The sequence below is a fragment of the uncultured Oxalicibacterium sp. genome (genome assembly GCF_913776015.1).
In the GTDB taxonomy this organism is placed as follows: Bacteria; Pseudomonadota; Gammaproteobacteria; order Burkholderiales; family Burkholderiaceae_D; genus Oxalicibacterium.
The window spans coordinates 1-47,101 of sequence record NZ_CAJYMD010000036.1 but is presented as its reverse complement, the minus strand read 5'-3'; the positions used below and the strand labels follow the sequence as shown (position 1 = coordinate 47,101).

Genomic DNA, 47,101 nt, shown 5'->3' with positions numbered 1-47,101 from the left:
CCCGAGATTGCGCAGGATGGCATCCATCTGTCGCTGTGGATCATCATGCCGATTGCTGCGCTGGTGGCTGGCATCTTCGGTGCACTACTCGGTGCGCCGACACTCAAGTTGCGCGGCGATTATCTGGCGATCGTGACGCTGGGTTTTGGCGAGATCATCCGCATTTTCATGAATAACCTGAACGGCCCGGTCAACATCACCAATGGTCCGCAGGGTATCAACATGATCGATCCGATCCGCGTGTTCGGCGTGTCGCTGGCGGGCGAGTCGGGCGGCAGCGTGATGATAGGCAGTTATGCGATGCCGTCCGTGAATGCGCATTACTTTCTGTTTCTGGCGCTGTGCGTGGGCTTCATCTTCATTTCTGCACGCCTGCAGAATTCGCGTCTGGGGCGCGCCTTCGTGGCGATTCGTGAAGATGAGATCGCCGCCAAGGCGATGGGCATCAACACGCGCAACGTCAAGCTGCTGGCATTTGCGATGGGCGCGTCGTTTGGCGGCGTGGCCGGGTCGATGTTCGCGTCGTTCCAGGGTTTCGTGTCGCCCGAATCGTTCTCGCTGACCGAATCGATCGCCGTGCTGGCGATGGTCGTACTGGGCGGCATGGGGCATATTCCGGGCGTGGTGCTGGGCGGCTTGCTGCTGGCAGCCTTGCCCGAAGTCTTGCGGCACGGCGTTGAACCCTTGCAGCGCACGTTGTTCGGGCAAGTGATTGTGGATGCGGAAGTGCTGCGGCAATTGCTGTACGGCTTGGCGATGGTACTCATCATGCTGACACGGCCTGCAGGCTTGTGGCCGGCGCCGCGTAGCGAAGACCGCCCGACGGCGGATGGCGACGCCGGCAAGAAATCGACCGATGTGGTGGCGGTGTAAGACATGGCGACGACAGATCACGACATCCACAATAATATCCTTCTCGACATCGCCGGCGTCAGCAAGCGTTTTGGCGGCTTGCAGGCGCTGTCCGATGTCAATGTGCGTATCGAACGCGGCCAAATCTATGGGTTGATCGGCCCGAATGGCGCGGGCAAGACCACGTTCTTCAATGTGATTACCGGCTTGTATCAGCCTGACAGTGGCAGTTTTCATCTGGATGGCAAACCGTATTCGCCTTCGGCTCCGCATGACGTGGCGAAGGCCGGGATTGCGCGCACCTTCCAGAACATTCGCCTGTTTGGCGAAATGACCGTGCTGGAAAATGTCATGGTCGGACGCCACGTGCGTACCCGACAAGGCTGGTTTGGTGCGGTATTCCATCACAAGGCCGCACGCGAAGAGGAAGCGGCAATTCGCCAGCGCTCGATGGAACTGCTCGAGTTTGTCGGCATCGCGCCATTTGCAGCGCGCACGGCACGCAATCTTTCATATGGTGATCAGCGTCGGCTAGAAATTGCTCGCGCGCTGGCGACCGATCCGCTGTTGCTGGCGCTGGACGAACCGGCCGCCGGCATGAACGCAACGGAAAAACTGGCGCTGCGCGAACTGCTGGTGCGCATCAAGGCCGACGGCAAGACGATTCTTTTGATCGAACATGATGTCAAGCTCGTCATGGGGTTGTGCGACCGCATTACCGTGCTCGATTATGGCAAGCCGATTGCGGAAGGCGTCCCAGCGGAAGTGCAGAGTAATCCGGCGGTGGTCGAGGCGTATCTGGGGAGTGGGCACTGATGGCGAACAACATCCTCAAGGTAGCCGGTTTGCGTGTGGCCTATGGTGGTATTCAAGCCGTGAAAGGCATCGATTTCGAAGTCAATCAGGGCGAGCTGATTACGCTGATTGGGGCGAATGGCGCGGGCAAAACGACCACGCTCAAGGCGATCACGGGTACCTTGCCCGATTGTCGCGTGGAAGGACATGTCGATTACGCGGGGCAGGCGCTCAAGGGCTTGCGTTCATTCGAACTGGTCGAACGTGGTCTGGCAATGGTGCCGGAAGGGCGCGGCGTGTTCACGCGCATGTCGATTCACGAAAACCTGTTGATGGGTGCTTTCACGCGCAACGAGAAGGCAGAGATCGCTGCCGATATCGAACGCTGGTTCAGCGTGTTTCCGCGCTTGAAGGAACGCGCTGCGCAAATGGCCGGCACCTTGTCCGGCGGCGAACAGCAGATGCTCGCCATGGCCCGCGCCTTGATGAGTCATCCGAAACTGCTTTTGCTCGATGAGCCATCGATGGGCCTGGCGCCGATAATGGTCGAAAAAATTTTCGAAGTGATTCGTGATGTGTCGGCACAAGGTGTGACGATCTTGCTGGTCGAGCAAAATGCGCGGCTGGCGCTGCAAGCGGCCGATCGCGCTTACGTGATGGAATCGGGCCTGATTACGATGGCGGGCGAAGCCGAAACCATGCTGCACGATCCCCGCGTGCGGCAGGCATATCTAGGAGAAAGTTAAGCCGGCATTCGCCGGCTTTTTGTTGTTTATCAATTCAAGCTTTTTTCCATTTCTTCTGGTTCGCATGCATTGCGGTGGCACTGCATCAAATAGCTTACGCATGGAAAAAGGCATTTCTTCGCGCGTTATCAACGTTCTTTTCTGCGCGGGCATAGGAAAAGCCGATTGTTTTGTTTTGGTGCGGATTTGCGCCATTACGGTGCGGATCGTAAACGTATGTTTCACCGGCACAGAAAAAAGCGATAAAACAGGACAGCTAACGCAGGCACAGCGTTTGCATACTTGTTGTTTGATGCTGACATGTCAGATGAGTTTTTCATTAAATATTCCTCAAAAGACAAGAATTAGGCAGTAATTTCGTCGGTATTTGCGCTGACGCTTGACAATCCTGGAAAGGGAATCTAAGTTTCTCAAAACTGACATGTCAGTAATAGGCATGCGGTTTGAGGTGACATGATGACCACATATCCCGGAGACAAAGAATGAACACAATGAACAAAACAATGGTCGGCAGTGCCGGCAAAACCAGATGGTGGCAACTCTTTTTCGGCGTGATGGCAATGATGGCCATCTCCAGTCCGCAATACGTATGGGCTCTTTTCACGACCGAACTGACCGCATCGCTGCAAGCAACGCTGCCTGAGGTGCAGGTCACGTTTGCCATCCTGATCGTCGCACAAACCTTTCTCTCGCCATGCCAGGGATTTCTCGTCGATCGCTTCGGCCCGCGCCTGCTGTTGTCAGTCGGTGCAATCCTCACGGCGATGAGCTGGATATTGGCAGCCTACGCAACCAGTGTCTGGGGTCTGTATCTGACATACGGACTGCTCGGCGGCGTGGGTACCGGCATCATCTATGTCGGCGTGGTCGGCCTGATGGTGCAGTGGTTTCCGGACAAGCGTGGTTTCGCTGTCGGCATGGTGGCGGCGGGCTATGGGTTTGGCGCCATCATCACGACCTTCGCCATTTCTTCCAGCATTCATTCGTCGGGCGTGTCGAGCACCTTGCTGTCGTTCGGCATGATGATCGGCGTGGTTGGATTTCTGGCAGCGCAGGGCATGCGTCGTCCGAAGCCGGATGAAGTCATGGTGCTGGTCGAAAAGTACAAATCGTCGGGTGCCAATACCGAATCGGCATACAGCTATCGTCCGCAAGAGATGCTGAAGAAACCGGTCTTCTGGCTGATGTTCCTGATGATGACGATGATGTCCACTTCCGGCCTCATGGTGATTTCGCAGATGGGCGCATTCGCCAAGGATTTCGGCGTGCACGATGCGATGATCTTCGGCATGGCTGCCTTGCCGCTCGCATTGACGATCGATCGTTTTGCCAATGGCCTGACACGGCCTTTCTTCGGTTGGGTATCCGATCGTATCGGTCGTGAAAACACCATGTTCATCGCCTTCGGTCTCGAAGGTGTGGCGATGACACTCTGGCTCATGACGACCGACAATCCGGTGATGTTCGTGCTGCTGTCGGGTGTCGTGTTCTTCGGCTGGGGCGAAATTTTCTCGCTGTTCCCATCGATCCTTACGGATACCTTCGGCACCGGCCATGCCACGACCAACTACGGTTTCCTCTACATGGCGCAAGGTGTCGGCTCCGTGCTTGGCGGTCCGTTAGCCGCACTGATGCACGATGCAACCGGCTCATGGACACCTGTGTTTGCAACCGTCATCTGCATGGATTTCTTCACTGCCATTCTGGCCCTGACCATTCTCAAGCCGATGCGCAGGCGCTTCCTCGCCGACACCAAAGTGCTGGCGCAGGATGAGATGAAACCAGCCATTGCATGATGTTCTGACGAAACAGGAAGGGCATCGGCCCTTCCGATATTGCCGCGATATCGCAGCCAAGTACAAGTCCAACCCAATTTGTAACGAATCAGAGAGTTCTCATGCTCAATACAGTTTATTCCACGCGCGGCATGGCCGTCGCACCGCATTCACTGGCGTCGCAGGCGGCGCTGTCCATCTTGCGTGAAGGGGGCAATGCCATTGAAGCGATGGTGGCTGCAGCTTCAACGATTGCTGTCGTCTACCCGCACATGAACGGCATCGGCGGCGATGGTTTCTGGGTCGTGGCCGAACCCGGCAAGTCGGTGCAGGCGATCGAGGCGTGCGGGGTGGCCGCAGCGTCGGTGTCTATCGATTTCTACAAGCAGCGCGGGTTGGGTGTCATTCCGACGCGTGGTCCGCTGGCCACCAACACGCTGGCCGGTACCATCGGTGGCTGGCAACAGGCGCTGGAGATCGGTGCAGGCTGGGGCGGCAAATTACCGCTGTCACGCCTGCTTGGCGATGCCATTCATTATGCAGAAGCCGGGATTCCCGTCACACCGTCGCAATTTGCCAGTACCTCGGCCAAGCTGTTCGAACTGGTTGACCAACCGGGTTTTGCCGACACGTTTCTCGTCGATGGCAAGGCGCCGGCGGCGGGTAGCCGTTTCGTGCAGAAGCGCATGGGGGCAACCTTGCGCAAGCTGGTGACGCAGGGACTCGACAGCTTTTACCGCGGTGAATTGGCGCAGGAAATCGCGCACGATCTGGCGCAAGTCGGCAGCCCTGTCACGTTAGACGACCTCAACAACTATCGTGCGCGCATCGTCACGCCCATGCATCTGCAACACAGTCTCGGCGATGTCTACAACATGGCGCCGCCGACACAGGGCCTCATTTCGCTGATCATCCTTTGCATTCTCGATCGTCTCGATATCGGTCGCTATCGGGAAGACAGCGTCGAATACGTGCATCTCGTCGTCGAGGCAACCAAGCAGGCATTCGCCGTGCGTGATCGTTACGTGACCGATCCCGATCACATGACCATCGATCCGCAGTCTTGCCTGACGGATGATTTCTTACAGCCGTATGTCGATGCGATTCGTATTGATCAGGCGCTGCCGTGGGGGCAGGGCAAGGGACCGGCCGATACAATCTGGATGGGTGTGATCGATGGCGAGGGTAGGGCAGTCTCGTTCATCCAGAGCATTTATCACGAGTTCGGTAGTGGGGTGGTGTTGCCGACGACGGGCATCAACTGGCAGAACCGTGGTTGTTCGTTCTCGCTCGATGCGTCCCACATCAACGCGCTGTTGCCGGGCAAGAAGCCGTTTCATACCTTGAACCCAGCACTGGCGCGTTTCAAGGACGGTCGCACGATGGTCTACGGCACCATGGGCGGCGATGGTCAGCCACAAACGCAGGCGGCCGTCTTCACGCGCTATGCCGTGCATGGCATGCCGGTACAGCAGGCGGTAACGGCACCACGCTGGCTGCTCGGACGAACGTGGGGGCAAAGCTCGGATTCGCTGAAGCTGGAAAGCCGATTTGCACCGGAAGTCATCGCCGGCTTGCAAGCGCTTGGGCATGACGTCGATGTGATTCCTGATTTTGACGAGATGGTCGGTCATGCTGGCGCCATCGTGCGCAAGGCGGATGGCGTGTTCGAAGGTGGCGCAGATCCGCGCAGTAACGGTGTCGTTGCGGGGTTCTGACCGCAGTATCAAAAAAGGCGCAGAGATGCGCCTTTTTTGATTACGTTACCTTTTTTCTGCGTCGTTAAAGTCCGCCCATGAATTGCAGCGTCTTGCGCGTGTACTCTTCGACATAGTCGATCAGGCGATCCGATGCATCGCGCGCACCTTGTTCATCGTTGGCAGCGATCGCGCGGGCGATCGCTGCATGCAGTTGCGATACACGCGCCAGATCACCGAAGCGCTTGAAGTGCAGATACCAGAAGCGCCGTGTCTGTGCCTCGATCGGTCCGATGGCGTAGGAGACATATTTGTTTTGCGCAGTCTCGATACATAGGCTGTTAAAGTCGCGATCGGTCTCGATGAAGATGTTGCCGTCGTTCTCGCTGGCGGCACGGTCAAAGCCCTCGGCCAGTTTCAGAAAGACCTTGCGTTGATCTTCCATCGCCAGGCGGGCGGCGCGGCCGGCAATGATTTTTTCAAGTTCGCGCCTTACCTCGATCATGTTGATCTGATCGGCCAGATCGATTTCGGAAACGATCACGCCCGAACGCGGCAGAATCTTGACGTTACCTTCGATGGCCAGGCGTTGCAGTGCTTCGCGCAAGGGCGTGCGGCCAAAACCGAGCGAACGGTTCAGCGCCTTTTCGGAAATTTTGCTGCCAGGTGGCAGCTTCAGTGTCACGATCATTTCTTCGAGAATCCGGTACGCCATCTGCGCCTGATTCTCGCCATTGCCTTCCATCTCGGATTGCAGTGCCTTGATCTGTTCTTCGGTGATCATTGTCCCAACCTTGTCTGCTTTCTGTGTTCTGCGCAAAAGCGCGATGAGAAGCATTTTGCATGCCGGTTTGCTGCGATTATAGGTTTGCCGACTCTTCGCGCATAGAAAAATGTAAAGCGGGGAATGTAATGAGCTGGTCAATGTCCGATGGCATAATGACCGATCATTTCGATGCTCAGGAGCATGCATGTCTTTTGTGATTCCCGCCGTTCCTCAACCAGCCTTGCCCGTCGTCGGGACGGATGCGCAATTTCCCGTCAACCGTATTTATTGCGTCGGGCGCAACTATGTCGATCATGCGATCGAAATGGGCGCTACCGGACGCGAACCGCCTTTCTTTTTCATGAAGCCGGGCGATGCGATTTTTCCTGTTGCGTATGACGCCGAGGCGCAATTGCCTTATCCGGACAAGACCGAGGATTTCCAGTATGAACTGGAACTGGTCGTGGCAATCGGCAAGGGCGGTGCCAACATTCCGGTTGCCAGTGCGCTGGACCATGTGTGGGGTTATGCAATCGGGCTCGATATGACGCGCCGCGATCTGCAATCCGAAGCCAAGAATCTGCGTCGTCCGTGGGATACCGGCAAGGCATTCGATCATTCGGCACCCGTTGGACCTGTGCATCCTGCGGCCGATGTCGGCCCCGCCGGCAATCGCAGCATCACCTTGCGCGTGAACAATGAAACGCGTCAGCACAGCACGGTCGACAAGCTGATCTGGAATATCGAGGAAATGATCGCTTATCTGTCCGGCTACTTCACGTTATATCCGGGCGATCTGATCATGACCGGTACGCCAGCCGGGGTCGCGCCTGTGGTACGCGGCGATCGCATGGAATGCAGTATCGAAGGATTGGGAACGCTGAACATTCAGGTTGTCTGATCCGCTGCTTGCGCTACGCCACAGCGGTACGCCGTGGCAAACAAAAAGCCCGCCATCAAGGCGGGCTTTTTCATGGAACCGATTTCTATGATCAGTAACGGAAGACGCGATTGTTTTCGACGCGCACGCGGTCGCCCACACGCAGATCGACAACGCTGTCTTGCACGACGCTGAAGTAGCCGCCATTGTCACCACGGATGTTGACCTGGTAGGCCTCGCGTACGCCAGCACGGTTGCGCTGGATATTGTTGCCCACCATCGCACCGCCGATGGCACCTGCGGTCGTCGCAACGGCACGACCGCTGCCTTTGCCAACCTGATTGCCGAGTACGCCGCCGACCACGCCGCCAATGATGGCACCGCCGACACCGTTGCTATCGACTTCCTGTTGCACGATCTGGATCGAATCGATCACGCCATAGGCTGCGTTATACGCGGGCTGTTGCGAGGCCGGATAACGTGCGGCACCGGGATCGTTGTAGCTTGGTGGTGCCGCGCAACCGGCGAGCACAGCGGCCGAAGCAACAACGGCGGCGATCAGGGTATTGGTCGTCTTCATGATGACTCCTCTTGTAAGTTGGATTGGCATCAAAGATAGGATTAAAGAATCCGCTCCTCGGTGCGCTAACGTACTTAAGTTGCAACTATTGTGAGGGGCATCGAAAATTTAACAATGCGGCTAGAAGCCTTACCCCGAAACGTTCTGCGTTCGCATGGTATTCACATGTGTGCCATGTGAAAAGCATGTGAAGAAGGCGAGCGAATGCAGCAGTCAAACATGCTCGATCAGGCATACTGGCACCATGATGAACAGTTGTTGAGGGAAGACGATGGGCGCATTGGCAAGACTGCGTGGCTGGGCCGTGATCCTCAAGCGCGATGGTTTGACGCTCTGGTTTGCTCTGCGTCATCCGAATGTTCCCTGGTATGCCAAGGCGATGAGCATCGTCATGGTGGCGTATGCCTTCAGTCCCATTGATTTGATTCCCGATTTCATTCCTATTGTTGGATGGATCGATGATCTGATCATCCTGCCGTTGCTGCTCTGGTTCACCTTGCGTTTGATTCCAGCCAAGGTTCTCGCGCATTGTCGAGATGCTGCCGAACAATGGCTGAGGGAAAAGAAGGGCAAGGTAATCAGTTTCGTTGGCGGTGCCATCATTCTGCTGATCTGGCTGATGATTGCCATTGCGATCTGGCGTGCCTGGATTGGTCCTTGGCTTGCTGCCTGAAATGATGAAGCGTGATGGCAGTGTGGCGTGCGATCAGCCTGTCTTGATCAGCGCTGCACATTGCTCAATCAACACGCGCAATGAGGCACGCATGGCGGGATCGGCATGCGTTATGGACAAGCCGATGCGATACCCCGTTAAGCCTTGCAGGATGCAGTAGCTCGTTACACACGAGAACTTCAGGCGGGTAATCTGATTGCCGATCAAGGCGGTAAAGCCGATGGTGCACTGTCCGCCGTTGCTCACGGGCGCTTGCGAGATAATCCCGAAACCACTGCGCGATACGTCCAGTGTGCGAATCGGATAAATCACACCATCCACTTCCAGTTGCGCTCTCTGGCAAAATACATAGCGTTCATCGCGACGATTTTCGATGGTAGATTGCGACACAACAGCGCTGGTTTCCATGATCACTCCTCGATGTGGTGTCGGTATACAGCGTCGTTATTTCGCTGTCTTGTGACTTGTGATCAGTATTTTCAGTATGCCTCTGCCGCACAATTGCGGCGATCCACATAAGTTTCCTTAAAACAACAAAATCGCTTGCAAAGTAAGGTCGCCTAAGCCAGCTGTGGTCAGTACAGCACGTCTTCACGTGGATCCGAAAGCCAAGCCGTGCGTAGGTAGTCGTTGGGTTCGTGCTTATGCCAAATGCACATGAGCTTGTACGAAAAGATTCGTTGTGATTTCACGGGGCATGATCAAAGATAGGGACGTCCTCTTGAAGTCGTCATGTATTGAGACCTTTCGGCCCGCATTCCCATGCGGGCATTTTTTTGCGTAACGCTTGCCGCGCCTCAGGCGTGTTCATGTCAGGTTGCGTACCACGCGCAATTTTTATATTCCCTTTACGTCTTCCGCGTCCTTTTTTATCCGCTTTTTACGCCTTCTTTTCTAAGCTGTCATCGCCTGCCACCTACCTTTGGAGATGATGATGGATCTTGTGTTTATGGGCTTGTTCGCGGTCTTCGTGCTGGCGATAGCTGGGTTGATTCATGTCTGCGACGGCTTGCGAGGCGATCAATGAATGCGCTTTATGTGTTGGCTGCGCTGGTGGCGATCTGCCTGTTTGCCTACCTGATCTATGCATTGCTGCATGCAGAGGAGCTCTGAATGACCACCTCGTCCATCGTGTTGTTGATGGCCTTTCTGGCGATTCTGCTGTGTATGGCTTGGCCATTGGGGATCCTGCTGGCAAAGGTCGGCAAGGGAGAGTCGATACCGGGCTGCGGCTGGGTGGCGCGTATCGAACAGGCTCTTTATCGATGTGCCGGTGTATCGCCGCAAACGGGCATGCACTGGAAAACCTATGCACTGGCATTAGTGCTCTTCAATGCACTGGGAACGCTCTTTGTCTTTGGTGTACAGCGGGTGCAGGCGTGGTTGCCGCTGAATCCGCAAGGATTCGCCAATGTTGGCACCGATTCCGCCTTCAACACGGCAGTCAGCTTTGTCAGCAATACCAACTGGCAAGGATATGCGGGTGAGTCCACCATGAGTTACCTCACGCAGATGGTGGCACTGACCGGACAAAACTTCCTTTCGGCGGCAACCGGTATGGCCGTCGCATTCGCGTTGATTCGTGGCTTCGCCGCGCGCTCGTCGGCCGATATCGGCAATTTCTGGGCCGATATCGTGCGCTCGACACTGTACGTGCTGTTGCCGCTGTCCTTGCTGCTGGCAGTATTTCTGGTCGGCCAGGGCGTGATCCAGAATTTCTCGGCTTATCAGGACGTCGCCTTGCTCGACCCGGTGACTTACCAGCAGCCCCGTATTGGTCAAGATGGACAGGCAATGCTCGACGCCGGCGGCAACCCGGTCATGGAGCGCATTACCACGCAGACGCAAACGCTGGCGATGGGCCCGGTGGCCTCGCAGGAAGCGATCAAGATGCTGGGGACGAATGGCGGCGGCTTCTTCAATGCCAATTCGGCGCATCCGTTTGAAAATCCGACGCCACTTTCCAATTTTGTACAGATGCTGGCGATTTTTCTGATTCCCGCGGCATTGTGCTTTGCCTTCGGTCGCATGGTCGATGATCCGCGGCAGGGATGGGCCGTACTGGGTGCCATGACACTGATTTTCATCGTCATGACAGTTATCGTCATGCTGGCTGAGCAGCAGGCGCATCCCTCGTTCGCATCATTGCCGGTCGATCAGACCGTGAGTGCCTGGCAATCGGGCGGCAACATGGAAGGCAAGGAAACGCGCTTCGGTATCAATGCATCCACGTTGTTTGCAGCCGTCACTACAGCCGCTTCTTGTGGTGCCGTTAATGCCATGCACGATTCGCTGATGCCACTGGGCGGCATGGTGCCGCTATTGCTGATCCAGTTGGGGGAAGTGGTGTTCGGCGGTGTCGGCTCCGGTCTTTACGGCATGTTGATTTTTGCCATCCTGGCGGTATTCATTGCCGGTCTGATGATCGGCCGCACGCCCGAGTATCTGGGCAAGAAAATTCAAACCTACGAGATGAAGATGACCTCGCTTGCGATTCTCGTCACGCCCATGCTGGTATTGCTGGGGACGGCGATTGCCGTGTTGCTTGAGCCAGGCAAGGCCGGGATCGCCAATCCCGGTGCACACGGCTTTTCAGAAATTCTTTATGCACTGTCTTCGGCCGCCAACAACAACGGCAGCGCCTTCGCAGGTCTGTCGGCCAATACGCCGTTCTACAACACCTTGCTGGCAGGCGCGATGTGGTTTGGACGTTTCGCCGTCATCGTGCCGATTCTTGCGATTGCCGGTTCGCTGGCAGCCAAGAAGCGGCTGGACGTGACTGCCGGCACCATGCCGACGCATGGACCGTTGTTCATTGCCTTGCTGATCGGCTCGGTGCTGCTGATTGGTGTCTTGAATTACGTGCCGGCGCTGGCGCTCGGTCCGGTGGTCGAACATCTGCAACTGTTCACGGCGCAATAGGGAAAAGGAGAATTCGATGTCGAATCACATGCATATGCCGGCCGAACCTATGGTGTCGAGTGACCAGCGTTTGCGTCAACCACTGAGGCTATTCGAGCCTTCGCTGGTGCAGCCGGCGGTCAAGGCGGCATTCAGCAAATTGCATCCGCGCGCGCAGTGGCGCAATCCGGTGATGTTCGTCGTGTACGTTGGCAGCATCGTCGTGACCTTGTTGTTTCTGCAGGCACTGTTCGGGCGTGGCGAGGCCAGCACGTTATTTATTGGCCTGAACGCCGTGTGGCTCTGGTTCACGGTGCTGTTTGCCAATTTCGCCGAAGCGATGGCAGAAAGCCGCAGCAAGGCGCAGGCCGCTTCGTTGCGCGGTTTGCGTCAGCACGTCATTGCCAAGAAGCTGCTGTCGCCGACGGATAGAAGCAAGCGTCTGCCGCTCAGTGCCGATATGTTGAGCAAGGGCGATATCGTGCTGGTGGAAGCGGGCGACCTGATTCCCATGGATGGCGAAGTGATCGATGGTGTGGCATCGGTCGATGAAAGTGCGATCACGGGCGAATCCGCTCCGGTGATCCGTGAATCGGGCGGCGATTTTTCTGCCGTCACCGGCGGTACGCGGGTGTTGTCCGACTGGTTGGTGGTACGCATTACCACGCGCCATGGCGAGAGCTTTCTGGACCGCATGATCGCGATGGTCGAAGGTGCCAAGCGCAAAAAGACACCCAACGAGATTGCCTTGAGCATTCTGCTGGTCGCGCTGACCATCATCTTCCTGATGGTGACGGCAACCTTGCTGCCGTTCTCGTTGTTTTCCGTACAGGCTGCGCAAGCCGGGGTGCCGGTGACCATCACGGTGCTGGTGGCTTTGCTGGTTTGCCTGATTCCAACCACGATTGGCGGTTTGCTCTCGGCCATCGGTGTCGCCGGCATGAGTCGCATGATGCAGGCCAATGTGATCGCGACATCCGGACGTGCGGTTGAGGCTGCCGGCGATGTCGATGTGCTGTTGCTGGACAAAACCGGCACCATCACGCTCGGTAATCGCCAGGCATCGGCTTTTTTTCCGGCGCCCGGCATCGCGCCGCAGCGGTTTGCCGATATCGCCCAACTGGCTTCACTGGCCGATGAAACACCCGAAGGGCGCAGCATCGTCGCCTTGGCAAGGCAGCAGTTTGGCATGCGCGAACGCGACATGGCAACCTTGCAGGCCACGTTCGTGCCTTTCACCGCACAGACGCGCATGAGTGGGATCGATCTGCCTGATCGCGTGATTCGCAAGGGCGCCGTGGATGCCGTACGCAAGTATGTCGAAGCCGCTGGTGCAACGCTGCCTTCCGACGTTGCCCGCATTGCCGATGAAATCGCGCGTCGAGGCAGTACGCCGCTGGTGGTGACCGAGAATGACAGCGTGCTTGGCACTATCGAACTCAAGGATATCGTCAAGGGTGGCATTCGCGAGCGTTTCGCCGAACTGCGGCGCATGGGTATCCAGACCGTCATGATCACGGGGGATAACAAGCTAACGGCAGCAGCGATTGCCGCAGAAGCGGGTGTCGATGATTTTCTCGCTGAAGCGACGCCGGAAGAAAAGCTCCGACTGATCCGCAGTTATCAGGCACAGGGCCGCATGGTGGCAATGACGGGCGACGGCACCAACGATGCGCCTGCACTGGCGCAGGCGGATGTCGCCGTGGCGATGAACAGTGGCACGCAAGCGGCGAAGGAGGCCGGCAATATGGTCGACCTCGATTCCAATCCGACCAAGTTGCTGGAGATCGTCGCCATCGGCAAGCAGATGCTGATGACGCGCGGTGCGTTGACGACATTCTCGATCGCCAACGATCTCGCCAAGTATTTCGCCATCATTCCTGCCGCGTTCGTGGGTGTCTATCCGCAATTGAAGGCGTTGGATGTTATGCAGCTTGCCAGCCCGTCTTCGGCCATCCTGTCGGCAGTGATCTTCAATGCCTTGATCATCATCGTCCTGATTCCGCTGGCATTGAAAGGCGTGGCTTATCGCGCTGCGAGTGCCGCTTCGCTGTTGCGCCGCAATCTGCTGATCTATGGACTGGGCGGGATCGTGCTGCCGTTTGCCGGCATCAAGCTGATCGACATGCTGCTGTCTTCGCTCAACCTGGTTTAGGAATCCATCATGAAAAGTCTCTTTCGTCCGGCACTGGTGTTGTTTGCCGCCTTAACGCTTGTATGTTGTCTGTTTTATCCATACGCCGTGACCGGTATCGCACGGCTGGCGTTTCCGCAAGAAGCTGCCGGCAGCCTGATCGCGCATCAAGGCAAGCTGGTTGGTTCTTCCCTGATCGGTCAGGCATTTTCCTCGCCGCGCTATTTCTGGGGGCGGCCATCGGCCACCAGTCCGATGCCGAACAATGGCGCGTCATCTTCAGGTTCCAATTTGGGGCCAAGCAATCAAGCCTTGATCGAAGTGGTGAGCGCCCGCGTGAACGCTTTGCAACACGCCGATCCAGACAACAAGGCAGCGATACCTGTCGATCTGGTGACGGCATCAGCCAGCGGTCTGGACCCCGAAATCAGTCTTGCTGCTGCCTACTATCAGGTGGCACGCATTGCACGTGCACGTGATCTAAGCGAGTCGCAGGTCAAGGCGGTGATCGACCGTTTGCAGCAGTTGCCGCTTTTCGGCTTGTTCGGCGAACCACGCGTCAACGTGCTGGCTCTGAATCTGGTCCTCGACGCACAGCATTGACGCTTTTTTACACTTCCTTTATGCGGTAAGGAGTATCTTTTCCGCATGTACGACGACTACCAGCCACGACGACCGGATCCTGACAGCCTGCTGACACACATGCAGGAACACGCACGCCGTGCGGCGCGTGGCAAGTTACGCATCTACTTTGGTGCGGCGGCAGGTGTCGGCAAGACCTTTGCCATGTTGAGTGCCGCGCACGCCTTGCAGCGCGAGGGGCGTGCCGTGCTGGTCGGTATCGTGGAGACGCATGGCCGTCGCGAGACGGCCGATCTGCTTGCAGGCATGGAAATACTGCCGCGCAAGACGGTTCAATATCGTGACAAGGCGCTGGAAGAATTCGATATCGATGCCGCTCTTCAGCGCCATCCCGATCTGGTACTGGTGGATGAATTGGCGCATTCCAATGCGCCGGGCTCGCGTCATCCCAAGCGCTGGCAGGATGTGGAAGAGCTGCTGGAAGCGGGCATTGATGTCTTCACCACCGTCAACGTCCAGCATCTAGAGAGTCTCAACGATGTGGTGGGCGGCATCACCGGCATTCTCGTCACCGAAACGTTCCCGGACACGCTGTTCGATGCGGCGCACGAAGTCGTTCTGGTCGATATTCCGGCTGATGAGTTGCTGGCACGTCTGAAGAGCGGCAAGGTATACCGCGAACAGCAAGCTGAACGCGCTGCCCGCAATTTTTTCCGCAAGGGCAATCTGATCGCATTGCGCGAGCTGGCATTGCGGCGCACGGCAGAACGCGTGCAGGACGATGCGCAGGCGTACCGCATTGAAAAATCCATCGATACCTTGTGGAAAACCGACGCCGCATTGCTGGCCTGCATCGGGCCCGGCGCTGAAGGCGTACAGATCGTCCGTCATGCGGCACGGCTGGCAGGGCAGCTTGGCATTGCCTGGCATGCCGTCTATGTGGAAACGCCGCGTTTGCAACGCCTGCCGGCCGTACGTCGCGACGCCATCCTGAAGAATCTCAAACTGGCAGAAGAACTGGATGCCACGACTGCCGTGCTGGCGGGGAGCGATGTAGCGCAGGCTCTTGTGGACTATGCGCGTGGTCACAATCTTTCGCGTCTGGTGGTCGGTCGTGGTCATCGGCAATGGTGGCGCGGCAACGGCAGTCCGGAACGGATTGCACAACGCGCCACCGATATCGATCTGATTCTGGTGGCGACCTCGTCTGCGCAGGAAAAGAAGGTGCCGCTCGGTGGGGCGCACAATGCCATGTGGCGACCGCGCTGGTGGCGCTATGGTGCGGCTCTGGCCGCCAGTTTGCTCACGACCTTGCTGGCGACACCGTTGTTGCCGTACTTCGATCTCACCAACATCGTCATGCTGTTCTTGCTGAGCGTGGTGCTGGTAGCGGTCTGGCTCGGGCGTGGCGCTGCGGTGATTGCCACGCTGGCGAGCGTGGCGGCATTCGATTTCTTTTTCGTGCCGCCGCGGTTTTCCTTTGCGGTCACGGATGTGCAATATCTGGTCACCTTCGGCGTAATGCTGGCTGTCGGCTTGTTGACTGCGCATCTGACGGCAGGATTACGTTATCAGGCACGTGTGGCAACGCGCCGCGAAATGCGTGCTCGTACGCTGTACGAATTCGCGCGTGAATTGTCGGGAGTTCTGCAGGCCGAGCAAGTGCTCGAAAGCACGCGGCGTGTCGTGCAGAGCAGTTTCGACGTCCAGGCAATGCTGTTGCTGCCGGACAGGAATGAACAGTTGCAGATGCCGCCGACGAACGAGGAGGCAATCGACATCGCCATTGCGCAATGGGCATTCGATCGGGCCACGCCTGCCGGGCGAGGCACCGATACCTTACCCGGTGCGCCGCTGTTTTATCTGCCGCTGGTTGCGCCCATGCGCACACGCGGTGTGCTGGCGATTCTGCCTCGTCAGCAGGAAAGTCGCCGGTGGATGCTGGTGCCGGAAGAAAGACAGCAACTCGAAACCTTCGCCACCCTCACTGCCATTGCTCTGGAGCGCGTGCACTACATTGATGTGGCACAGGAAGTGTTGGTGAAGATGGAATCCGAACGATTGCGCAATTCCTTGCTGGCCGCGCTGTCGCACGATGTACGTACACCATTGACGGCACTGGTTGGCCTGGCGGAATCGCTGACCTTGTCGCATCCACCCTTGCCCGCGGTGCAACAGGATATCGTGCAAGCCTTGCATGAAGAAGCCTTGCGCATGAGTCGTCTGGTTACCAATCTGCTTGAGATGGCACGTATCCAGAGCGGTGAGGTCAAGTTGAACCTGCAATGGCAGCCTGTGGAGGAAGTGGTTGGTACGGCATTGCATGCCAGCCGTGCCATGCTGTACGCCCATGTGGTCGAAACCAGACTGCCGCGTGATCTGCCGCTGGTTCGTTTCGATGCCGTACTGATTGAAAGAGTATTGTGCAACTTGCTGGAAAATGCCGCGAAGTACACGCCTCCCGGTAGCCGGATCGTGATTGCTGCCGAAGCGACGCACGGCATGTTGCACGTCAGCGTGCAAGACAATGGGCCGGGCCTGCCGGCTGGCCGAGAAGAAGCTGTTTTCGAAAAGTTTGTGCGGGGCGACAGCGAATCGGCAATGTCAGGTGTCGGCCTCGGCCTGGCGATTTGTCGCGCCATCGTGAGCGCACATGGGGGGACGATTCAGGCGCAGACGGCATCCGGCGGCGGTGCGGTCTTCGTGTTCGAACTGCCGTTGGGAACGCCGCCAGCGCTTCCCGATCTCCATCTCGAAGAAATCATGCCGGAAGAGAAAAGATGAATCAGCCGCAGCCCGTTGCCTTATTGATTGAAGATGAGCCGCAGATTCGTCGCTTCGTGCGTGTCGCATTGGAGCATGAGGGTTGGCGCGTATTTGAGGCGGAAACGCTCAAGCGTGGGCTGATCGAAGCCGGCACACGCACGCCGGATCTGATCGTTCTCGATCTGGGCCTGCCTGACGGCGATGGCGTGGATCTCATTGTCGCCCTGCGCCAGCAGGTCAATACGCCAATCATCGTGCTGTCAGCGAGAACGACCGAAGAAGAAAAAATCCGTGCACTGGATGCCGGTGCCGATGATTACCTGACCAAGCCATTCGGCGTGGGGGAATTATTGGCGCGTGTACGTTCCGCATTGCGACGAAACTGGCAGGGCGCCGCCGCCTTGTCGGGCATTGTGCGCTTTGGGGATATTCAGGTTGATCTGGCCGCGCGTCTGGTTACCAAGGTTGGCAAACCGGTGCATCTGACGCCGACCGAATATCGCTTGCTGGCTGTGCTGGTCAATCATGCCGGGCGGGTTGTCACCAATCTTCAACTCTTGCGTCAGGTCTGGGGACCGTCGCATGTGGAAAACGGGCATTACCTGCGTATCTACATGGGTCATTTGCGACAAAAGCTGGAAAACGATCCGGCGCAGCCGCAATATCTGCTGACTGAAACGGCAGTCGGTTACCGTCTGTTCATTCCTGTTTAAAACTCTTCTTCGTGTTTTTCTTCCTGTTCTTCCCGCTATCGTGACTTGCAGGCGCATGCAGAGGCAGTGCTTGCATGCGTACCCACGTTCCCGATCCCGTCACATGATTTTTCGTTTGCCATGTTTCATGATTGGGCAATCGCTTCTCCATATGGGAAATTGTTGGTCGTTTGCAGATTGCGCAACAGGCATCCATAGACAGATGCGATTTAACGATGTTTAACAAAGACGTGTCGCGTGTCACGTCCTTGTCATGCCTCAGTGCAACAATCCTCCCCACATTTCGATGCCATGCAAGTGCGACCCCATGCCTTGCACTGGCCGATCAAGAGGATTCATGTCATGACGATTCGACTTCGCATCACCCTGCTGGTGATCTTTACCTTCATCGCCATTTCGCTGATTGGTGGTTATGCGGTTTTCCAATCGCATCATGGCCAACAGGAAGTCAGAAAGGTGACCGAGGGCGTGGTGCCGAGTACCCTCGCATCGTCCGATCTGGTGGCGCAATTGAAAGAGGTGCAGCTTTCGGCCACCGGCATCGTGGCCGAACCGAATCTGCAAATCGCGGAACAGAACAATGACAAGCTGAGCGCCAAGAAGACGATTCTGGAAAAGGCGCTGGACGTACAACTGGCGCAGGCCGACAGCGCGGCACAACGCGGCTTGGTGGAGCAGGCCAAGGAAAGCCTGGAACTCTATTTCGGTGCCATCGACGATACGGTGAAACTCAAGCTCGCTGGCAAGGAAGAGATTGCGAAGGCATCGCTGTTCGGTACGGTAGTGCAATACCAGCTTGAACTGGAACAGATCGTCGATACCCTGCGCATTGAAAAGAATCGCAGCAAGGATGAGGCAATTGCCGCACTCAACCAGAATCTTTCCACCACGACGACCGCCATCTTCGTCGTGACGACACTGGCCATCCTGCTGTTGACGGTGATCGGCATATTGCTTTATCGCCAGATCACGGGACCGATCAGCCGCATGCAACAGATGATGAGTGAGATCGCCGCAAGCCAGGATTTCACGCGTCGCGTGCCGGTTGGCCGCATGGATGAAGTCGGCCATTCGATCGTGGCATTCAACGGCATGCTGGAGAAAATCCAGGTAGCCTCTGCACAGGTTCGCCAGAAGACGGCGGATATCCAGACCATGCTGCAAACCATTCCGCAAGGCATCCTGACCATCGTCGCCGGCAACAAGGTACATCCCGAATATTCGGCTTATCTGGAAACCCTGCTGGAAAGAAGTGATATCGCCGGTGCGGACGTCATGGATCTGGTTTTTTCCGAGACGAATCTGGGCGCAGATGCGTTGTCGCAGATCGAAACGGTTGGTGGCACCTGCATTGGCGAAGACGTCATGAACTTTGCCTTCAACGAACACCTGATGGTGGGCGAGATCGAGAAGCACATGGCAGATGGACGCATCAAGATTTTCGATCTGAACTGGTCGCCCATAGTGGATGAGAGCGATACCATCGTTCGCCTCATGCTGTGCATCCGCGATGTGACCGAACTGCGCCAGCTCGCTGCCGAGGCCAATGAGCAAAAGCGCGAACTGGAAATCATCGGTGAAATTCTTGCCGTGGCACCGCAGAAATTCGATGCCTTCGTTGCGAGCTCACGGCAGTTCATCGATGAAAATGCGCATGTGATTCATCAGAATACTGAAGCCACGGCATTCGCCATCGCCAAGCTGTTCCGCAATATGCACACCATCAAGGGCAACAGTCGTACCTATGGTTTGCTGCACCTTGCCAACGTCGTGCATGAAGCCGAGCAGTATTACGAAGCGTTGCGCCAACCGACTGCGGAAGTGGCGTGGGACAAGGCACGTCTGCAGCGTGAACTGGATGAGGTGCGCACGACGCTCGAGCGCTATGCGCACATCAACGATGTCACACTGGGCCGCAAGCGCGTCGGTGAGGTATCGACAGGTGCCGGTCACATGCTGATCGACAGAAAGCACATTCTGGACAGCCTGCAACGTCTGGAAACCGTCAATACCGCCAATCTGCACGAACTGCTTGCTGCGCGTAACGATGTGCGCAAGACGCTGCGCTTGCTGGGTACCGAACGTCTTGATGAAGTGTTGGCCGATGTCGTGGCGTCGGTGCCGACATTGGCAATCAGTCTGGAAAAGAGCGTACCGTCGGTAACCATCGACGATGGCGGTCATGCGATTCACAAGCATGTCAGCGGTCTGATCAAGAATGCCTTCATGCATCTGATTCGCAATGCTGTCGATCATGGCATCGAGTTGCCGGCAGCACGCCGTGAAAACGGCAAACCGGAAAGCGGCGCGATCAGCGTGCAGTTGCAGGTATCGGAAGATGCCATGCAACTGGTGCTCAAGGATGACGGCCGTGGCCTTGCGCTTGATGTAATCCGCAAGATCGCCATCGAGAAAGGTTTGTCGCCCGCCGACGTCATGCTGGACGATCATGCTGCTGCCCACATGATTCTGCGCCCCGGCTTCTCGACCGCACAACAGGTCACCGATATTTCCGGACGTGGCGTCGGGATGGATGCGGTCGTGGCCTTTCTTGCTCAGGAAGGCGGCACCATCGGCATCGAATTCGAGGATGCAGCCGTCGGCGCAGCCTTCCGTCAGTTCCGTACGGTCATCACCTTGCCCGCCGAATTTGCGGTCGAGATCGATGCAAAGGACGATCCACTGGCTCATCTTTCTTCCGCAGCTGTTCGGTCGAATTCGACGCATAGCGATAGCGCTACGGATTTCGACAATGGCAGCAGCCTGGTCGCATGATCGTCGAGCAACTTCAATTCATGGGTAGTGTCGATGTCTTCTTTTAATGAAATCCTGTTTTTTGTCGCCGGTGTGCTGTGCTGCGCCGTGGTACTGCAGTTTCCCCTTCGTCGATTGCGCAAACGCATGGCAGGCATGGTGAGCATTAGTCAGGCAGAGATGTTGCAACACGATCTGCAAACGGTAATGCAGGAGATGGCAGCGCAAGCCGATGCGCATGAAGCCTTGTTGAAAGAGGCCATGCAGACCAGTGGCGAGCAGATCGAGCAGCTGCGTAACGAACACGAGTTTCTCATCAAGAGCATGACCTCGCGTACGAACGAAGTCACGACGGTCGCTGCTGAAAACTGCGATCGCTCAGCCGAAGGTATCGAAAACCTGCTGGGACTGATCAAGACGTTCGAGCGCTGGCATGACGATATGGCCGTGCTCATCAAGCACAACCGCGACATGCATCTGAAGAATGACGAATTTTCCCTGATCGTGCGGCAAGTCGTCATCGTGGCATTGAATGCATCGATCGAAGCGGCGCGTGCCGGCGAGCACGGTCGTGGCTTTGCCGTGGTGGCGCAGGAGGTGCGTGAACTGGCGCAGCGCGCCGAGTCGCTGTCCAAAGCCTACCGCAGCAAGCTGTACGAGAACGACCTGATTACCACGTCCACTTTTCAGGATTTGCAGGCGGGCGGCAAGATGATCGTGGGTGCCGTGGTGGGACTGAATTTGACGAATGACAAAGCCAGGGACGCGCTGGCAATGGCGGGAGAGAGTAATGATCAGCAATCAGGCAAAAGCGGGCTTCGACTCCTTGCTGGCTAAAAGTCTGCGCGATGGACTGTCGTCGGACGAGGTGACGGAAATTGAGGTTGTCGAGCACATCCCTGCCATCGACAAGCAGCAGGCCGTGGTGCTGACGGTGTCTTCCTATGTTTTTCGTCTGCTGGTGATGATTCATTTCGATGCTGCCGGCATGGTCCGAAGCTACATGGAGCGCAAGCAGGGCGTTACTGAAATGGATGACCGGCTATTCCTCGATGCGATTGCCGAATTCGGCAATCTTTCCTGCGGCATCCTGAACCGCGACCTTGGCAACTATTTTCCGCATCTGGGTATGTCCACGCCGAATTATGTCGAGGGCAGGTGCGTGAATTACCTGGAAATGCTGGGTTACAACCATGCGCAGCATTTTGCCGTGAAGATCAATGGCGAAGCTCTTTTTCATGCCAGCCTGTGCGTCAAGGCATATGAAGAGATTCATTTTGTGGTGAATGAGCAGGAAGAGCGCGCCGAAACCGGTGAACTCGAGTTGTTCTGATTTTTAAAGAGAGCGTGATGGCACAAATACTTGTCGTGGATGATTCCAGTACGGTACGTAACGAGGTGGGCGATTTTCTGCAAAAAAACGGCTTGAGCGTGACGCTGGCCGTGGATGGGCGTGATGGTCTTGCCAGGCTGAAATCGGATGCTGGCATCAAGCTGGTGGTGTCAGATGTGAACATGCCGAACATGGATGGCTTGACCATGGCTGAAAAAATCCGTGGCGAGCTGGGTAACGCCAGCGTCAACATCATCATGCTGACCACGGAAAATTCGCCGATGATGAAAGAGCGCGGCAAGGCAGCGGGTATCAAGGGTTGGATCGTCAAGCCGTTCAAGGGTGATGCCGTGCTGGCCACGTTCAAGAAATTGGTGGCTTGATCAAGTCAGGCGAAGGGCGTTGCGGTTATGCAGTTTGATGCGCGTCCTTTGATGTGCCAGTGATGTTCAACCCAGTTTGTACAAGGATGCGCAGCGATCTGTCAGCCCTTTGAGAAGGGTTTGGGTCGCTGTGGTTTTCTCGATGATCTGAAGGCCGATGCGATAGCCGGACATGCCGTTGAGAATGCAACTTCGCGCAACGCAGGTGAAGTGCATTGCCTCGATACGGGTGCCGATGATGGTGGAAAAACGCAGTATTCCCTGACTGCCGGGACGAATTGGATCGTCTGCCACAATGCCAAAACCACCGAGTGAAACGTCTTGCGTACGGATACGCAAGAGGCGCTCCCCCATTACTAGCTCCCCACGCTGACAAAAGACATAGCGCTCGGTAAGAAAATGTTCTGCGACGTCGGCTTGCATGGCATGCTGTGGCTTCTGCGTAAGGGAGATGCCGAAAGTGTGCCGATCTTGCATGTCACCTTCATGACAGCCGCATCATGAATGGCAGCAATTGGGCGCATGGCTTTGGGATATTGGCGCTTGCTCTTGCTCGGATTTCGAGGCAAGCCAACACTTGATTTTGTTAGAGGAAAAGAGATTTTTGGTCCCGCCGACAGGAATCGAACCTGTATCTAGCGCTTAGGAGGCACTCGTTCTATCCATTGAACTACGGCGAGACACGGCGACCGCAGGGAGCCTGCGATCGTCCGCGATTATAGCCGACGCCGAAGGTCGATTGGCAGGAAGCGGGATGAAGTCGGTACAATATCGCCTTTCACGCGGCATTGTTGTCGCGCCTTTGATTCAGTCTTTTATTCTTTACGGCCCGCGTGTTGCAACGTGTGCGCCTGGCGGGTTTCCTCTCTATGGCAGTCATTTCTCTTTCCGATGCACAGCTTGCATTCGGCCACGTTCCCTTGCTGGATCACGCAGAGTTTTCTTTGGAAGTCGGCGAACGCGTCGGACTGATCGGTCGTAACGGCACAGGCAAATCCTCGTTGTTGAAAATCATCGGTGGTCGTTCGCGGCTGGACGATGGACTGTTGGTGATGCAACAGGGCATCAAGATCGCGTATGTCGAGCAGGAGCCGCAGTTTGCGGCCGATATGTCGGTATTCGATGCTGTTGCTTCCGGCATGGGAGATATGCAAGCCTTGCTGAGCGAATACGATACCTTGACCGGCCAATTTGGCGGCGACAACGATGACGCGCTGATGGAGCGCATGCACGAAATCCAGCTCAAGCTCGATGCGGCTGACGCGTGGAGTCTGAAGAACAAGGTCGAGACGGCACTCGATCGCCTCAATCTTGCAGGCGATGCCTTGATCGGACAATTGTCGGGCGGTATGCAAAAGCGTGTGGCACTGGCGTGCGGTCTGGTCAGTGCGCCCGATGTGCTGCTGCTTGATGAGCCGACCAACCACCTGGATTTTTCCTCGATTCAATGGCTGGAAAGCTTGCTGCGCGAATTCAAAGGCAGTGTGCTGTTCATTACCCATGATCGACGCTTTCTCGACAATGTGGCAACACGCATCATCGAGCTTGATCGCGGGCGCTTGCTTTCCTTCCCCGGCAACTTCAGTACGTATCAGGCACGCAAGGCTGAGTTGCTGGAGAACGAGGAGGTGGAGAACGCCAAGTTCGACAAGTTTCTGGCGCAGGAAGAAGTCTGGATACGCAAAGGTGTGCAGGCACGTCGTACGCGTGACGAAGGACGTGTGCGGCGACTGGAATCGCTGCGGCTCGAGCGTAGTGCGCGCCGCGAGCAACAAGGCCAGGTGCGACTGGAAGTCGGCACCGGCGAGCGTTCGGGCAAGATCGTGGCCGATCTAGAAGCGATCAGCAAGACCTATGGCGACAGGCCGATCGTGCGGCAATTTACCGCAACGATTTTGCGCGGTGACAAGATCGGCTTGATCGGTGCCAATGGTGCTGGCAAGACGACCTTGCTGAAGATGATTCTCGGTGAGGAGCACCCGGATAGCGGGACGGTGAAGCAGGGAACCAAACTGCAGGTTGCGTATTTCGATCAGATGCGTGCGCAGTTGAACGACGAAGCAAGTCTGGCCGACACGATTGCGCCGGGCAGCGACTGGGTCGAGATCAATGGGCAGCGCAAGCATGTCATGTCTTATCTCGGTGATTTCCTGTTCGCGCCGGAGCGCGCCCGTTCGCCGGTGAAATCGCTTTCCGGTGGCGAGCGCAATCGCTTGCTACTTGCGCGTTTGTTTGCGAAGCCGGCCAATGTGCTAGTGCTCGATGAACCGACCAACGATCTGGATATCGATACGCTGGAACTGCTGGAAGAACTGCTGGAAGATTACAAGGGCACGGTTTTCCTGGTCAGCCATGACCGTACTTTCCTCGACAACGTCGTTACGCAGGTGATTGCCGCCGAAGGCGATGGCTTGTGGCGTGAATATGTCGGCGGTTACAGCGATTGGGAGCGTACGCGTCCTGCCAGTGTGATGGCCGCCTCGCAAAAGACGAACAAGTCCGAAGCTAAGCCGGCAACTGCGCCAGTGCAGGCTGCGGTTGTCCCGACTGTTGCGGCGGCACCGAAGAAAAAGCTCAGCTACAAGGAGCAGCGCGATCTGGAAACCTTGCCCGAATTGATTGCGCAGTTGGAAGAAGAGCAAAAAACCATCACCACCAAACTGGCAGACGCCAATCTATACACGCAGCAACCGGATGAAGTAAAGCGGTTGAATCAACGTTTCGAAGAGATCGATGCTTTGCTGCTGGATGCACTGGAGCGCTGGGAAGCAATCGAGACACGCGCCAACGGTTGATGGCGTTTTCGCGTGCGCAGTAGTTCATGCAGAATGTCATGCCGAGCCGGCGGCATGACGTAACGTGATCAGTTCAGCCGCCCACCGGCTTCACGCAATTCCGGTAGCCGTGCGCGCAATGCGGCGGTATCCATTGCATAAGGTCGCTGCTCGATATATGCCTCGATATCTTGCAAAGCCGCTTGCGGGCATTCCAGATTGGCGAAAGCGATGCCGCGATCGCGGCGTTCGGTAATGTCGCCGGGTAGCAGGATCATCAGGCGTTCCTGTACCTGCAACAACCTTTGCCAATTTTCCTTTTGCATGAACAAGGCTTTCAGATTGCGCAGCATGCGTACGAGAATGTCACGCGGGCTCGCTGCCGACAGATAGGCATTCAGTTGAAAGTCGTCTGGAAAATCCTGTTGCAGGATGTAAGGCTGTACGCGCTCTTCCAGGTCTTCGCGAGACAGGCTGGTGCCGTTGAATGGATCGAGTACTACCTGGCCGACGGGCAGGGCGAGTTTCATCAGGAAATGGCCTGGAAACGAAATCCCCTGCACCTGCAGTTCGATTTGCTGCGCAATCTCCATGTAGAGCACGGCGAGCGAAATCGGAATGCCGCGACGCGAATGCAGTACGCGATGCAGATAGCTATTGTCCGGATTGTAGTAGTCGTTGACGTTGCCGCTGAAACCCAGGTCATTGTAAAAATAATGATTGAGCATGCGCAGCTTCTGTAGATGCGAGGCATCTGCGGGCAGGCGTTGTTTCAGTCGTTCCGTCAGCATGTCGATTTCAAGCTGTACCGCGGTCAAATCCAGTTCTGGTTCGACATCTTGTGCAATGGCTGAAGCTGCTTCGAACAAGGGAATGATGTCGTCATCCTGTACGAGCGTCGAGAAATAATCGAGGGAAGGTGTCACCATGCCTCCATCATAACGAGGATGGCAGCCTTGTGCAGATCAAGGGTAATAAAAGTCTGTTCGATCTTGATCAGCGTGCGATGCGCTTGAAATCTCGCAAGCGAAAGCCCATCGCCACCAATGCGCCGAAATAAGCGACGCCGCATGCTGCCATGACAGCCAGCAGGGCCAGTACGCGACGTAGCGGGAAGGCATGCAAGGCAACCCAGTCGAATTGGGATGCCGACCATAATGCGACTCCTGCCATCAGGAAGAGAGCGCCCGTCAATCGCACAAAAAACATGTTCCAGCCTGGCAAAGCCATATAGATGCCACGATGTCGCAGACCCCAGTAAAGCAGGCTGGCATTGAGGCATGCGCCCAGACCGATCGAGAGCGCAAGTCCTGCATGAGCAAACACGGGTACGAACAACATGTTCATCAATTGCGTGGCGATCAGAACGCCGACGGCAATCTTGACCGGTGTCTTGATGTCCTGCTGTGCATAGAAGCCGGGCGCTAGAATTTTTACGAGAATCAAACCGATCAGGCCAACGCCGTAGGCAACCAGCGCCCGTGAAGTCATTTCCACTGAAGTCGCATCGAATTTACCGTAATGGAAGAGGGTGGCCGTTAGCGGCTCCGAGATTGTTGCCAGTCCGACGGCGCATGGCAGTGCCAGCAGGAAGGTCAGTCGCAAACCCCAGTCTAGCAAGGCAGAGTATTCAGCCTTGTCACCATCGAAATTGGCCTTGGAAAGACTTGGCAAGAGAATGGTTCCGAGTGCCACACCAAGCAACGCAGTAGGAAACTCCATCAGGCGGTCTGCGTAGGACAGCCAGGAAACGCTGCCACTTTCAAGACGCGAAGCGATATTCGTGTTGATCATCAGGCTGATCTGCGCCGCCGATACCGCGAAAACTGCCGGCCCCATCTTGCTCAGAATCTTGCGCACGCCAGCATCACCTAGTGCATGAAATGGATTCATGCGCAGTCGTGGCAGCATGCCGATCTTCATCAGGGCAGGAATCTGAATCGCAACTTGCAGGACGCCCCCGATCACGACGGCAATTGCCATTGCATAAATCGGTTGTTGCAGTTGAGGTGCTAACAGAAGCGCTGCCAGAATGAAGGCGACGTTCAGCAAGACGGGCGTGAATGCCGGTATTTTGAATTCGCGCCAAGTATTCAAGATGCCCCCGCTCAGCGCCACGAATGCCATGAAGCCGATATAGGGAAACATCAGGCGGGTCATTAAAACAGAGGCATCGAAGGCTTCCTGATCTGCTTTCAGACCGGTTGCGATGCCATAAATGACCAGCGGAGCGCCAATAATGCCAATGATGCAAGTCAGCAACATCGTCCACATCAATACCGTCGCGGCATGATCAACAAGGCTTTTGGTCGCTTCGTCGCCTTTCTGGCTTTTGTATTCGGCAAGAATTGGCACAAAGGCTTGCGAAAACGCACCCTCGGCAAAAAGACGGCGTAACAGATTGGGGATACGGAAGGCGATGTTGAAAGCGTCGGTATAGGCAGAGGCGCCAAATGCGCGCGCAAACAGAATCTCGCGGACCAATCCGGTGACGCGCGAAACCATCGTCATGCCGGAGACTGCCGCCAGCGTTTTATGCAGGTTCATGGGACGGCATTATAGCGGTTGGTTTGGCGGCTTACTTGCCGGAAGCGCATACGTTGAAAATTGTTGTTTTGATATTTGTTTATGTTTTCCTGGTTTACCCTGTGTGCAACAGCTTGAGCTACTAAAACGGAAAGAATTTTGCTGATTTGCCGAAATATGGCTATAATCGAAAGCTTCACAGAATTCTGTCTCACCACTGCGCGTTTGCGAATGCGCGTTGACCAAGTTTTAGGAACATACTTTCATGGCAAATACCGCACAAGCTCGCAAACGCGCTCGTCAAGCAATCAAGCAAAACGCTCACAACTCGGCACAACGCTCGGCATACCGTACCGCAGTTAAAGCTGTTCGCAAGGCAATCGCTGCTGGCGACAAAGAAGCCGCTGCAAAAGCACTGTTGGCTTCCGTTTCGACGATGGACAGCATCGCTGACAAGAAAATCGTTCACAAGAACAAGGCTGCTCGCCAAAAGAGCCGTCTGTCTGCTGCAGTGAAAGCGCTGGCTTAATCAGCGTTTTTCGCAGCCTTCACAGGCTGCTCGATAAAAAACCCGCATGTTTTCATGCGGGTTTTTTGTTTGTGCGGAGATATTGTCCGTAGGGGGTGTGACTCAACGCGCTGGCGGCAAACCGCCGATCACGCTGCCCGGCTTGATATTGCGTTGCTTGAACCAGCCTTCCTGCATTTCCAGGGCGTAATAGACTGGTTGTTTGGCGCAGTGCGAATCCAGGCTCTGCGGTTTCATGTTTTCGATATTGATGATGCGCCCGTCGCGATCCATGAACGCGACTGATAGTGGCAGCGGCGTATTTTTCATCCACATGCAAACACCTGCCGGGGCATGAAACAGAAAGACCATGCCTTCGTTAGTCCCAAGGCTCTCGCGGAACATCAGGCCCTGTTCGCGTTGTGCTTCCGTGGAAGCGACTTCTGCCTTGATCACGTGCATGCCAGCCGTCAGTGAGATGACGGGGAAATGTGGCGTATTGTTGTCTGCCCAAGTGGCGGGCGAGAGCAGCAGGGCAAGCGATGCGGCTGTGGTGAAGAAAAACTTGTTCATGAGACTAGACCGAAAATCATAATCCAGCCAGTGTAAAGGAAAAGTGCTCTCCAGATTGCTAGCATTATCGGGCAGCATCATCATTGCCCAATCCAAGTTCCGCGACTTTGAGCTCACACCATTCGCCGGGATACAGTGGATGTGTTTCGAGTGAAATAGGGCCGATGGCAACGCGGACGAGTCGCAAGGTGGGGTGGTTGATTGCCCCCGTCATTCTGCGCACTTGTCGATTCTTGCCTTCCGTCAGGGTAACCGCGAGCCAACTGGTTGGCGTATTGGTACGTTGACGAATCGGTGGGTTACGCGGCCAAAGCCAATCCGGCTCTTGCACGCGTTTTACGTTGCATTCCTGCGTGATGAAATCCCCGAGGTCGAGTGGTTGGCGCAATTTTTCCAGTGCCGCCTTGTCAGGAATGCCTTCGATCTGCACGAGATAGGTTTTGGCTTGCTTATGATCAGGATGGCTGATTGCATGTTGCAGCTTGCCGTCATTCGTTAAGAGCAGCAGGCCTTCGCTGTCTGCATCCAGCCGTCCTGCCGGATAAATGTTCGGTATCGAAAGGTGATCGGCCAGCGTGGGGCGCGTAGGATGTGCCGAAAACTGGCACATCGTCTGGAATGGCTTGTTGAAGAGAATCAGTGGCATGCGAATACATGTGCCTTTTGCGAAAGAAGCATGATAGTCGATCATGTCGCATCTCATTTCTTTTCACTCGCCAGAGCAATAAAAAACCCCGCCGAAGCGGGGTTTTTCGAAAGGCGACTCGCGCGATTATGCGTTCTGGATATTCGATGCTTGCTTGCCTTTTGGACCCTGCGTGACTTCGAACGAAACTTTTTGACCTTCTTTGAGTGTCTTGAAGCCGTTCATCTGGATTGCGGAGAAGTGTGCGAACAAATCTTCGCCGCCGTCATCCGGAGTAATGAAGCCGAAACCTTTAGAGTCGTTGAACCATTTGACGGTACCTGTTGCCATATTAAAAGCGTCTTTCTAATTTAGACTTAATCACACGAGCCGCAAAAGAAAGAAGCCTCGCCTAACGCTGCCCCTCCTAAAAACTGCTCACTTCTTATTGACAAATATAATTAATTACAAATGTCAACAGATTCATTCTTTACGTAAAAAATATAAAAGTCAAGCGTATTTGATGCTGATTTTGCAAGATTGTTGTATGCCGAATTTCCCTCTGAGGGACCTTGATTTTGGCGCATCCATCGTCATCTGCATCTCCTCGGGAAAACAAGTAATATGGAACACAATTGTTGCAGTTTTTCCGGGATTGTCTGCCCGGTCGGACGTATTAGAATAGGTATATGGCAATTAAGCATGACGATGGTACGGTCCTTATGCGGCAAGAGCAGAAGCTCAAGCCGCCGTCGATGTACAAGGTGTTATTGCTGAACGATGACTACACGCCAATGGAATTTGTCGTGATGATTCTTCAGGAGTACTTTAATAAAGATCGTGAGAATGCGACGCAAATCATGCTCATGGTTCACCGCGACGGGAAAGGTGTGTGCGGCGTTTATCCCAAGGATATCGCGTCCACGAAGGTTGAACTGGTAACGAACCACGCCAGAAAAGCAGGACATCCCCTGCAGTGCGTGATGGAGGAAGTATGATTGCGCAGGAATTGGAAGTCAGTTTGCATATGGCTTTTGTCGAAGCTCGACAGGCCCGCCATGAATTCATCACGGTAGAGCACTTGCTGCTTGCCTTGCTTGATAATCCGTCGGCAGCAGAAGTCTTGCGTGCATGCGCCGTCAATATCGACGATCTGCGCAAGACGCTCAATAATTTTATTACCGACAACACGCCGACCGTTCCCGGAACATCGGAAGTCGATACGCAACCCACCTTGGGATTTCAGCGCGTAATTCAACGCGCCATCATGCATGTGCAGTCGGCTTCCAATGGCAAGAAGGAAGTGACGGGCGCCAATGTGCTGGTTGCGATATTCGGTGAAAAAGATTCGCATGCCGTTTACTACCTGCATCAGCAAGGTGTGACGCGCCTGGACGTCGTGAATTTCATTTCGCATGGCGTGCGCAAGGATCAGCAACCCGAAGCGCAAAAGTCGTCCGAAGGTGCGGAAGACGCGCCGGCAGCCGAAGGTCAGGCGAAGGAGAGTGCGCTCGATCAGTACACGCAAAATCTCAATCGCATGGCGACCGAGGGCAAGATCGATCCGCTCATCGGGCGTGAAGGCGAAGTCGAGCGCGTCATTCAGACATTGTGCCGTCGTCGCAAAAACAATCCACTGCTGGTCGGCGAGGCTGGCGTAGGCAAGACCGCGATTGCAGAAGGTCTTGCATGGCGTATCACGCAAGGCGACGTACCTGAGGTGTTGCAGAACTCGGTGGTGTATTCGCTGGATATGGGTGCCTTGTTGGCCGGTACGAAGTACCGCGGTGATTTCGAGCAGCGTTTGAAAGCAGTGCTCAAGCAGCTCAAGGACAACCCGAGCGGCATCCTGTTCATTGATGAAATTCACACCATCATTGGTGCCGGTTCGGCGTCGGGCGGCACGTTGGATGCGTCCAACCTGTTGAAGCCTGCGCTGTCGAATGGTCAACTCAAATGTATTGGCGCGACGACGTTTACGGAATTCCGTGGCGTGTTCGAGAAGGATCATGCCTTGTCGCGTCGTTTCCAGAAGATCGATGTCAACGAGCCGAGCGTCGAGCAGACCGTGCAAATCCTGCGTGGTCTGAAATCGCGCTTCGAAGAGCATCACGGCGTGAAGTATTCGGCTTCCGCATTGACCTCGGCTGCCGAGTTGTCGGCGCGCTTCATCAACGATCGTCATTTGCCAGACAAGGCCATTGATGTGATTGATGAGGCGGGTGCTGCACAGCGCATCCTGCCGAAGTCGCGGCAGAAGAAAACCATTGGCAAGACCGAGATCGAAGACATCATTTCGAAGATCGCGCGTATTCCGCCACAGACCGTCAATCAGGACGATCGTACCAAGCTTCAAACCATCGATCGTGATTTGAAGAATGTCGTGTTCGGTCAGGATCCTGCTCTGGAAGCATTGGGTTCGGCGATCAAGGTGGCGCGCGCCGGTTTGGGCAAGACCGACAAACCGATTGGTTCGTTCCTGTTCTCCGGGCCTACGGGCGTTGGTAAAACGGAAGCCGCCAAGCAGCTCGCGTTCCTGTTGGGTATCGACTTGATTCGTTTCGATATGTCCGAATACATGGAGCGTCATGCCGTGAGTCGTTTGATCGGTGCGCCTCCAGGTTATGTCGGTTTCGATCAAGGTGGTTTGCTGACGGAAGCGATCACCAAGAAACCGCATGCGGTACTGCTACTTGACGAGATCGAAAAAGCGCATCCGGATATCTTCAACATTCTGTTGCAGGTAATGGATCATGGCACGCTGACCGATAACAACGGTCGCAAGGCCGATTTTCGTAACGTCATCATCATCATGACGACGAATGCGGGTGCGGAAAGCCTGCAGAAACGCTCGATCGGTTTCACCGAGAAGAAGGAACCGGGCGACGAGATGGCAGACATCAAGCGGATGTTTACACCGGAATTCCGCAATCGTCTGGATGCGATCATCAGCTTCCGTCCGCTCGACGAGGAAATCATCTTGCGTGTGGTGGACAAGTTCCTCATGCAGTTGGAAGAGCAGTTGCACGAGAAGAAAGTGGAAGCGATTTTCACCGACAGTCTGCGCAAGTTCCTCGGCCGCAAGGGTTTCGATCCGCTGATGGGTGCGCGTCCAATGTCACGCTTGATTCAGGACATGATTCGCAAGGCGCTGGCAGACGAATTGCTGTTCGGTCGTTTGGTATCGGGTGGCAAGGTCACTGTTGATCTGGACGACAAGGAACAGATCAAGCTGGACTTCTCGGATGGTGGTGAAAGCAAGCCGCCAGCGGCAAAGCAAGAGATCGTCGAAGCTGAGTAATATCGAAGGTAAACAAAAAAGCGCAAACCTAGGTTTGCGCTTTTTTTATGCTTGGCGGTTGGGGTGGGGTAATTCACATCTCAAGGCATCGCCTTGTGCTGATTACAGCTAAAGCCAATCATTTTCCATACAAGGCGGCTGCGCATTCGCGTACCAGTGCTGGTCCTTCATAAATCAGGCCGGTGTATAGCTGAACCAGCGAGGCACCAGCATCCAACTTGGCTTTGGCGTCGCTGCCCGAGAGAATGCCGCCAACACCGATGATCGGGATGGTCGTGCCCAGCTCCTGTTTCAAGCCGCGGATGACGGCATTGGATGATTCGAAAACGGGTTGTCCCGAAAGACCGCCGGTTTCATTGGCATGTTTGAGATTCTTGACGGCTTCGCGGCTGATGGTGGTATTGGTCGCGATGACGCCATCAATGCGGTGGCGTAACAACGCTTGCGCCACATTTTGAATCTGCTCCTGATCCATGTCGGGCGCGATTTTCAGCGCAATAGGCACATAACGTTGATGTTCGTCGGCGAGACGCTGCTGTGCATCCTTGAGTTGCGATAGCAGCGCATCGAGTTCGGATGCCCCCTGCAGTTGGCGCAAGTTTTTGGTGTTGGGTGACGAAATGTTGATCGTTACATAGCTGGCGTAGGGATAGACCTTGCGCAGGCAGATCAGATAATCGTCTACAGCACGCTCAATCGGCGTATCGGCATTTTTGCCGATGTTAAGCCCGAGCACGCCTTCCTTGTTTTGGTAGAAGCGTGATGCTTGTACATTGGCGACAAAGGCATCGACACCGCGATTATTGAAGCCCATGCGATTGATGATTGCCTTGGCTTCGGGGAGGCGGAACATGCGCGGCAGAGGATTGCCGGGTTGCGCGCGCGGGGTGACCGTACCCACTTCAATGAAACCGAATCCCAGCGTGGCGAGGCCATCGATATAGGCGCCATCCTTGTCAAGTCCCGCGGCCAGTCCGACAGGATTGGGAAAGGTGATGCCCATGACCGTGCGGGGATCGCTGGCGGGTTTAATAAAGGAGGAGGTCAAGCCCCATCCGGCTGCACGGCGTAATGCTGGCAAGGTCAGATTGTGGGCGGCTTCCGGATCGATGGCGAACAGGAAGGGGCGAGCGAGGCTGTAGAGTAGTTTTTCGGACACGATACTGAAATAGAAAGGCGGGTTAGCCGTCGCGTGAGGAGCTGAATGGCTGGCAAAGCCGCTATTCTAGCGCGCCGCCGCCGGACACATCCGTTTCTGCGTCGTTTCGCTATATCAGTCGGTTTGGAGCGTGGTGAGGGAAGTCCACTCGCCTTTGACCAGGCCTTCCAGTGGTTGAAAGTTCGTTTTGTAGGACATCTTCGGGCTTTCCTTGATCCAGTAGCCCAAGTAAACGTGCGGCATGTTTAGCAGGCGTGCCTGCTCGATTTGCCACAAAATGTTGTAGGTGCCGTAGGAAGTATTCGTCTCGTCGGGATCGTAAAAGGTATAGACCGAGGAGAGGCCATCTTCCAGCACATCGATGATGCTGATCATGCGTAGCGTATTGTCTGGATCGCGAAACTCGACCAGTCGTGTGTTGACTTTACTCTGCAGCAGGAATTGCGCGTACTGATCGCGGCTATCCTGGTCCATGCCGCCGCCGGCGTGGCGCTGCGACTGGTAGCGCAGGTAAAGATCGTAATGCTCTGACGAATAAGTCAGTTTGTTAACGGATGCGTGCAAAGTGGCATGGCGCTTGAGTGCCCGGCGCTGGCTCCGGTTGGGGGAGAAATGTTCGACTTGCACACGCACCGGCGTGCAAGCTTGGCAACCATCGCAGTAAGGGCGATAGGTGAAGATGCCACTGCGACGAAAGCCGTTCTTGACCAGTTCCGCATACACATCGGCATTGATCAGATGCGATGGCGTGGCAACCTGCGACCGCGCCTGACGATCGCCCAGGTAACTGCAAGGGTAGGGGGCCGTTGCATAAAACTGAAGCGTCGAAAATGGCAGTTCTTTCGGATGCGTCATGGTTATATCGTGCAATCGGTTGGTGCAGTCATTCGAATTCGACGGGCAGTTTTGATCAGGCGATGTCAACGGGTTGCCAATGCATGATCTGCGGTGCGGCGATTGCTTCCTGCAGGCGTGCAAGGAACTCGGTTCGCGGAATCGGCATTGCGCCCAGTGACGCAAGATGCGTGGTCTGCTGCTGGCAGTCTATCATCGAAACGCCTTGCGTCCTGAGGAAGGCAACCAGATAGCTCAAGGCGATTTTCGAAGCATCGCTGACCTTGCTGAACATCGATTCGCCGTAGAACATCCGGCCGATACTCACGCCATAGGCGCCGCCCACCAATTCGCCGTTTCGCCATACTTCGCTGGAATGGGCATGGCCGCTGCGATGCAGGCCCGTGTAGCCATTCATGATGTCTTCCGAAATCCATGTGCCTGCTTCTCCTGCTCGTGGTGCGGCACAGGCCCGCATGACATCTTCGAACGCGGAATCGAAGCGGATCTCCCATTCTCCGCCTGCATGACGACTACGTTCCACTTTTTTTAATGTCTTGCGCAGACTGGGCGAGATTTTGAAACGCTCGGTGAAAAGCACCATACGTGGATCGGTACTCCACCAAAGGATAGGTTGACCTTCCGAAAACCAGGGGAAGATGCCAGCCTTGTATGCCATCAGTAATCGTGCTGGCGAAAGATCGGCACCTGCGGCCAGCAATCCTGGTGCGCCGTCGATCTCTGTCAAGGCACGCGAGACGTCTGGAAAAGGGCTATGCGTTTCCAGCCAAGGAATCATATCCGATCCCCGTTTTGGCGAGAAAAAACGTTCTGAATTGGTGCGAATTGCCGGACGACCGAAAATTTAAAAAAATTACCTATAAAAATCATGGGCTTGTAAAAATCACCAAAATGGAACGATTTTTGCTTTAAGTGGTGCAATTTTCTGCATGTTTGCACTTTACTTGGGAGTTTATTGAAATGGATGCACTTCGAGGCGGCGCTGACGCAATCTTCATCATGCTTGGCGCCGTCATGGTCCTTGCCATGCATGCCGGGTTTGCCTTTCTGGAGCTTGGTACGGTTCGCAAGAAAAATCAGGTCAATGCGCTGGTGAAAATATTAGTCGATTTTGCCGTTTCAACGATTGCGTATTTTTTCGTTGGCTACAGCATTGCGTACGGTGTCAATTTTTTCTCTGGTGCCGAGGTGCTTGCGCAGCGTAATGGTTACGACCTCGTCAAATTCTTTTTCCTGCTGACGTTTGCGGCGGCCATTCCCGCCATCATTTCCGGCGGGATTGCCGAGCGCTCACGCTTTCATCCGCAGTTGCTGGCGACGGCCTTGATTGTTGGGCTGGTGTATCCCTTCTTCGAAGGCATCGCATGGAATCAGCATTTCGGCGTGCAAGCCTGGTTGCAATCGACATTCGGTGCGCCTTTTCATGACTTTGCCGGTTCGGTCGTGGTGCATGCCGTGGGCGGCTGGATTGCGCTACCTGCCATTTTGCTACTCGGCGCGCGTCAGGGGCGTTACATCAAGGACGGTGCGATTGCGGCACATCCGCCTTCGAGCATTCCGTTTCTTGCGCTTGGTGCATGGATACTGACGGTGGGCTGGTTCGGCTTCAATGTGATGAGCGCACAGACGGTCGAAGCCATGAATGGATTGGTCGCTGTGAATTCGTTGATGGCAATGGTCGGGGGTACGATTGCTGCCTTTCTGGCGGGTAAAAACGATCCGGGTTATGTGCATAACGGCCCATTGGCCGGCCTGGTGGCGATCTGTGCAGGATCTAATATCGTGCATCCGCTGGGTGCACTGCTGATTGGCGCGATCGGTGGGTTTATCTTCGTCTGGATGTTCGAGCGAACCCAGAACAAGTGGAAGATCGACGACGTGCTGGGGGTCTGGCCATTGCACGGTTTGTGCGGTGTATGGGGTGGTATTGCAGCGGGTATCTTTGGCCTGAAGGCGCTGGGCGGGCTTGGTGGCGTTTCTCTCATGTCGCAATTAATCGGCACCTTGATGGGCGTGTCGATTGCACTGATTGGTGGCGCTGCAGTATATGGCTTGCTGAAGGCAACGATCGGTTTGCGTCTGGATGCGGAAGATGAATTCAATGGTGCAGACCTCTCCATTCATCGCATCAGTGCGACGCCGGAGCGCGAAACGTATCTTTGAGAAGATGCTGCTGGCGTGGTGCTGCGTAGTGCGAGTGTTTAGCCAGCGGGAATGGATTCTGGTGGCGTGGGCATCGGTTTCAGGATGTCCATTGTGTGGAGCTGATAAGTGCCGTCCCGTTTGCGGGCGGCATGGTCGTCCAGAAAAAACGTCAGCGTGTTGCTGACCGTCTGGAAGGCAATCTCTTCCCAGGGTATGTCAGCGGGTGCGAACATCTTTATCTCAAGTGTTTCCACACCCGCTTCGTAATCCAGATCCAGCAGGGTTGCGCGATAGAACATGTGAACCTGATGAACGTGCGGTACGTTCAGAAGTGAAAACAGTTCGTGGATTTCTATATGCGCGCCGGCTTCCTCGATCGTTTCACGCATTGCTGCTTCGGCAGTGGTCTCGTTGTTTTCCATGAAGCCGGCTGGTAGCGTCCAGAAGCCACGGCGCGGTTCGATGGCGCGACGGCATAGCAGAATGCGCATGTCGCCATCTTCGTCCCAAACCGGGATCGTGCCCAATACCATCTTCGGATTCTGATAATGAATCATGCCGCAATGCGTGCAGACATGGCGTGGCCGATTGTCGCCGTGAGGAATGGTGAGATGAACGGGATGCGCGCACGCGGAACAGAAATTCATGAACAGTGTTTGATCGATGCTGATAAATATGGATATCAATTTCGATCGGCAATATAGCCTGCCGTATCGTCGTGATGTGATCGAAGAGTGTATCACTCGCAAGAATATCAAGATTGTCGTTGCGTTGAATCTCGATACTCTATATAATTCATTTCTTCAGACGCGGGGTGGAGCAGTCTGGCAGCTCGTCGGGCTCATAACCCGAAGGTCGTAGGTTCAAATCCTGCCCCCGCAACCACTGATCTTTGGTAAAGATAAAAGATCAAGGTTAGTCAAGTTGTGAAGAGGTTGTGTAAATAATCTTTCGCAAACAGTCTCACAAGTCTCATATATTCCCCGCCTGCACATTTTCTCCCCTAGTGGGCGCCGGAAGAGCAGTATCAACAAATTTTGCAGCAAGGTTTTCGCCGTTGCTGATCGTTGAATAAAACTCCGCATAGATTGCAACCATACGGTTTTCAAATTAAATGAATACTGCTGAGGCCAAGAAAGTCCTCGAAACAGCACTGTTGTGCGCTCATGAGCCACTGTCGATCAACGACATGAAAAAGCTCTATGTCGAGACCGGTTCCACGGAAGAAGTGTTCACCAGTGACGATATCCGGCAGATGCTGGATGCATTGCGTGAAGACTGGATTGACAAGGGCATCGAAGTGGTCAGTCTTTCCACCGGCTGGCGCTTTCAGAGCCGTCCTGAAATGAAGCTCTATCTTGAGCGTTTGAATCCCGAAAAGCCGCCGAAGTATTCGCGAGCCACGCTCGAGACGCTGGCGATCATTGCGTATCGTCAGCCGGTCACGCGTGGTGATATCGAGGAAATTCGCGGGGTGACCGTGAATTCGCAAACTATCAAAATGCTGGAAGATCGTGGCTGGATTGAGAGTATCGGCCATCGCGATGTGCCGGGTCGTCCTTCGCTGTTTGCTACAACCAAACAGTTTCTCGACGATCTTGGCCTCAAGTCGCTCGATCAATTGCCGCCGTTGCAGGATGTCAGCAAGAACGACATGGAGGGCGATACCTTGCTGGAGATGCAAAGTCTTGAGGCAGGGTTGCAGTCGCATCTCCAAGCCGATGATGCGCCGAATGCCGATGTTGCAGACGAGTCGCAGTTGGTGCTCGAGGAAGCGTCGAGCGTTTCAGAGAGCGAACTTTCCGCGTTGCCTGCAAGTCTGGATCAAGAAGAAGTACTGCCGATCGCCTCGGAAGAAGAGGTGATATCGGTCTCCGTTCCTGCTGAAGAGCAGGCGACTGACATGACGGCTGAGATTCCTGAGCAGCCCAACACCGAATTGAATGATGAATCGCCCAAAGAAAAATAACCCGGTCGACGCGCCGCAAGACGCGGAAACAATGTCCGCTGCACCGCTTTCAGCGTCCCAAGAGTCGTCCATTGCGACGGAAGGCGCTGCGAACGGCAAACCTGCCAAGCGTGGCTTGCGCGGCCCACGCAATATGCGTCGTGCTCGTGCCTTGCGTAATGCGGAGCAGGGCCGTGATGGCGAGGCGTCTGCTTCCTCCGCCGGCGAAGCTTTGGCTTCGGTTGAGGGCAATGTGGAAGCTGGTGTTGAGCGTAAGGCTCGGCCGCCTCGGCCACCCAAGCAGGGGCAAAGAAACGCAAAGCATGGTGGCGCACAGCGGACACCTAATGCAAGGCAGGGAAAGCCTCCGGCGAAATCCAATGATGCCGACGAGGTGTTTTCCTTCGTCACGTCCGATGCATTCGATGCCTGGGCTGGCGAAGATGCGGCTAGTGCCGACAAGCGTCGCCCGCAAAAGAATGTGCGCCGCGATCTGACGGCGGATGATGATGCGCCGAAGCTGCACAAGGTCCTCGCGGAAGCCGGTCTTGGATCGCGTCGCGATATGGAAGAGTTGATCATCGCCGGACGTGTTTCGGTCAATGGCGAGCCCGCACACATCGGGCAGCGCATTCTGCCTGCCGATCAAGTGCGTATCAACGGCAAGCTCATTCAGCGCAAGGTCAGCAACAAGCCGCCACGCGTGCTCATTTATCACAAGCCGGCGGGCGAAATCGTCAGCACGAATGACCCGGAAGGCCGTCCTTCTGTCTTTGATCGCTTGCCGAGCATGAAATCTGCCAAATGGCTCGCGGTTGGACGTCTGGACTTTAATACCGAAGGGCTGTTGTTGTTTACGACGTCCGGTGATCTGGCAAACCGCCTCATGCATCCGCGTTACGGCATTGATCGTGAATATGCGGTGCGTACCTTGGGTGAGCTCGAAGAAGGCATGCGGCAGAAGCTGCTGGCCGGTGTGGAGCTGGATGACGGTCCTGCACAGTTTTCGCGCATTGCCGATGGTGGAGGTGAGGGTGTGAATAAATGGTATCGCGTGACGATTGGCGAAGGTCGTAACCGTGAGGTGCGTCGCATGTTCGAGGCGGTGGGGCTCACCGTATCGCGCTTGATCCGTACGCGTTACGGTTCAATGACCTTGCCGCACGGTCTCAAGCGTGGCCGTTGGGAAGAAATGGACGAGCATGCTGTTCGTGCATTGTTGGCGGCCAGTGGTCTCAAGACGAATAATGAAGGTGGTGCGCAGAACAAGGGCAAAGGGCAAGGTCGGCCAGTCAATGGCAATCGTGCGCCGCGCTTCGACGATGCCAAACCGCCACATGGTCCAAGCCCGAGTCAATGGTTGAATGTTGGTCAGCCTCGTTCGCCACGGCATGGCAATGACGTGCGTAACGGCAACAAGGCGAATGACGGTCGGCAGGGTGGACGTAGTCGTCAGCCTGATCCTTTGCAGACGGCGTTGGGTTTTCCCGGTATGGGGCAAGCACGTCGCCCTTCGGGCAATCGCAGCAATACGGGAATGCCGCGCAATGGCAATGGGCCGCGCCGTCGCGGCAAGATCTGACCGTATTTGCTGATAATTGCCCCGGTAATTAGGCTAATCGTCCCTGATTCCGGGCTTTTGCATGATTGCCGACGTTGCGGCGCGAGGGGCTTTCCTTTATAATGCGGCAGTTAAGAAAGATTGCTGGGTCGAAAATTATATTTTTGGCATTGAAACCAGTGATTGGAATGATAAAAAAGATGGGCACATGCCCATTTTTTTTTTGTTAAGCAATTTGTGTTGTTGCCAGCGGTGACAACCGGCGTTTTCGGAGACTGGCCTTGCAGTTGTCAGCGTTGATTGAAAAAACCGTGGCCGGCATGGGCTATGAACTGGTCCAGTTCGAACAGGCAGCGCGTGGTCTGGTACGCGTGTTTATCGATTTTCTGCCGGAGGAGGCCGCCGAGCGCGGTGCGATCACGGTCGAGGACTGCGAAAAAGTCACGCATCAGTTGCTGCATGTACTGACAGTCGAAAACGCCAATTACGAGCGACTGGAAGTGTCGTCGCCGGGTCTGGATCGCCCCCTGAAAAAGCTGTCTGATTATGTGCGATTTGCAGGTGCGGAAGCGATTGTGAAATTGCGCGTGCCGATGCCGAATGCGGCCAATCGCAAATCGTTTCAGGGGGTGCTGCAGGAGCCGGTTGGCGAGAATCTGGCATTGGTATTCGAAGGAAAAGACGGGCCGGCGCAGCTGGATTTTACGCTCGCTGATGTAGACAAGGCACATCTGGTGCCGCAAGTGGATTTTAGGAGTCGCAAAGCATGAGTCGCGAAATTTTGTTATTGGTGGATGCGCTGGCGCGTGAGAAGAACGTCGATAAAGACATCGTTTTCGGAGCGCTCGAGCATGCGCTCGCGCAAGCGACCAAGAAACGCTATGAAGGCGACGTTGATATCCGCGTGTCCATCGACCGCGAGAATGGCGAATTCGAGTCCTTCCGTCGCTGGCATGTCGTTCCTGATGAAGCCGGCCTGCAATTGCCTGACCAGGAAATTCTGCACTTCGAAGCCAAGGAACAGATTTCAGATATCGAAGTCGACGATTACATTGAAGAGCCTATCGAGTCCGTCGAATTCGGCCGTCGCTTCGCGCAAGACACCAAACAAGTCGTTTTGCAGCGTATTCGCGATGCAGAGCGTGAGCAGATTCTGGCCGATTTCCTGGAGCGTGGCGACTCGCTCGTGACGGGCACCATCAAGCGCATGGAACGTGGTGATGCTATTGTCGAATCGGGGCGTATCGAAGCACGTCTGCCACGCGACCAGATGATCCCGAAGGAAAATCTGCGTATTGGTGATCGCGTCCGCGCCTACATTCTGCGTATCGACCGCAATGCACGCGGCCCGCAAGTCATCCTGTCGCGTACAGCGCCGGAATTCATCATGAAATTGTTCGAGCTCGAAGTGCCTGAGATCGAGCAAGGTCTGCTGGAAATCAAATCGGCTGCACGTGATTCGGGTGTGCGCGCCAAGATCGCCGTCTTCACCAATGATAAACGAATCGATCCGATCGGTACCTGTGTCGGCATGCGTGGTTCGCGTGTGCAGGCCGTAACCGGCGAGCTCGGCGGCGAGCGTGTGGATATCGTGTTGTGGTCCGACGATCCTGCACAGTTCGTGATCGGTGCATTGGCACCAGCGAATGTGTCGTCCATCGTGGTCGATGAAGAAAAGCATGCAATGGATGTCGTGGTCGACGAAGAAAATCTCGCGATCTCGATCGGCCGTGGCGGTCAGAACGTGCGTTTGGCATCGGAACTTACGGGCTGGCAGATCAACATCATGACAGCTGAGGAATCGGCCGATAAATCGCAAGCCGAGAGTGCCGCGATCCGTGCCGTGTTCATGGAAAAGCTGGATGTGGACGAGGAAGTCGCCGACATCCTGGCGCAGGAAGGTTTTGCGACGCTGGAAGAAATCGCCTACGTGCCGATCAGCGAAATGCTGGAAATCGAATCGTTTGACGAAGATACCGTCAACGAATTGCGTAGCCGTGCACGCGACGCATTGCTGACCGAAGCGATTGCTTCGGAAGAAGGTATGGAAGGCATGGAAGATGCCCTGGCCAATTTTGACGGCATGGATCGCGTGATCGCCGGCAAGCTGGGCCTGGCAGGCATCAAGACGCTGGCTGCATTCAGCGAGCTGGCCTATGACGAGTTCGGTGCCATCCTGGCATTGCCTGCCGACCGCGCACGTCAATTGATTGAAAATGAATTTGAAGATGTGACCGATGAAGAAATGAAGCTCATCGATGCCAAATACGATGAGCATGCCAAGGCGTTGCAGGCCCGCGCATGGAGCCTCGCAACCGCGAAGTAAGACGGCAATTTCATCTAACGTGTCACATAGAAAAGAGGACTGAATGGCGAGTAACAACGTAGCCCAATTTGCCACCGAGCTCAAAATGCCAGCGGATGTGCTGCTTACACAGCTGCGGGATGCTGGCGTCCAGAAAAGCTCGGCGTCCGACGAATTATCCAAGGCCGACAAAGACAAGCTGCTCGAGCATCTGCGTCGTTCGCATGGTGTCGCGCCTGAGGGCGAAAAGCGCAAGATCACTTTGACGCGCAAGGAAACCACTGAAATCAAGCAGGCTGATGCAACCGGCAAGTCGCGCACCATTCAGGTCGAAGTGCGTAAGAAGCGCACGTTCGTCAAACGCGATGATCCGGTCGAGGAAGCGTCGGCAGTGGCGCCGGCAGCACCTGTCATTGATGAAGCCGAGCAGGAACGTCGTGCAGAGGAAGCGCGTCGTCAGGCTGAGTTGATCGCGCGCCAGGAAGCCGAGTTGCGCGAGAAGCAGGAACGTCTGGCCAAGCTGGAAGCGGAGAAAGAAGCCCAGGCAGAAGCGCAGAAGAAGGCAGAAGCCGAAGCGCAGAAAGCTGCCGCTGAAAAGGCCGAAGACGCCAAGGCAAATGAATCGGTAGAAGAAGAACAGAAACGCATTGCGTCTGACGAAGCCAAGAAACAGGCAGCACAGCTTGCGCAGGATGCGGCACGTGAAGCAACCGAACGTGCTGCGGCTGCAGAAGCCGCACGTCGTGCCGTTGCTGAAGAAGTCGCGCAGATCAAGGCCATGATGAATGCGCCGCGCCGTACCGTGAAGGCACCAGAGCCTGCACCAGCGGCACCGGCCAAGGCATCGGAAGGTACCTTGCATCGTCCGGCAGACAAGAAAGCTGCCGACAAGAAGGATGACAAGAAGCCGGCCACGACTGATAAGAAATCGATCAAGTCTGCCAATGTATCGTCGACCTGGCAGGATGACGCGAAGAAGCGTGGTGCTGGCATCAAGACACGTGGCGGTAATGCAGGTGGCGGCCGTGATGGTTGGCGTGCGGGACCGAAAGGTCGTCGTTCGTCGCATAACGATGATCGCGAGAGCAACTTCCAAGTGCCGACCGAAGCGATCGTTCACAACGTGCATGTACCGGAAACCATCACGGTTGCCGAACTCGCACACAAGATGGCCGTCAAGGCGTCCGAAGTGATCAAGCAGTTGATGAAGCTCGGCCAGATGGTCACCATCAACCAGGTGCTCGATCAGGAAACGGCCATGATTCTGGTCGAGGAAATGGGCCATATCGCGCATGCTGCCAAGCTGGATGATCCGGAATCGCTGATCGAGGAAGGTTCCGATCACGCTGATGCCGAATTGCTGCCACGTGCGCCGGTTGTCACTGTCATGGGTCACGTCGATCACGGTAAAACCTCGCTGCTGGATTACATCCGTCGTGCCAAGGTTGCATCGGGTGAAGCCGGTGGCATTACGCAGCACATTGGTGCATACCACGTCGAAACACCGCGTGGCATGATCACCTTCCTTGATACGCCGGGTCACGAAGCCTTTACAGCAATGCGTGCACGCGGTGCGAAGGCGACCGATATCGTCATTCTGGTCGTCGCTGCCGATGATGGCGTGATGCCGCAAACCAAGGAAGCGATTGCTCACGCCAAGGCAGCGGGCGTTCCGCTGGTGGTTGCGATCAACAAGATTGACAAGCAGGGTGCCAATCCAGACCGTGTATCGCAGGAACTGATCGCTGAACAGGTTGTGCCTGAAGAGTATGGTGGCGATTCGCCATTCGTGCCGGTTTCGGCCAAGACGGGCCAAGGTATCGACAACTTGCTCGAGCAAGTCTTGCTGCAAGCGGAAGTGCTGGAGCTCAAGGCACCGGTCGAAGCGCAAGCGCGTGGTCTGGTTGTCGAAGCCAAGCTCGACAAGGGCCGCGGTCCGGTTGCCACCATTCTGGTTCAGGCGGGTACGCTCAAGCGCGGCGATGTCGTGCTCGCAGGTTCGTCATATGGTCGTGTTCGTGCCATGTTTGACGAAAACGGCAAGCCGATCACGGAAGCTGGTCCATCGATCCCGGTCGAGATTCAGGGTCTGACCGAAGTGCCGAATGCCGGTGAGGAAGCCGTTGTCATGGCGGACGAACGCAAGGCACGTGAAATCGGCCTGTTCCGTCAAGGTAAATTCCGCGACGTCAAACTGGCTAAGCAGCAAGCCGCCAAGCTGGAAAACATGTTCGAGAACATGGGCGAAGGCGAAGTCAAGAATCTGCCGCTCATCATCAAGACCGACGTACAGGGTTCGCAAGAAGCACTGGTTGGCTCGTTGCAAAAGCTCAACACCAGCGAAGTGCGTGTGCAGGTCGTACACGCAGGTGTTGGTGGCATTTCGGAGTCGGACGTCAACCTGGCCGTGGCATCGAAAGCCGTTATCATCGGCTTCAACACGCGTGCTGATGCATCGGCACGCAAGCTGGCTGAAGCTAGTGGTGTCGATATCCGCTACTACAACATCATTTACGATGCAGTAGACGAGATCAAGGCAGCGATGTCCGGCATGCTCGCACCAGAGAAGCGCGAGCAGAATCTGGGTCTGGTCGAAATTCGTCAGGTCATTCTGGTCAGCAAGGTCGGCGCGATTGCCGGTTGCTATGTGCTCGAAGGTCTGGTGCGTCGTGGTTCGATGGCACGACTGCTGCGCAACAACGTGGTGGTATGGACTGGCGAACTCGATTCGTTGAAACGCTTCAAGGACGACGTCAAGGAAGTCAAATCCGGCTTCGAATGCGGTCTGACGCTGAAGAACTACAACGATATCCAGGAAGGTGACCAGCTCGAGATTTACGAAGTACAGGAAGTTGCCCGTACGCTCTAAGATCTCGCATCCGCACGGCGGATGACCGTGTTATCCCGTTCGCATCGGCCGGCGCTGTCGCCCGCCGGTGCGAATTCATTTTTGCTCCTTAATGGCTCCCTACGCGGAGGAGAACAGCATGGCAAAACACAGCAAATCCATTCCCGGCCGCGGACTGCGCGTGGCCGATCAGATCCAGCGCGATCTCTCGGAACTCATCGCGTTCGAAATGAAAGATCCGCGCGTTGGCATGATCACCATCACGGAAGTCCAACTGACGCCCGATTACGCACACGCCAAGGTGTTTTTCACCATGCTCAGTGACAAGACGGAAGACGTGCAAAATACGCTGAATGGCTTGCGCGCCGCATCCGGCTATCTGCGCAAGGAGCTTGGTCGTCGCCTGACGATCCACACGTTGCCTGAACTGCACTTTGTGCACGACATGTCGACGGCGCGCGGCATGGAAATGTCGAAACTCATCGATGAGGCAAACGCCACGCGTGCGCGCGACGCTGACGAATAAGCGTTACCGCTTCCTTCTCTTTATCGAGGCATGACAGCGCATGCCTCGCGTGTTTTTCTGCTGCTTTTTTCATGTCTGCCCCAATCAAAAGAAAACGTGTTCCTGTGCACGGCGTGCTCTTGCTGGACAAGCCGGTCGGCCTGTCCAGCAATGATGCGCTGGGCAAGACCAAATGGTTGTTGAATGCTGCCAAGGCCGGCCATACGGGCACGCTGGATCCCTTTGCCACGGGTTTGTTACCGCTCTGCTTTGGTGAGGCAACCAAGTTCGCGCAGGACTTGCTCGATGCCGACAAGACCTATGAAACCCTCGTGCATTTGGGGTTGACGACGAACACGGGCGACACCGAAGGTGCGGTGATGGATACACGTCCTGTTGACGTGACCACCGAACAGATTGAAGCCGTGTTGTCACGCTTCCGCGGTGCGATCGAACAGGTGCCGCCCATGCATTCCGCACTCAAGCGCGATGGCAAGCCGCTCTATGAATACGCTCGTGCCGGTATTACGCTGGAGCGCGAAGCAAGGCAGGTCACGATTTACGAACTGACCTTGCTGTCCTACGAGGCACCTTATCTGCGATTGCGCGTGCGTTGCAGCAAGGGGACTTATATTCGGGTACTAGGCGAGGATATTGGTGCGGCATTGGGCTGTGGCGCACATCTGAACATGCTGCGTCGCACGGTGGTCGGTGACTTGTGCATCGCCGATGCAGTCACGCTGGAGACTTTGGCTGAGGTAGACGAATCGCAGCGCCTTGCCATGCTGGCGCCGGTCGATGCCTTGCTTTCTTCTTTTCCTGCTGTTGAGTTGTCGGATGAATTGGCGCAGCGTTTCTTGCACGGTCAGCGTTTGGCCTTGGGCAAGGAGGCTGTCAGTTTGCCCGAGCATGAGGGACGCGTGCGTGTCTATCGACAGAGCGATCGCATCTTGCTTGGTACGGCAATATTGCAGACTTACAGCATTCTGGCACCCGAACGTTTGATTGCGGCGGGCAGTGTCGTTTGACAGCGTTGTCATTGCCTGAGCGTCCGTTCGGTGGCGTTAGGGATGACGTTTGTGTTCACGCAAGAAGTCCCAGATGACATCGGTAGCATCGATGGTGTCGTAGCGATTTT

General features: G+C 55.6%; 44 protein-coding genes and 2 tRNA genes. 32 read left to right on the top strand and 14 right to left on the bottom strand.

Going from position 1 to position 47,101, the window contains the following annotated elements:
- The 6 genes from QZ725_RS05710 to QZ725_RS05685 form a co-directional block, all read left to right on the top strand.
- A partial coding sequence (locus QZ725_RS05710; protein WP_293777238.1) for an ABC transporter ATP-binding protein occupies positions 1-873 on the top strand: 873 nt, incomplete at its 5' end.
- A 3-nt stretch (positions 874-876) separates the two neighbouring features.
- Entirely contained in the window at positions 877-1,668 is a 792-nt protein-coding gene (locus QZ725_RS05705) for an ABC transporter ATP-binding protein (protein ID WP_293777235.1), read from the top strand.
- Positions 1,668-2,393, top strand: a complete 726-nt coding sequence (locus QZ725_RS05700) for an ABC transporter ATP-binding protein (protein ID WP_293777233.1) — start codon at positions 1,668-1,670, stop codon at positions 2,391-2,393. The genes QZ725_RS05705 and QZ725_RS05700 overlap by 1 nt, the downstream gene beginning before the upstream one ends.
- Before the next feature lie 100 nt (positions 2,394-2,493).
- Complete coding sequence (locus QZ725_RS05695) at positions 2,494-2,748, top strand: hypothetical protein (RefSeq protein WP_293777230.1); 255 nt, start codon at positions 2,494-2,496, stop codon at positions 2,746-2,748.
- Positions 2,749-2,875: 127 nt separating this feature from the next.
- The gene (gene oxlT, locus QZ725_RS05690; RefSeq protein WP_293777227.1) at positions 2,876-4,189 is read left to right on the top strand and encodes an oxalate/formate MFS antiporter; all 1,314 of its coding nucleotides are present in this window, start codon (positions 2,876-2,878) and stop codon (positions 4,187-4,189) included.
- A 101-nt stretch (positions 4,190-4,290) separates the two neighbouring features.
- Positions 4,291-5,886, top strand: a complete 1,596-nt coding sequence (locus QZ725_RS05685; protein WP_293777225.1) for a gamma-glutamyltransferase family protein — start codon at positions 4,291-4,293, stop codon at positions 5,884-5,886.
- Between the two features lie 64 nt (positions 5,887-5,950).
- On the opposite strand, the gene QZ725_RS05680 is transcribed toward QZ725_RS05685, so the two are convergent.
- Positions 5,951-6,649 (bottom strand): GntR family transcriptional regulator, encoded by a 699-nt coding sequence (locus tag QZ725_RS05680; protein WP_293777222.1) that lies wholly within the window; start codon positions 6,647-6,649, stop codon positions 5,951-5,953.
- A gap of 187 nt (positions 6,650-6,836) precedes the next feature.
- Between QZ725_RS05680 and QZ725_RS05675 the strand changes: the two genes are divergently transcribed.
- Positions 6,837-7,532 carry a fumarylacetoacetate hydrolase family protein gene (locus tag QZ725_RS05675; protein ID WP_293777219.1) on the top strand — a complete coding sequence of 232 codons (696 nt, stop codon included), beginning with the start codon at positions 6,837-6,839 and terminating at the stop codon, positions 7,530-7,532.
- Positions 7,533-7,623: 91 nt separating this feature from the next.
- On the opposite strand, the gene QZ725_RS05670 is transcribed toward QZ725_RS05675, so the two are convergent.
- Positions 7,624-8,091: a glycine zipper 2TM domain-containing protein gene (locus QZ725_RS05670; RefSeq protein ID WP_293777216.1), complete on the bottom strand. Its 468-nt coding sequence runs from the start codon at positions 8,089-8,091 to the stop codon at positions 7,624-7,626.
- Between the two features lie 271 nt (positions 8,092-8,362).
- On the opposite strand from QZ725_RS05670, the gene QZ725_RS05665 reads away from it, so the two are divergent.
- The gene (locus QZ725_RS05665) at positions 8,363-8,764 is read left to right on the top strand and encodes a DUF1232 domain-containing protein (RefSeq protein ID WP_293777213.1); all 402 of its coding nucleotides are present in this window, start codon (positions 8,363-8,365) and stop codon (positions 8,762-8,764) included.
- Between the two features lie 33 nt (positions 8,765-8,797).
- On the opposite strand, the gene QZ725_RS05660 is transcribed toward QZ725_RS05665, so the two are convergent.
- Positions 8,798-9,172, bottom strand: coding sequence for a PilZ domain-containing protein (locus tag QZ725_RS05660; RefSeq protein WP_293777210.1), 375 nt, complete (start codon positions 9,170-9,172; stop codon positions 8,798-8,800).
- Positions 9,173-9,787: 615 nt separating this feature from the next.
- Between QZ725_RS05660 and QZ725_RS05655 the strand changes: the two genes are divergently transcribed.
- From QZ725_RS05655 to QZ725_RS05610, 10 genes are all read left to right on the top strand, one after another.
- Entirely contained in the window at positions 9,788-9,877 is a 90-nt protein-coding gene (locus tag QZ725_RS05655) for a potassium-transporting ATPase subunit F (RefSeq protein ID WP_293777207.1), read from the top strand.
- Positions 9,878-11,686, top strand: coding sequence for a potassium-transporting ATPase subunit KdpA (kdpA, locus tag QZ725_RS05650; RefSeq protein WP_293777204.1), 1,809 nt, complete (start codon positions 9,878-9,880; stop codon positions 11,684-11,686).
- A 28-nt stretch (positions 11,687-11,714) separates the two neighbouring features.
- Positions 11,715-13,820 carry a potassium-transporting ATPase subunit KdpB gene (kdpB, locus tag QZ725_RS05645; RefSeq protein ID WP_293777242.1) on the top strand — a complete coding sequence of 702 codons (2,106 nt, stop codon included), beginning with the start codon at positions 11,715-11,717 and terminating at the stop codon, positions 13,818-13,820.
- A 9-nt stretch (positions 13,821-13,829) separates the two neighbouring features.
- On the top strand, positions 13,830-14,402 hold the full coding sequence (gene kdpC / locus QZ725_RS05640; RefSeq protein ID WP_293777202.1) for a potassium-transporting ATPase subunit KdpC: 573 nt from the start codon (positions 13,830-13,832) through the stop codon (positions 14,400-14,402).
- Between the two features lie 45 nt (positions 14,403-14,447).
- The gene (locus QZ725_RS05635; RefSeq protein WP_293777200.1) at positions 14,448-17,165 is read left to right on the top strand and encodes a DUF4118 domain-containing protein; all 2,718 of its coding nucleotides are present in this window, start codon (positions 14,448-14,450) and stop codon (positions 17,163-17,165) included.
- Positions 17,162-17,860 carry a two-component system response regulator KdpE gene (gene kdpE, locus QZ725_RS05630; protein WP_293777198.1) on the top strand — a complete coding sequence of 233 codons (699 nt, stop codon included), beginning with the start codon at positions 17,162-17,164 and terminating at the stop codon, positions 17,858-17,860. The genes QZ725_RS05635 and kdpE overlap by 4 nt, the downstream gene beginning before the upstream one ends.
- Positions 17,861-18,202: 342 nt before the next feature.
- Entirely contained in the window at positions 18,203-20,635 is a 2,433-nt protein-coding gene (locus QZ725_RS05625) for an Hpt domain-containing protein (RefSeq protein WP_293777196.1), read from the top strand.
- A gap of 33 nt (positions 20,636-20,668) precedes the next feature.
- Positions 20,669-21,451, top strand: a complete 783-nt coding sequence (locus QZ725_RS05620) for a methyl-accepting chemotaxis protein (protein ID WP_293777193.1) — start codon at positions 20,669-20,671, stop codon at positions 21,449-21,451.
- On the top strand, positions 21,405-21,947 hold the full coding sequence (locus QZ725_RS05615) for a hypothetical protein (protein ID WP_293777191.1): 543 nt from the start codon (positions 21,405-21,407) through the stop codon (positions 21,945-21,947). The genes QZ725_RS05620 and QZ725_RS05615 overlap by 47 nt, the downstream gene beginning before the upstream one ends.
- A gap of 17 nt (positions 21,948-21,964) precedes the next feature.
- The gene (locus tag QZ725_RS05610) at positions 21,965-22,330 is read left to right on the top strand and encodes a response regulator (RefSeq protein WP_293777189.1); all 366 of its coding nucleotides are present in this window, start codon (positions 21,965-21,967) and stop codon (positions 22,328-22,330) included.
- A 66-nt stretch (positions 22,331-22,396) separates the two neighbouring features.
- Here QZ725_RS05610 and QZ725_RS05605 read toward each other — a convergent pair whose 3' ends face one another.
- Positions 22,397-22,807, bottom strand: a complete 411-nt coding sequence (locus QZ725_RS05605; RefSeq protein WP_293777187.1) for a PilZ domain-containing protein — start codon at positions 22,805-22,807, stop codon at positions 22,397-22,399.
- 128 nt (positions 22,808-22,935) lie between these two features.
- A tRNA-Arg gene (locus QZ725_RS05600) sits at positions 22,936-23,010 on the bottom strand.
- A gap of 189 nt (positions 23,011-23,199) precedes the next feature.
- Between QZ725_RS05600 and QZ725_RS05595 the strand changes: the two genes are divergently transcribed.
- Entirely contained in the window at positions 23,200-25,125 is a 1,926-nt protein-coding gene (locus QZ725_RS05595) for an ATP-binding cassette domain-containing protein (protein WP_293777185.1), read from the top strand.
- A gap of 68 nt (positions 25,126-25,193) precedes the next feature.
- Here QZ725_RS05595 and QZ725_RS05590 read toward each other — a convergent pair whose 3' ends face one another.
- Together QZ725_RS05590 and murJ are read right to left on the bottom strand one after the other, a co-directional pair.
- Positions 25,194-26,033 carry a SirB1 family protein gene (locus QZ725_RS05590; protein WP_293777183.1) on the bottom strand — a complete coding sequence of 280 codons (840 nt, stop codon included), beginning with the start codon at positions 26,031-26,033 and terminating at the stop codon, positions 25,194-25,196.
- Between the two features lie 67 nt (positions 26,034-26,100).
- A complete protein-coding gene (gene murJ / locus QZ725_RS05585; RefSeq protein WP_293777181.1) occupies positions 26,101-27,651 on the bottom strand; it encodes a murein biosynthesis integral membrane protein MurJ in 1,551 nt (516 codons plus the stop codon).
- Positions 27,652-27,895: 244 nt separating this feature from the next.
- Here murJ and rpsT point away from each other — a divergent pair, with 244 nt between their 5' ends.
- Positions 27,896-28,159, top strand: a complete 264-nt coding sequence (rpsT, locus tag QZ725_RS05580) for a 30S ribosomal protein S20 (RefSeq protein ID WP_293777178.1) — start codon at positions 27,896-27,898, stop codon at positions 28,157-28,159.
- A 102-nt stretch (positions 28,160-28,261) separates the two neighbouring features.
- Here rpsT and QZ725_RS05575 read toward each other — a convergent pair whose 3' ends face one another.
- From QZ725_RS05575 to QZ725_RS05565, 3 genes are all read right to left on the bottom strand, one after another.
- Positions 28,262-28,711 carry a DUF192 domain-containing protein gene (locus QZ725_RS05575; RefSeq protein ID WP_293777176.1) on the bottom strand — a complete coding sequence of 150 codons (450 nt, stop codon included), beginning with the start codon at positions 28,709-28,711 and terminating at the stop codon, positions 28,262-28,264.
- Between the two features lie 64 nt (positions 28,712-28,775).
- Positions 28,776-29,357: a pseudouridine synthase gene (locus tag QZ725_RS05570; protein ID WP_293777174.1), complete on the bottom strand. Its 582-nt coding sequence runs from the start codon at positions 29,355-29,357 to the stop codon at positions 28,776-28,778.
- 126 nt (positions 29,358-29,483) lie between these two features.
- Positions 29,484-29,687, bottom strand: coding sequence for a cold-shock protein (locus QZ725_RS05565; protein WP_293777172.1), 204 nt, complete (start codon positions 29,685-29,687; stop codon positions 29,484-29,486).
- A 338-nt stretch (positions 29,688-30,025) separates the two neighbouring features.
- On the opposite strand from QZ725_RS05565, the gene clpS reads away from it, so the two are divergent.
- Both clpS and clpA read left to right on the top strand, forming a co-directional pair.
- Positions 30,026-30,334, top strand: a complete 309-nt coding sequence (clpS, locus tag QZ725_RS05560) for an ATP-dependent Clp protease adapter ClpS (protein WP_293777170.1) — start codon at positions 30,026-30,028, stop codon at positions 30,332-30,334.
- Positions 30,331-32,637 (top strand): ATP-dependent Clp protease ATP-binding subunit ClpA, encoded by a 2,307-nt coding sequence (gene clpA / locus QZ725_RS05555; RefSeq protein WP_293777168.1) that lies wholly within the window; start codon positions 30,331-30,333, stop codon positions 32,635-32,637. The genes clpS and clpA overlap by 4 nt, the downstream gene beginning before the upstream one ends.
- Positions 32,638-32,755: 118 nt before the next feature.
- Here the strand turns inward: clpA and QZ725_RS05550 are convergent, their stop codons facing one another.
- The 3 genes from QZ725_RS05550 to aat all read right to left on the bottom strand — a co-directional run bounded on the left by QZ725_RS05550 (position 32,756) and on the right by aat (position 35,429).
- A complete protein-coding gene (locus QZ725_RS05550) occupies positions 32,756-33,796 on the bottom strand; it encodes a quinone-dependent dihydroorotate dehydrogenase (RefSeq protein ID WP_293777166.1) in 1,041 nt (346 codons plus the stop codon).
- Positions 33,797-33,910: 114 nt separating this feature from the next.
- A complete protein-coding gene (locus QZ725_RS05545; RefSeq protein WP_293777163.1) occupies positions 33,911-34,651 on the bottom strand; it encodes an arginyltransferase in 741 nt (246 codons plus the stop codon).
- A 55-nt stretch (positions 34,652-34,706) separates the two neighbouring features.
- Positions 34,707-35,429, bottom strand: coding sequence for a leucyl/phenylalanyl-tRNA--protein transferase (gene aat, locus QZ725_RS05540; protein WP_293777161.1), 723 nt, complete (start codon positions 35,427-35,429; stop codon positions 34,707-34,709).
- Positions 35,430-35,611: 182 nt separating this feature from the next.
- Here aat and QZ725_RS05535 point away from each other — a divergent pair, with 182 nt between their 5' ends.
- On the top strand, positions 35,612-36,814 hold the full coding sequence (locus tag QZ725_RS05535) for an ammonium transporter (RefSeq protein ID WP_293777159.1): 1,203 nt from the start codon (positions 35,612-35,614) through the stop codon (positions 36,812-36,814).
- A gap of 38 nt (positions 36,815-36,852) precedes the next feature.
- Here QZ725_RS05535 and QZ725_RS05530 read toward each other — a convergent pair whose 3' ends face one another.
- Positions 36,853-37,443, bottom strand: coding sequence for an NUDIX hydrolase (locus QZ725_RS05530; protein ID WP_293777157.1), 591 nt, complete (start codon positions 37,441-37,443; stop codon positions 36,853-36,855).
- A gap of 161 nt (positions 37,444-37,604) precedes the next feature.
- Between QZ725_RS05530 and QZ725_RS05525 the strand changes: the two genes are divergently transcribed.
- The 9 genes from QZ725_RS05525 (at position 37,605) to truB (ending at position 46,991) form a co-directional block, all read left to right on the top strand.
- Positions 37,605-37,681: transfer RNA gene (locus QZ725_RS05525), tRNA-Met, on the top strand.
- A gap of 229 nt (positions 37,682-37,910) precedes the next feature.
- Positions 37,911-38,765 (top strand): SMC-Scp complex subunit ScpB, encoded by an 855-nt coding sequence (gene scpB, locus QZ725_RS05520; protein ID WP_293777155.1) that lies wholly within the window; start codon positions 37,911-37,913, stop codon positions 38,763-38,765.
- Positions 38,743-40,326: a 23S rRNA pseudouridine(2605) synthase RluB gene (gene rluB, locus QZ725_RS05515; protein ID WP_293777240.1), complete on the top strand. Its 1,584-nt coding sequence runs from the start codon at positions 38,743-38,745 to the stop codon at positions 40,324-40,326. The genes scpB and rluB overlap by 23 nt, the downstream gene beginning before the upstream one ends.
- Positions 40,327-40,387: 61 nt before the next feature.
- Positions 40,388-40,561 (top strand): hypothetical protein, encoded by a 174-nt coding sequence (locus QZ725_RS05510; protein WP_293777152.1) that lies wholly within the window; start codon positions 40,388-40,390, stop codon positions 40,559-40,561.
- A gap of 25 nt (positions 40,562-40,586) precedes the next feature.
- Entirely contained in the window at positions 40,587-41,075 is a 489-nt protein-coding gene (gene rimP, locus QZ725_RS05505) for a ribosome maturation factor RimP (RefSeq protein WP_293777150.1), read from the top strand.
- Positions 41,072-42,631 (top strand): transcription termination factor NusA, encoded by a 1,560-nt coding sequence (nusA, locus tag QZ725_RS05500; protein ID WP_293777148.1) that lies wholly within the window; start codon positions 41,072-41,074, stop codon positions 42,629-42,631. Before rimP ends, nusA begins: the two co-directional genes overlap by 4 nt.
- 43 nt (positions 42,632-42,674) lie before the next feature.
- Positions 42,675-45,479 carry a translation initiation factor IF-2 gene (gene infB / locus QZ725_RS05495; protein ID WP_293777146.1) on the top strand — a complete coding sequence of 935 codons (2,805 nt, stop codon included), beginning with the start codon at positions 42,675-42,677 and terminating at the stop codon, positions 45,477-45,479.
- A gap of 118 nt (positions 45,480-45,597) precedes the next feature.
- Complete coding sequence (rbfA, locus tag QZ725_RS05490) at positions 45,598-45,984, top strand: 30S ribosome-binding factor RbfA (protein WP_293777145.1); 387 nt, start codon at positions 45,598-45,600, stop codon at positions 45,982-45,984.
- A gap of 71 nt (positions 45,985-46,055) precedes the next feature.
- Entirely contained in the window at positions 46,056-46,991 is a 936-nt protein-coding gene (gene truB / locus QZ725_RS05485) for a tRNA pseudouridine(55) synthase TruB (RefSeq protein ID WP_293777144.1), read from the top strand.
- The last annotated feature ends 110 nt before the right edge of the window (positions 46,992-47,101 follow it).

What these genes read in the sequence shown, in the direction of transcription:
- QZ725_RS05705 (WP_293777235.1), top strand. Translation starts at nt 877, where the DNA reads ATGGCGACGACAGATCACGACATCCACAATAATATCCTTCTCGACATC.
- QZ725_RS05700 (WP_293777233.1), top strand. Translation starts at nt 1,668, where the DNA reads ATGGCGAACAACATCCTCAAGGTAGCCGGTTTGCGTGTGGCCTATGGT.
- QZ725_RS05695 (WP_293777230.1), top strand. Translation starts at nt 2,494, where the DNA reads ATGGAAAAAGGCATTTCTTCGCGCGTTATCAACGTTCTTTTCTGCGCG.
- oxlT (WP_293777227.1), top strand. Translation starts at nt 2,876, where the DNA reads ATGAACACAATGAACAAAACAATGGTCGGCAGTGCCGGCAAAACCAGA.
- QZ725_RS05685 (WP_293777225.1), top strand. Translation starts at nt 4,291, where the DNA reads ATGCTCAATACAGTTTATTCCACGCGCGGCATGGCCGTCGCACCGCAT.
- QZ725_RS05680 (WP_293777222.1), bottom strand. Translation starts at nt 6,649, where the DNA reads ATGATCACCGAAGAACAGATCAAGGCACTGCAATCCGAGATGGAAGGC.
- QZ725_RS05675 (WP_293777219.1), top strand. Translation starts at nt 6,837, where the DNA reads ATGTCTTTTGTGATTCCCGCCGTTCCTCAACCAGCCTTGCCCGTCGTC.
- QZ725_RS05670 (WP_293777216.1), bottom strand. Translation starts at nt 8,091, where the DNA reads ATGAAGACGACCAATACCCTGATCGCCGCCGTTGTTGCTTCGGCCGCT.
- QZ725_RS05665 (WP_293777213.1), top strand. Translation starts at nt 8,363, where the DNA reads ATGGGCGCATTGGCAAGACTGCGTGGCTGGGCCGTGATCCTCAAGCGC.
- QZ725_RS05660 (WP_293777210.1), bottom strand. Translation starts at nt 9,172, where the DNA reads ATGGAAACCAGCGCTGTTGTGTCGCAATCTACCATCGAAAATCGTCGC.
- QZ725_RS05655 (WP_293777207.1), top strand. Translation starts at nt 9,788, where the DNA reads ATGAATGCGCTTTATGTGTTGGCTGCGCTGGTGGCGATCTGCCTGTTT.
- kdpA (WP_293777204.1), top strand. Translation starts at nt 9,878, where the DNA reads ATGACCACCTCGTCCATCGTGTTGTTGATGGCCTTTCTGGCGATTCTG.
- kdpB (WP_293777242.1), top strand. Translation starts at nt 11,715, where the DNA reads ATGCATATGCCGGCCGAACCTATGGTGTCGAGTGACCAGCGTTTGCGT.
- kdpC (WP_293777202.1), top strand. Translation starts at nt 13,830, where the DNA reads ATGAAAAGTCTCTTTCGTCCGGCACTGGTGTTGTTTGCCGCCTTAACG.
- QZ725_RS05635 (WP_293777200.1), top strand. Translation starts at nt 14,448, where the DNA reads ATGTACGACGACTACCAGCCACGACGACCGGATCCTGACAGCCTGCTG.
- kdpE (WP_293777198.1), top strand. Translation starts at nt 17,162, where the DNA reads ATGAATCAGCCGCAGCCCGTTGCCTTATTGATTGAAGATGAGCCGCAG.
- QZ725_RS05625 (WP_293777196.1), top strand. Translation starts at nt 18,203, where the DNA reads ATGACGATTCGACTTCGCATCACCCTGCTGGTGATCTTTACCTTCATC.
- QZ725_RS05620 (WP_293777193.1), top strand. Translation starts at nt 20,669, where the DNA reads ATGTCTTCTTTTAATGAAATCCTGTTTTTTGTCGCCGGTGTGCTGTGC.
- QZ725_RS05615 (WP_293777191.1), top strand. Translation starts at nt 21,405, where the DNA reads ATGATCAGCAATCAGGCAAAAGCGGGCTTCGACTCCTTGCTGGCTAAA.
- QZ725_RS05610 (WP_293777189.1), top strand. Translation starts at nt 21,965, where the DNA reads ATGGCACAAATACTTGTCGTGGATGATTCCAGTACGGTACGTAACGAG.
- QZ725_RS05605 (WP_293777187.1), bottom strand. Translation starts at nt 22,807, where the DNA reads ATGCAAGATCGGCACACTTTCGGCATCTCCCTTACGCAGAAGCCACAG.
- QZ725_RS05595 (WP_293777185.1), top strand. Translation starts at nt 23,200, where the DNA reads ATGGCAGTCATTTCTCTTTCCGATGCACAGCTTGCATTCGGCCACGTT.
- QZ725_RS05590 (WP_293777183.1), bottom strand. Translation starts at nt 26,033, where the DNA reads ATGGTGACACCTTCCCTCGATTATTTCTCGACGCTCGTACAGGATGAC.
- murJ (WP_293777181.1), bottom strand. Translation starts at nt 27,651, where the DNA reads ATGAACCTGCATAAAACGCTGGCGGCAGTCTCCGGCATGACGATGGTT.
- rpsT (WP_293777178.1), top strand. Translation starts at nt 27,896, where the DNA reads ATGGCAAATACCGCACAAGCTCGCAAACGCGCTCGTCAAGCAATCAAG.
- QZ725_RS05575 (WP_293777176.1), bottom strand. Translation starts at nt 28,711, where the DNA reads ATGAACAAGTTTTTCTTCACCACAGCCGCATCGCTTGCCCTGCTGCTC.
- QZ725_RS05570 (WP_293777174.1), bottom strand. Translation starts at nt 29,357, where the DNA reads ATGCCACTGATTCTCTTCAACAAGCCATTCCAGACGATGTGCCAGTTT.
- QZ725_RS05565 (WP_293777172.1), bottom strand. Translation starts at nt 29,687, where the DNA reads ATGGCAACAGGTACCGTCAAATGGTTCAACGACTCTAAAGGTTTCGGC.
- clpS (WP_293777170.1), top strand. Translation starts at nt 30,026, where the DNA reads ATGGCAATTAAGCATGACGATGGTACGGTCCTTATGCGGCAAGAGCAG.
- clpA (WP_293777168.1), top strand. Translation starts at nt 30,331, where the DNA reads ATGATTGCGCAGGAATTGGAAGTCAGTTTGCATATGGCTTTTGTCGAA.
- QZ725_RS05545 (WP_293777163.1), bottom strand. Translation starts at nt 34,651, where the DNA reads ATGACGCATCCGAAAGAACTGCCATTTTCGACGCTTCAGTTTTATGCA.
- aat (WP_293777161.1), bottom strand. Translation starts at nt 35,429, where the DNA reads ATGATTCCTTGGCTGGAAACGCATAGCCCTTTTCCAGACGTCTCGCGT.
- QZ725_RS05535 (WP_293777159.1), top strand. Translation starts at nt 35,612, where the DNA reads ATGGATGCACTTCGAGGCGGCGCTGACGCAATCTTCATCATGCTTGGC.
- QZ725_RS05530 (WP_293777157.1), bottom strand. Translation starts at nt 37,443, where the DNA reads ATGAATTTCTGTTCCGCGTGCGCGCATCCCGTTCATCTCACCATTCCT.
- scpB (WP_293777155.1), top strand. Translation starts at nt 37,911, where the DNA reads ATGAATACTGCTGAGGCCAAGAAAGTCCTCGAAACAGCACTGTTGTGC.
- rluB (WP_293777240.1), top strand. Translation starts at nt 38,743, where the DNA reads ATGAATCGCCCAAAGAAAAATAACCCGGTCGACGCGCCGCAAGACGCG.
- QZ725_RS05510 (WP_293777152.1), top strand. Translation starts at nt 40,388, where the DNA reads ATGATTGCCGACGTTGCGGCGCGAGGGGCTTTCCTTTATAATGCGGCA.
- nusA (WP_293777148.1), top strand. Translation starts at nt 41,072, where the DNA reads ATGAGTCGCGAAATTTTGTTATTGGTGGATGCGCTGGCGCGTGAGAAG.
- infB (WP_293777146.1), top strand. Translation starts at nt 42,675, where the DNA reads ATGGCGAGTAACAACGTAGCCCAATTTGCCACCGAGCTCAAAATGCCA.
- rbfA (WP_293777145.1), top strand. Translation starts at nt 45,598, where the DNA reads ATGGCAAAACACAGCAAATCCATTCCCGGCCGCGGACTGCGCGTGGCC.
- truB (WP_293777144.1), top strand. Translation starts at nt 46,056, where the DNA reads ATGTCTGCCCCAATCAAAAGAAAACGTGTTCCTGTGCACGGCGTGCTC.